51 protein-coding genes and 1 pseudogene (2 of these 52 running past the window's edge) are annotated in these 57,450 nt (G+C 62.9%); 16 read left to right on the top strand and 36 right to left on the bottom strand.

Annotated elements, in window-relative coordinates:
- Positions 1-322: the 3' portion of an ATP-binding protein gene (locus tag HCN58_RS26955; protein WP_171582384.1), read on the top strand. The gene continues 662 nt to the left of window position 1, outside the view; the window shows 322 of its 984 coding nt (coding positions 663-984); the start codon falls outside the window, past its left edge; it ends in the stop codon at positions 320-322.
- Between the two features lie 159 nt (positions 323-481).
- Here the strand turns inward: HCN58_RS26955 and HCN58_RS26960 are convergent, their stop codons facing one another.
- Positions 482-1,855 carry a peptidoglycan DD-metalloendopeptidase family protein gene (locus HCN58_RS26960; RefSeq protein ID WP_171582385.1) on the bottom strand — a complete coding sequence of 458 codons (1,374 nt, stop codon included), beginning with the start codon at positions 1,853-1,855 and terminating at the stop codon, positions 482-484.
- A gap of 109 nt (positions 1,856-1,964) precedes the next feature.
- A complete protein-coding gene (locus HCN58_RS26965) occupies positions 1,965-2,609 on the bottom strand; it encodes a protein-L-isoaspartate(D-aspartate) O-methyltransferase (protein ID WP_446471649.1) in 645 nt (214 codons plus the stop codon).
- A gap of 254 nt (positions 2,610-2,863) precedes the next feature.
- Here HCN58_RS26965 and HCN58_RS26970 point away from each other — a divergent pair, with 254 nt between their 5' ends.
- Complete coding sequence (locus tag HCN58_RS26970; RefSeq protein ID WP_171582386.1) at positions 2,864-3,241, top strand: response regulator; 378 nt, start codon at positions 2,864-2,866, stop codon at positions 3,239-3,241.
- Positions 3,242-3,345: 104 nt separating this feature from the next.
- Here HCN58_RS26970 and surE read toward each other — a convergent pair whose 3' ends face one another.
- From surE to HCN58_RS27030, 12 genes are all read right to left on the bottom strand, one after another.
- The gene (surE, locus tag HCN58_RS26975; protein WP_171582387.1) at positions 3,346-4,113 is read right to left on the bottom strand and encodes a 5'/3'-nucleotidase SurE; all 768 of its coding nucleotides are present in this window, start codon (positions 4,111-4,113) and stop codon (positions 3,346-3,348) included.
- Between the two features lie 95 nt (positions 4,114-4,208).
- Positions 4,209-4,616 (bottom strand): hypothetical protein, encoded by a 408-nt coding sequence (locus HCN58_RS26980; RefSeq protein ID WP_210266158.1) that lies wholly within the window; start codon positions 4,614-4,616, stop codon positions 4,209-4,211.
- 72 nt (positions 4,617-4,688) lie between these two features.
- Positions 4,689-6,020, bottom strand: coding sequence for a serine--tRNA ligase (serS, locus tag HCN58_RS26985; RefSeq protein WP_171582388.1), 1,332 nt, complete (start codon positions 6,018-6,020; stop codon positions 4,689-4,691).
- Positions 6,021-6,230: 210 nt separating this feature from the next.
- Positions 6,231-7,052, bottom strand: coding sequence for a twin-arginine translocase subunit TatC (tatC, locus tag HCN58_RS26990; RefSeq protein ID WP_171582389.1), 822 nt, complete (start codon positions 7,050-7,052; stop codon positions 6,231-6,233).
- Positions 7,049-7,567, bottom strand: a complete 519-nt coding sequence (tatB, locus tag HCN58_RS26995) for a Sec-independent protein translocase protein TatB (RefSeq protein WP_171582390.1) — start codon at positions 7,565-7,567, stop codon at positions 7,049-7,051. Before tatB ends, tatC begins: the two co-directional genes overlap by 4 nt.
- Positions 7,568-7,685: 118 nt before the next feature.
- On the bottom strand, positions 7,686-7,925 hold the full coding sequence (locus tag HCN58_RS27000; protein WP_171582391.1) for a twin-arginine translocase TatA/TatE family subunit: 240 nt from the start codon (positions 7,923-7,925) through the stop codon (positions 7,686-7,688).
- Positions 7,926-8,071: 146 nt separating this feature from the next.
- Complete coding sequence (gene scpB, locus HCN58_RS27005) at positions 8,072-8,824, bottom strand: SMC-Scp complex subunit ScpB (protein WP_171582392.1); 753 nt, start codon at positions 8,822-8,824, stop codon at positions 8,072-8,074.
- An 18-nt stretch (positions 8,825-8,842) separates the two neighbouring features.
- A complete protein-coding gene (locus HCN58_RS27010) occupies positions 8,843-9,670 on the bottom strand; it encodes a segregation and condensation protein A (RefSeq protein WP_171582393.1) in 828 nt (275 codons plus the stop codon).
- The gene (gene nagZ / locus HCN58_RS27015) at positions 9,667-10,689 is read right to left on the bottom strand and encodes a beta-N-acetylhexosaminidase (protein ID WP_171582394.1); all 1,023 of its coding nucleotides are present in this window, start codon (positions 10,687-10,689) and stop codon (positions 9,667-9,669) included. Before nagZ ends, HCN58_RS27010 begins: the two co-directional genes overlap by 4 nt.
- A 46-nt stretch (positions 10,690-10,735) precedes the next feature.
- Complete coding sequence (locus HCN58_RS27020; RefSeq protein WP_171582395.1) at positions 10,736-12,208, bottom strand: SPOR domain-containing protein; 1,473 nt, start codon at positions 12,206-12,208, stop codon at positions 10,736-10,738.
- Between the two features lie 117 nt (positions 12,209-12,325).
- Entirely contained in the window at positions 12,326-14,119 is a 1,794-nt protein-coding gene (argS, locus tag HCN58_RS27025) for an arginine--tRNA ligase (protein ID WP_171582396.1), read from the bottom strand.
- A 9-nt stretch (positions 14,120-14,128) separates the two neighbouring features.
- Positions 14,129-15,337 (bottom strand): deoxyguanosinetriphosphate triphosphohydrolase, encoded by a 1,209-nt coding sequence (locus HCN58_RS27030; RefSeq protein WP_171582397.1) that lies wholly within the window; start codon positions 15,335-15,337, stop codon positions 14,129-14,131.
- Between the two features lie 104 nt (positions 15,338-15,441).
- Here HCN58_RS27030 and erpA point away from each other — a divergent pair, with 104 nt between their 5' ends.
- Positions 15,442-15,771, top strand: coding sequence for an iron-sulfur cluster insertion protein ErpA (erpA, locus tag HCN58_RS27035; protein WP_171582398.1), 330 nt, complete (start codon positions 15,442-15,444; stop codon positions 15,769-15,771).
- A 174-nt stretch (positions 15,772-15,945) separates the two neighbouring features.
- Here the strand turns inward: erpA and HCN58_RS27040 are convergent, their stop codons facing one another.
- The gene (locus HCN58_RS27040; RefSeq protein WP_171582399.1) at positions 15,946-16,851 is read right to left on the bottom strand and encodes a LysR family transcriptional regulator; all 906 of its coding nucleotides are present in this window, start codon (positions 16,849-16,851) and stop codon (positions 15,946-15,948) included.
- Positions 16,852-16,961: 110 nt separating this feature from the next.
- Here HCN58_RS27040 and HCN58_RS27045 point away from each other — a divergent pair, with 110 nt between their 5' ends.
- The 3 genes from HCN58_RS27045 (at position 16,962) to HCN58_RS27055 (ending at position 21,085) form a co-directional block, all read left to right on the top strand.
- Entirely contained in the window at positions 16,962-18,035 is a 1,074-nt protein-coding gene (locus HCN58_RS27045) for a tartrate dehydrogenase (RefSeq protein WP_171582400.1), read from the top strand.
- 79 nt (positions 18,036-18,114) lie between these two features.
- Positions 18,115-19,083 carry a tripartite tricarboxylate transporter substrate binding protein BugD gene (locus HCN58_RS27050; RefSeq protein ID WP_171582401.1) on the top strand — a complete coding sequence of 323 codons (969 nt, stop codon included), beginning with the start codon at positions 18,115-18,117 and terminating at the stop codon, positions 19,081-19,083.
- Between the two features lie 727 nt (positions 19,084-19,810).
- Positions 19,811-21,085, top strand: a complete 1,275-nt coding sequence (locus tag HCN58_RS27055) for a Spy/CpxP family protein refolding chaperone (protein WP_171582402.1) — start codon at positions 19,811-19,813, stop codon at positions 21,083-21,085.
- A gap of 699 nt (positions 21,086-21,784) precedes the next feature.
- Here the strand turns inward: HCN58_RS27055 and HCN58_RS27065 are convergent.
- The 4 genes from HCN58_RS27065 to HCN58_RS27080 form a co-directional block, all read right to left on the bottom strand.
- The gene (locus tag HCN58_RS27065) at positions 21,785-22,261 is read right to left on the bottom strand and encodes a hypothetical protein (RefSeq protein WP_171582403.1); all 477 of its coding nucleotides are present in this window, start codon (positions 22,259-22,261) and stop codon (positions 21,785-21,787) included.
- 461 nt (positions 22,262-22,722) lie between these two features.
- Positions 22,723-23,574: an amidohydrolase family protein gene (locus HCN58_RS27070; RefSeq protein WP_171582404.1), complete on the bottom strand. Its 852-nt coding sequence runs from the start codon at positions 23,572-23,574 to the stop codon at positions 22,723-22,725.
- Complete coding sequence (locus HCN58_RS27075) at positions 23,574-26,702, bottom strand: efflux RND transporter permease subunit (RefSeq protein ID WP_171582405.1); 3,129 nt, start codon at positions 26,700-26,702, stop codon at positions 23,574-23,576. Before HCN58_RS27075 ends, HCN58_RS27070 begins: the two co-directional genes overlap by 1 nt.
- A 3-nt stretch (positions 26,703-26,705) precedes the next feature.
- Positions 26,706-27,836: an efflux RND transporter periplasmic adaptor subunit gene (locus HCN58_RS27080; RefSeq protein ID WP_171582406.1), complete on the bottom strand. Its 1,131-nt coding sequence runs from the start codon at positions 27,834-27,836 to the stop codon at positions 26,706-26,708.
- Positions 27,837-27,992: 156 nt separating this feature from the next.
- On the opposite strand from HCN58_RS27080, the gene xth reads away from it, so the two are divergent.
- Together xth and HCN58_RS27090 are read left to right on the top strand one after the other, a co-directional pair.
- Positions 27,993-28,784 (top strand): exodeoxyribonuclease III, encoded by a 792-nt coding sequence (gene xth, locus HCN58_RS27085; RefSeq protein WP_171582407.1) that lies wholly within the window; start codon positions 27,993-27,995, stop codon positions 28,782-28,784.
- The gene (locus HCN58_RS27090) at positions 28,781-29,281 is read left to right on the top strand and encodes a GNAT family N-acetyltransferase (protein WP_210266160.1); all 501 of its coding nucleotides are present in this window, start codon (positions 28,781-28,783) and stop codon (positions 29,279-29,281) included. Before xth ends, HCN58_RS27090 begins: the two co-directional genes overlap by 4 nt.
- A 124-nt stretch (positions 29,282-29,405) precedes the next feature.
- On the opposite strand, the gene HCN58_RS27095 is transcribed toward HCN58_RS27090, so the two are convergent.
- The 3 genes from HCN58_RS27095 to HCN58_RS27105 all read right to left on the bottom strand — a co-directional run bounded on the left by HCN58_RS27095 (position 29,406) and on the right by HCN58_RS27105 (position 32,643).
- The gene (locus HCN58_RS27095; protein ID WP_171582408.1) at positions 29,406-30,254 is read right to left on the bottom strand and encodes a tetratricopeptide repeat protein; all 849 of its coding nucleotides are present in this window, start codon (positions 30,252-30,254) and stop codon (positions 29,406-29,408) included.
- The gene (gene ilvD / locus HCN58_RS27100; protein ID WP_171582409.1) at positions 30,241-31,965 is read right to left on the bottom strand and encodes a dihydroxy-acid dehydratase; all 1,725 of its coding nucleotides are present in this window, start codon (positions 31,963-31,965) and stop codon (positions 30,241-30,243) included. Before ilvD ends, HCN58_RS27095 begins: the two co-directional genes overlap by 14 nt.
- A 219-nt stretch (positions 31,966-32,184) precedes the next feature.
- Positions 32,185-32,643, bottom strand: coding sequence for a GNAT family N-acetyltransferase (locus tag HCN58_RS27105; RefSeq protein ID WP_210266161.1), 459 nt, complete (start codon positions 32,641-32,643; stop codon positions 32,185-32,187).
- A 660-nt stretch (positions 32,644-33,303) separates the two neighbouring features.
- Here HCN58_RS27105 and HCN58_RS27110 point away from each other — a divergent pair.
- On the top strand, positions 33,304-34,263 hold the full coding sequence (locus HCN58_RS27110; RefSeq protein WP_171582410.1) for a calcium-binding protein: 960 nt from the start codon (positions 33,304-33,306) through the stop codon (positions 34,261-34,263).
- A 282-nt stretch (positions 34,264-34,545) separates the two neighbouring features.
- On the opposite strand, the gene HCN58_RS27115 is transcribed toward HCN58_RS27110, so the two are convergent.
- The 11 genes from HCN58_RS27115 to eno all read right to left on the bottom strand — a co-directional run bounded on the left by HCN58_RS27115 (position 34,546) and on the right by eno (position 47,239).
- Positions 34,546-35,514, bottom strand: coding sequence for a tripartite tricarboxylate transporter substrate binding protein BugD (locus tag HCN58_RS27115; protein ID WP_171582411.1), 969 nt, complete (start codon positions 35,512-35,514; stop codon positions 34,546-34,548).
- A 33-nt stretch (positions 35,515-35,547) separates the two neighbouring features.
- Positions 35,548-36,789: a threonine synthase gene (locus tag HCN58_RS27120; protein ID WP_171582412.1), complete on the bottom strand. Its 1,242-nt coding sequence runs from the start codon at positions 36,787-36,789 to the stop codon at positions 35,548-35,550.
- 124 nt (positions 36,790-36,913) lie between these two features.
- Positions 36,914-38,332, bottom strand: a complete 1,419-nt coding sequence (gene lpdA / locus HCN58_RS27125; protein WP_171582413.1) for a dihydrolipoyl dehydrogenase — start codon at positions 38,330-38,332, stop codon at positions 36,914-36,916.
- A gap of 180 nt (positions 38,333-38,512) precedes the next feature.
- Positions 38,513-39,856 carry a pyruvate dehydrogenase complex dihydrolipoamide acetyltransferase gene (locus HCN58_RS27130; protein WP_171582414.1) on the bottom strand — a complete coding sequence of 448 codons (1,344 nt, stop codon included), beginning with the start codon at positions 39,854-39,856 and terminating at the stop codon, positions 38,513-38,515.
- A 2-nt stretch (positions 39,857-39,858) separates the two neighbouring features.
- Complete coding sequence (locus HCN58_RS27135; RefSeq protein WP_171582415.1) at positions 39,859-40,164, bottom strand: DUF5076 domain-containing protein; 306 nt, start codon at positions 40,162-40,164, stop codon at positions 39,859-39,861.
- A 6-nt stretch (positions 40,165-40,170) separates the two neighbouring features.
- Complete coding sequence (locus tag HCN58_RS27140; protein WP_171582416.1) at positions 40,171-41,571, bottom strand: pyruvate dehydrogenase complex E1 component subunit beta; 1,401 nt, start codon at positions 41,569-41,571, stop codon at positions 40,171-40,173.
- A gap of 103 nt (positions 41,572-41,674) precedes the next feature.
- Entirely contained in the window at positions 41,675-42,700 is a 1,026-nt protein-coding gene (gene pdhA / locus HCN58_RS27145; protein ID WP_171582417.1) for a pyruvate dehydrogenase (acetyl-transferring) E1 component subunit alpha, read from the bottom strand.
- Between the two features lie 235 nt (positions 42,701-42,935).
- Positions 42,936-43,253, bottom strand: coding sequence for an FtsB family cell division protein (locus HCN58_RS27150; protein ID WP_171582418.1), 318 nt, complete (start codon positions 43,251-43,253; stop codon positions 42,936-42,938).
- A gap of 210 nt (positions 43,254-43,463) precedes the next feature.
- The gene (locus HCN58_RS27155; protein WP_171582419.1) at positions 43,464-44,018 is read right to left on the bottom strand and encodes an NADPH-dependent FMN reductase; all 555 of its coding nucleotides are present in this window, start codon (positions 44,016-44,018) and stop codon (positions 43,464-43,466) included.
- Positions 44,019-44,771: 753 nt separating this feature from the next.
- Positions 44,772-45,908, bottom strand: a complete 1,137-nt coding sequence (locus HCN58_RS27160; RefSeq protein ID WP_171582420.1) for a zinc-binding dehydrogenase — start codon at positions 45,906-45,908, stop codon at positions 44,772-44,774.
- Between the two features lie 47 nt (positions 45,909-45,955).
- Positions 45,956-47,239, bottom strand: coding sequence for a phosphopyruvate hydratase (gene eno / locus HCN58_RS27165; RefSeq protein WP_171582421.1), 1,284 nt, complete (start codon positions 47,237-47,239; stop codon positions 45,956-45,958).
- A 178-nt stretch (positions 47,240-47,417) separates the two neighbouring features.
- On the opposite strand from eno, the gene HCN58_RS27170 reads away from it, so the two are divergent.
- The 3 genes from HCN58_RS27170 to queF all read left to right on the top strand — a co-directional run bounded on the left by HCN58_RS27170 (position 47,418) and on the right by queF (position 49,426).
- Positions 47,418-48,404: a Vgb family protein gene (locus HCN58_RS27170; RefSeq protein WP_171582422.1), complete on the top strand. Its 987-nt coding sequence runs from the start codon at positions 47,418-47,420 to the stop codon at positions 48,402-48,404.
- A gap of 149 nt (positions 48,405-48,553) precedes the next feature.
- Positions 48,554-48,793: a c-type cytochrome gene (locus tag HCN58_RS27175; protein WP_171582423.1), complete on the top strand. Its 240-nt coding sequence runs from the start codon at positions 48,554-48,556 to the stop codon at positions 48,791-48,793.
- A 168-nt stretch (positions 48,794-48,961) separates the two neighbouring features.
- Entirely contained in the window at positions 48,962-49,426 is a 465-nt protein-coding gene (gene queF / locus HCN58_RS27180) for a preQ(1) synthase (protein ID WP_171582424.1), read from the top strand.
- A gap of 16 nt (positions 49,427-49,442) precedes the next feature.
- On the opposite strand, the gene HCN58_RS27185 is transcribed toward queF, so the two are convergent.
- On the bottom strand, positions 49,443-49,808 hold the full coding sequence (locus tag HCN58_RS27185; RefSeq protein WP_171582425.1) for a VOC family protein: 366 nt from the start codon (positions 49,806-49,808) through the stop codon (positions 49,443-49,445).
- 448 nt (positions 49,809-50,256) lie between these two features.
- Here HCN58_RS27185 and HCN58_RS27190 point away from each other — a divergent pair, with 448 nt between their 5' ends.
- The 4 genes from HCN58_RS27190 to HCN58_RS27205 all read left to right on the top strand — a co-directional run bounded on the left by HCN58_RS27190 (position 50,257) and on the right by HCN58_RS27205 (position 54,108).
- Positions 50,257-51,699: a hypothetical protein gene (locus HCN58_RS27190; RefSeq protein ID WP_171582426.1), complete on the top strand. Its 1,443-nt coding sequence runs from the start codon at positions 50,257-50,259 to the stop codon at positions 51,697-51,699.
- A gap of 117 nt (positions 51,700-51,816) precedes the next feature.
- Positions 51,817-52,917: an AmmeMemoRadiSam system radical SAM enzyme gene (gene amrS / locus HCN58_RS27195; RefSeq protein WP_171582427.1), complete on the top strand. Its 1,101-nt coding sequence runs from the start codon at positions 51,817-51,819 to the stop codon at positions 52,915-52,917.
- A 70-nt stretch (positions 52,918-52,987) separates the two neighbouring features.
- Positions 52,988-53,344, top strand: a complete 357-nt coding sequence (locus tag HCN58_RS27200) for an Mth938-like domain-containing protein (protein ID WP_171582428.1) — start codon at positions 52,988-52,990, stop codon at positions 53,342-53,344.
- Positions 53,338-54,108: a C13 family peptidase gene (locus tag HCN58_RS27205; protein WP_235983922.1), complete on the top strand. Its 771-nt coding sequence runs from the start codon at positions 53,338-53,340 to the stop codon at positions 54,106-54,108. The genes HCN58_RS27200 and HCN58_RS27205 overlap by 7 nt, the downstream gene beginning before the upstream one ends.
- A 309-nt stretch (positions 54,109-54,417) precedes the next feature.
- On the opposite strand, the pseudogene HCN58_RS27210 reads toward HCN58_RS27205, so the two are convergent.
- Both HCN58_RS27210 and HCN58_RS27215 read right to left on the bottom strand, forming a co-directional pair.
- Positions 54,418-56,060: pseudogene (locus HCN58_RS27210) on the bottom strand (glutaminase).
- 336 nt (positions 56,061-56,396) lie between these two features.
- Positions 56,397-57,450: the 3' portion of an MFS transporter gene (locus tag HCN58_RS27215; RefSeq protein WP_171582498.1), read on the bottom strand. 122 nt of this gene lie beyond the right edge of the window; only the last 1,054 of its 1,176 coding nucleotides appear in the window; the start codon falls outside the window, past its right edge — the gene reads right to left on this strand; the stop codon is at positions 56,397-56,399.

Raw genomic sequence — 57,450 nt, forward strand, 5'->3', positions numbered from 1 at the left:
GAACCGGCGGCATCTCTTGGCGCGCGAGATGATCGAGAACGAACGCTCGACCGCGATCAATCCGGGCGAGGCGGTCGAGGAAAAGGTGTCGCTGTCAGACCGTTTTGGCCTCTGGCTCGGCTTTCATCGCTGCAGCCAGGATGAATATCTGGCGATGGTGCGCGGCTATTGCGGCCATTTCGGCATCAAGATCGCCGACGAAGAGCTCGAGCGCGAGGCGCTGGAATGGTCGACCACCCGCGGCTCCCGCTCCGGCCGCGTCGCCTGGCAGTTCACGCAGGAGCTGGCGGGACGGCTCGGCGTGAGGTTAGCGGGGAAGTAGGACTGGTCGTGTCCCAACTCCGACGTCATCCCCGCGAAGGCGGGGATCCAGTACGCCGCGGCTTCTCGTTTCAATCGCAGCTGCTCTGGAATACTGGGTCGCCCGTCAAGCCGGGCGATGACATTTGTGGGTGAGGCAACGCCGCTGCGCAGCGATCGATTACGCCCCGTTCAGGAATTGCAGCGGGTCAACCGGTGAAGATCCCTTGCGGATCTCGAAGTGGAGCTGCGGCGACCCCACCTCGCCCGATTGACCCGACTTGGCAATGATCTGGCCGCGCTTGATCGTGTCGCCGCGCTTCACCAGCAGTTCACTCGCATGGGCATATGCGGTGACGTAACCGTTGGAGTGCCGCACCAGAACCAGGTTGCCGTAACCCTTGAGCTCGTTGCCGGAATAGGCCACCACGCCGTCTTCCGCCGCCTTCACCGGCGTGCCCTCCGGCACCGCCAGGTTGATGCCGTCATTCGATTTGCCGTTGGTCTTGGCGCCATAACTCGTGATCACCTTGCCGCGCACCGGCCAGCGGAAGGTCGGCAGCGCGCCGGTGGCTTCGCTGGGCTTGATCGAGGCTTGCTCGACGACGGGCTTTTCTTCCGTGACATTCGTGGTGGCGGAGGCCAGCCGCGCACTCTGCGGCGGACCGCCGACCGAGGCCACCTTGGTGGCCGGTGCCGCAACCGGGGCGACCGGTTGGGCGGGAGCTGCGGCAACAGGCTGCGCCGCCGGCGCTGCGGCCGCGGATTTCGAACCGGGCACAGTGAGCTTCATGCCGAGGCTGAGCTTGGCAGACTGATCGAGATTGTTGGCCTTGGCGAGTTCGCTGACCGAAACCTGATTCCGCCGCGCGATGCTCATCAGCGTATCGCCGCGATTGACGATATGGACGCTCGGTGCTGCGGCCGCAGCGGCAACCGGCTTGCTGGCCGCAGGCGCGACGCCCGGCGCGGGCGCTGCCGTCGCCGTCTGGCGCGGAATAATCAGTTGCTGGCCGGGCGACAGCACGCGCGGCCCCTTATAGCCATTGGCCTGCAGGATCGCGGCGGCTGAAACGTTGTACCGCTTGGCTAGAATGTCGAGCGTGTCGCTGGTGCCGACGATGATCGTGGTGCCGCCCGGCGCGGATGGGCGCGCGGCTGCCACTGAACGCGGCGGGACCGTGGCGGTGGTCTCGATCGGCGAATGGGACGGCGGCGCATACGACGAAATCCCGCGCCCTCCTCCCGACACCCCGCCCGAGCTGGCTGGATAGGCCTGCGGCGCAGCAACGGCGGGCGGCGGCAGGGACTGCGACTGATATTGCGGAGCCGACGCCTGCGGCCGGGCATATTGCGGCAGCTCGCGGCGCTCGACCGCGGGCGTGCGCACCGAACCGGTCGCTTCGGGCTGAGAGGCAAAGGGATTGGAGAATGAGCTATCGGAAAAGCGCGTCTGCATATCGGCGCTGCAGCCGGCAAAGCCGACTGACATCAGCGCCAGCACCGCGACCTGCGGCACCCGACGCGAGCGAAGCAACTCGGCGACACGGGACATGGTTACTCACTCGTACGCAACAAAATACTGTTTTGAGTAAACACGTGCCGAGTAAATAACCGCTTAACCCTTGGAATAAGATGTTGGCGGGAACCGCCAATCCGGGATTCTACAGTTCGCGCGCAATTCCCGGCAGGGCCGGGACGAAGCGGACATCGACCAATTCCTTGCGTTCAAAACCGCTGTCCGTCCTGGTCACCCTGACCAGCGTCTGGGTGCCATGGTGGGGGCCGACCGGTGCGATCAGGACGCCGCGCGGCAGCAGCCGCTCCAGCAGCTTTTCGGGAATTTGCTCCATCGCGGCCGTCACGATGATGCGGTCGAAGTCGCCGGCGCCGGGCGGAATGTCGAAACCGTCCCCGAACATCACCTCAACGTTGTAGTAGCCGAGCGCTTCGAGCCGGTCGCGTGCCGTGTCCGCCAGCGTCCGGTAGCGCTCGATGGTCAGGACATGCGCACATAACCGCGACAGCACCGCGGCTTGGTAGCCGGAGCCGGTCCCGATCTCGAGTACCTTGTGGTGCTTCTGCAGTTGTAGCTGCTCGGTCATGTAGGCCACCACGAAGGGCTGGCTGATGGTCTGCCCGCAGGCGATGCCGAGCGCGCTGTCGCGATAGGCATGCCCGCGATCGTCAGCCGCCACGAAGTGCTCGCGGGGCACTTCTTCCATGGTCCGCAACACCGCCTGGTCGCTGATCCCCCGCCGCCGCAGGGTGAGCTGAAACATCATCTTTTCCGGCGGTTCTTGGGACATGGCGGTCTCGTGGCGGGAGTCTGCCGCCAATTCAATGCTTCGGCCTCGCCAAGATGTAATAGCGTCCGCGCACTTAAGGAACGATTTCCTCAAGATTGTGGTTCCGGCTCCGGAACCGGAGCCGCCTCCCGGCGTTAGGGCCCGGGAAAATCCTTCGCGATGAGTCTTTTAGCAGGGGCTACCCGCCCATGCCGACATTGCACCCAAGGTCGTTTTTTGCGAACTTCGATACTTGGAAGGGCAAGGAATCCATCATGGTAGCGACACGGCCGGCGGGCTGTTCTGTTTTCCTCGTTGAAGACGAGGTCATGATCCGCATGATGGTCGCTGACATGCTGGAAGAGCTGGGCCACAGCGTAGCCGCCGAGGCCGGCGAAATCGGCGAAGCGGTCAAACTTGTACAATCGACCGAATTCGATCTCGCCATTCTCGACGTCAACGTCAACGGCAAGGTGATCACGCCGGTAGCCGAACTGATCACGGCGCGCAACCGTCCGTTCATCTTTGCGACCGGCTACGGCTCCTCCGGCCTGCCGGCGGAATATCGCGACCGCCCCGCGCTGCAGAAGCCGTTCCAACTGGAAACGCTGGCCCAGGTGATCGCCTCTACGTTGAAAAGCGCGCCGGTTTAGCCACTGCGTGTAGCCCCGATGGAGCGCAGCGCAATCCGGGACCGACGTATTGTGTTTGCGAGACCGTCCCCGGATTGCGCTTCGCTCCATCCGGGCTACTGGCATCACTTCAACGTCGCCGTCAGCTCTTCCGAGAACGCCTCATCGGTACGATCCAGCCGCAGCGGCGTCACTGACACGTAGCGCGCCGCAAGCGCCGCCAGATCGGTGCCTTCGGCCGGCGCATCCATCATCGCGGCGCGCTCGAACCCGATCCAGAAATAGGGATTGCCGCGGCCGTCGTGTCGCTTATCGACCTTGAGAAAACCGAGATTGCGCTTGCCCTGCCGCGTCACGCGGACGCCCTTGACCTGATCGGGCGTGCAGGCGGGAAAGTTGACGTTGATTACGGTGTTCTTGGGCACGCCAGCGTCGATCACCTTGCGCAAGATGCCGGGGCCGAATTTCAGCGCGGTGTCCCACAGCGGAGCGTGACGGGTCTCGATGGAAAATTCCTGGCTCAGCGCAAACGACGGGATTCCCAGAATCGTGCCCTCGAGCGCGCCCGCGATCGTGCCGGAATAGACGACGTCCTCAGCGACGTTGCGGCCCTTGTTGACGCCGGACAGCACGAGATCGGGCATCTTCTCGCCGAGGATATGGCGCGAGCCCATGATCACGCAATCGGTCGGCGTGCCACGCACCGCGAAATGGCGCGGACCGACTTCGCGCAGCCGCAGGGGATCGTTAAGCGACAGCGAATGCGAAACGCCGGACTGATCGAGCTCCGGCGCCACGATCCAGACGTCGTCGGACAGCGCGCGGGCGATCTCCTCGACGATCTTCAGACCCGGCGCATGAATGCCGTCGTCGTTGGTGCAGAGAATTCGCATCCGTCAAAATGCCTTCTGGTTCGGTCGCGGTGGGCTTTTGCCTTGGGGCGTCGTCTTATCCGGCTATCGCGGCCGAGGCAAACCGGCCTATTTCCTCATGTTTTCTTCATCCAGACGCGCCAGGGGCGCGCGAACCTGGCGCCGCCATCGATTTTCATCTGCAGGTCTGGCAATGCCTGGTGCGCCGATTCGATAGGTAAGGACGGCGGGCTCACAGCCGCTGGCGGCGCCGGTGCCGCGTCGAGGGGCTCAATGCTAGCCGGCCGCCGAGGCTTCGCCAGTGGAGGCGGCGCGATGGGGTCGATCACCGGAAGCGCCGCAGCTATCCGCGCCGGCCCCGCCTCCGGCTGCTTGTGTCGCGTCCGCGCAACCGCCAGTCCCTTGTCGAAATCGGCGGCGTTGAGCCACTCCTTGGTATGCATGCGTTCGATCAGATCGTCGTCCCACAGGCGGGCCACTTCGATGTCGAAGGCGCCCATCAGCCTCTGGTCGATCAATTGCATTCCGTGGCCGGTGACAGCCCATTGCCTCCCGATCCAAAGAATGTCGCGATGCAATGCCATTTTTGCCTTGCGCTATTTATCCCGCTCGATGGTTTTGAGTCCGCCCATGTAGGGCTGCAGCAGATCGGGCACGGCGATTGAGCCATCTTGCTGCTGATATGTTTCCATCACCGCAATCAGCGCGCGGCCGACCGCCGTGCCGGAGCCATTCAGCGTGTGCACGAAGCGCGGCTTGCCGTCGGGCCCACGTGAGCGCGCATCCATGCGGCGCGCCTGGAAATCACCGCAGACCGAACAGCTCGAGATTTCGCGGTAGGCTCCGCCCTCACCTTGCCCCGGCATCCAGACCTCGATGTCGTAGGTCTTCTGCGCGGAGAAGCCCATGTCGCCGGAGCATAGCGTCATCACCCGGTAATGCAGGTCGAGCCGGCGCAGCACCTCCTCGGCGCAGGACAGCATGCGCTCGTGCTCGTCACGGCTGGTCTCGGGCGTCGCGATCGAGACCAGTTCGACTTTTGTAAATTGATGCTGCCGGATCATGCCGCGGGTGTCGCGGCCGGCGGCACCAGCTTCCGCGCGGAAGCACGGGGTCAGCGCGGTCAGCCGCATCGGCATTTCTTTTTCGTCGACAATGGATTCGCGGACGAGATTGGTCAGCGAAACTTCGGCGGTCGGAATGAGACCGAGGCGCCCGGTCTTCAGTCGTTCGTCGGGAGCCGCGAGCAATTCACCCTTGATGGCCCAGAACTGGTCGTCCTCGAATTTCGGCAATTGCCCGGTGCCGAACATCACCTCGTTGCGCACCAATAGCGGCGGATTGACCTCGGTGTAGCCGTGCTCGTTGGTATGGAGATCGAGCATGAACTGACCGATCGCGCGCTCCAGCCGCGCCAGGCCCTTCTTCAAGACGACGAAGCGCGCGCCGCTCAGTTTCGCGGCGGCTTCGAAGTCCATGTAGCCGAGCGCGCCGCCGAGGTCATCATGCGGCTTCGGCGTGAAGCCGTAGTTGCGGATCTTGCCGTAGACGTGGCGCTGCACATTGCCGTGTTCGTCTGTGCCTTCGGGAACGTCGTCGAGCGGCAGATTGGGAATCGCAGCGAGTTCTTTCGCCAGTTCTTCGTCAGCCCTCTTCGCCGCAAGCTCGAGCTCGGGCATCGTGGTCTTGAGCTCGGCAACTTCAGCCATCAGCTTGTTGGCGCGCGCGTCATCCTTGGCCTTCTTCGCCTCACCGATTTCCTTCGAAGCCGCATTGCGCCGCGCCTGCGCCTGCTCGGACGCCAGGATGGCCGCCCGGCGCTTCTCGTCGATCGCGAGCAGCGAAGCCGATAACGGCGCCAGCCCGCGGCGCTTCAGTCCGGCGTCGAATGCCTGGGGATTGTCGCGGATCGATTTGATGTCGTGCATTGGCGTGCGGTCCTCGGGCGTCTTCCTGCAAACAATCAACACTCACGTTGATTGTTTGCGGTGCGTGCCCCAAGTACCACACCCGTCATCACCCGCGAAAGCGGGTGATCCATTATTCCAGAGCAGTTCGATATAAATTCAGTAGGCCGCGGCGTACTGGATTCCCCGCTTCGCGGGGAATGACAGCCAATGGTGGGCGCGAGCGGCGCCCTATTCCGCCGGATTGGCTTCCGGCGGCGGGCTGGCGGGCGGTGTGCCTGATGCGGCCCGCGCGGCGGCGGCCTTCTTTTCCACCATGCGGACCGCGATGATCGCGCCCTCATAGAGCGCCAGCAGCGGTAGCGCGAGGGAGGCCTGGCTGATGACGTCGGGCGGCGTCAGCACGGCCGCGATGACGAAGGCGATGACGATAAAATAGCGCCGCTTCTCGCGCAGCATCTGCGAGGTGACGATGCCGATCCGCCCCAACAGCGTCAGTATGACTGGAAGTTGAAACGCGACGCCGAAGGCGAAGATCAGTGACATCATCAGCGACAGATATTCGCCGACCTTGGGCAGGAGCTGGATCTGCGCACTCTCCTCGCCGCCCATCTGCTGCATGCCGAGCGAGAACCGCACCAGCATCGGCAGCACCACGAAATACACCAACAGAGAGCCGAGCACGAAGAAGAACGGGGTTGCGATCAGATACGGCAGAAACGCGCCGCGCTCGTGCTTGTAGAGACCTGGCGCCACGAACTTGTAGATCTGCGTCGCCACGATCGGGAAGGAGATGAAAGCGGCGCCGAACAGCGCGAGCTTCAACTGCGTGAGGAAATATTCCAACAGCGCGGTGTAGATGAATTTCGAATTCTCGGCACCCGCCACCCAGACGAACGGCCAGACCAGCACGTTGTAGATCTGCTTGGCGAAGAAGAAGCAGAAGATGAACGCAATTCCGAAACCGAGCAGCGCCTTGATCAGCCGCGAGCGCAGCTCGATCAAATGATCCATCAATGGCGCCTTGCTGGCCTCGATATCTTCGATGGTCATGACGCTTTGGCGTCCTTGAGAATGTCGGGCGCCGCCGGCGCAACGTCCTGCTGGACGGCCTGAACTTCACGGGTGATCGCCAGCGGCTCGGACGCGGCCGCATGCGCCTCGGCTTCGACGAAGGTTTCCGGCGTCGGCGCTGCCGGCATCGTCGGGGTGACGGGTTCGCCGATCGCGGACGCCACCTGCGCGTCGTTGGGGTCGGTCGTGGCAGGCTTGTCGACATCGCCGATCTGCAGGGCGTCGTCGACATCCTTCTGCAGCGAAGTCATGAGGTTGCCGGGGGAAAGCGCTGTTGCGGTGTCCTTGACCTCGTCAAAGCTCTTCTTGAGGTCAGCCATTTCGGCCTCGCGCATGGCTTCCTGGAACTGGCCCTGGAATTCGGCGGCCATCTTGCGCGCCTTGCCCATCCATTGCCCGACCATGCGCAGCACGCCCGGCAGCTCTTTCGGGCCGATGGCAATCAGCGCGACAACCGCGATGACGACCAGTTCACTCCAGCCGATGTCGAACATGAATTCTTCCGCTCGCGCGAGACGTCCGCGCCCCAATCCATCATAGTCAAGATTTGGAGCCGCCCGCGCCTTTTCTCAACCGGCGTCGTTCAACCGACGCCCGGTCCAAGATGCCCGTTCAGACTGCCTTGCTGCCGACATCCGTCCGCGCCGTCGGTGCCGGCGTCGCATTGTGATCGATGGTCTTCACCGGCTCGGCGGGCTTTTCGGCTTCCTTGGTGTCGTCCTGCATGCCCTTCTTGAAGGCCTTGATGCCCTGCGCGACATCGCCCATCAGATCCGAAATCTTGCCGCGGCCGAACAACAGCAGGACCACTGCGATCACGACGATCCAGTGCCAAATGCTAAGAGAACCCATCCTGCAACCCTCCAAAAAGAGACGGCCGGCTTCCGGCCAAGCTTTCGCGGAAGGTAGGCCCGCGGGGTATCAAAAACAAGGACCCCTGCCGCGGCAAATCGCTGTCGCGGCTACGTATTACGGCTATATTAACCGCGCTTGCCTAACTAGCCGGCTGAGCCTTCGGAACCGGCTCCGCCGCCCTCGTCAGGCTCGGCCGCAGGCGCCAGCAAGAGTTCCAGATTGTCGCCCGCGTCCAGCGGATCCTCGTCCTCACGCAGCGCCACGTCATCCGACGGCGTCGGGACGCTGAAGCCGGAAGGCAGCCGCGAATCCAATAGCCCCGTACCCTTCAGCTCTTCGAGACCCGGCAGGTCGCTCAGCGCCTCCAGGCTGAATTGCGACAGGAACGCTTCCGTCGTGCCGAAGGTCAGCGGCCGGCCCGGCGTCTTGCGGCGGCCGCGAGGGCGGATCCAGCCGGTCTCGAGCAGCACATCCAGCGTTCCCTTGGACGTGATCACGCCGCGGATCTCCTCGATCTCGGCGCGCGTCACGGGCTGGTGATAGGCAATGATCGCGAGCACCTCGATCGCCGCCCGCGACAGCCGCCGCGTCTCCGTGCTTTCGCGCGTCATCAGCCATGACAGGTCGCCCGCGGTGCGGAAGGTCCATTTGTTGGCGATGCGCACCAGATTGACGCCGCGCGGCGCATATTCCGCCTGCAGTTGCGCCAGCGCCGCCTTGACGTCGACGCCGTCGGGCATGCGCTTCGCCAACGCCGCCTGATCGATAGGCTCGGCGGAGGCAAACAGCAACGCTTCGAGCAGCCGCAATTCCTCGGGCCGCGCGGCCTGATCGGTATTCTGGTCGATGGGATGGTCCTCGGCATCTTCCATGCGTTTTTCCGCCAGGCTTGCCATGGCTAGGTCTCCTTCCACTTACTCGACCGTCATATCCGGCGCAGGCATTGCTGCCTGCGGCGGACGCTTACGAAAATACAGCGGCGCGAACGCCTCTTTCTGGTTCAGCTCCATCTCGCCTTCGCGCACCAGTTCGAGCGCCGCGGCAAAGCTCGAGGCGAATACCGTCGCCCGCTGCGAGGGATCGACCACGTAGGTGAGGAGATAATCGTCGAGACAGCTCCAGTCCTCAGCGTCGGCCATGCCGACCAGCCGCTCCAGCGAGGCGCGCGCTTCCGCCAGCGACCATACGGTGCGCTTGGCCAGATGCACGGTCGCTAGCACGCGCTGCTGGCGCTGCGCGGCATAGGCGGTCAGCAGGTCGAACAGCGTCGCCGTGAATTTGGGGTGCTTGATCTCGGCGATGGTTTCCGGATTGCCGCGCGGAAAGATATCGCGCTGGTACTGCGGCCGGTTCATCAGCCGGTTGGCGGCTTCGCGGATGGCTTCGAGCCGGCGCAGCCGGTTGGCCAGTGCGGTCGCCATTTCCTCGGCGCTCGGCCCGTCGGGCGTGGCCGGTTCGGGCAGCAATAGTCGCGATTTCAGGAACGCGAGCCAGGCCGCCATGACGAGGTAATCAGCGGCGAGTTCGAGGCGGATCTTTCGCGCGGCCTCGATGAAGGTCAGATACTGGTCGGCCAGCGCCAGGATCGAAATCTTGGCGAGATCGACCTTCTGCTGGCGCGCCAACGTGAGCAGCAGGTCGAGCGGACCCTCATAGCCCTCGACGTCGACGACCAGTGCCGGCTCGCCCTCGGTGATTTCGGCGGGCCGTCCAGTTTCAAACGATAGAATCTCAGCCGTCATGCTGTTCCTACCCGATCCATCAACGCTTCAAGTTCAGCCCGCACCGCCTGCCTATCGAACGGCTCTGGCTGCCTGCGGGAGCCTAGCGCCCGTTTGGCACGTGCCAAGGCCTCGCCCGCCAGCTCCGGAGTCTCGCAAGCCACGTCGCGCATCTCGTCGAGCTTGCCATTGCAATGCAGGACCATGTCGCAGCCGGCGTTGACGATGGCGCGGGTCCGCTCGGCGATCGATCCCGCCAACGCATTCATGGACACGTCATCACTCATCAACAAACCTTGGAACCCAATTACGCCGCGAATCACCTGCCGGATGATTGTCGCAGAAGTCGTCGCCGGTTGGACGGGGTCTAACGCGCTAAACACAACATGTGCGGTCATGGCCATCGGCAGGTTCGCCAACGGTTGAAACGCCGCGAAATCGGTCCGTTCCAGCTCTTCCCGCGCTGTATCAACGGTCGGGAGCCGGAAATGACTATCCGCAGTGGCCCGGCCGTGGCCGGGAATGTGCTTCAGGACGGGCAACACGCCGCCCTGCTCCAGCCCCTCGGTAACGGCACGGGCGATCGCTGCGACCTTGCCCGGTTCGGTTCCATAAGCCCGGTTGCCGATCACGGCGTCGGCGCCGGCCACCGGCACGTCCGCGAGCGGCAGGCAGTCGACGGTGACCCCGAGGTCGATCAGGTCGGCCGCGATCAGGCGCGAGCTTAACCGCGCGGCCTGCAGGCCCAGCTCCGACTTAAGGTCATAGAGCGCGCCGAAGGTGGCGCCGGGCGGATAGACCGGCCAGTGTGGCGGCCCGAGCCGGGCCACCCGCCCGCCTTCCTGGTCGATCAGGATCGGCGCATCCGCCTCACCGACGCAATTTCGAAACTCATCAACAAGTGCAGATACTTGATCTGGCGTCTCAACGTTGCGTTTGAACAGGATCAAGCCCCATGGCAGCTCGCCACGGATGAATTCGCGCTCCGCGGCGCTCAGTTCCAGTGCCGATACGCCCGTGATGAATGCCCGGCTTGTCATGGGGCCGATTAGGCCCCTCGCAGCCCCCGGGTCAAGGAAACCGCCGTTAATTCCTTTGGACGAAGCACTGTCCGCCGGCAGATTTCAGACTGCTACAGACCTGCGCCGCCTCCTCGGACGAGCCAAACGGGCCGGCGAACGCGCGGTAATAGACGCCTTTCTCGCCGAGATCGACGCGTTTCACCAGCGACGAATGCGATCCCAGCACGCTCGGGAACTTGCTCTGTAGCGCTCGATAGGAGGCCTGCGCGTCGGCCTCGTTCTTCTGCGAAGAGACCTGAACCAGATAGCCTCCCCCGGCCGGAGCGGCCGGCTGGCTCGGATTGGTCGCCGCGGTCCGGGTCGGCGGGGCGGCATCGGCCTGCGGCGCGAGCGACATCGGCGAGTTGGCGCTGGCATTGGCCGACGCCGGATTGCGGCTCGCGGGCGGAGCCGCGGCAGGCGGTGCGCCCGGCGCGGCGACGCTTCGCGTCGTCGGTCCCGGCCTCGGCGGCGGCGCGCTGGCGCCTGCCGGAATGCCGCCGTTATCGGAAGGATCGCCCTTGACCGCGAGAGTCTTGATCCGGCGCGGCTCGTTGTTCGGCATCGTACCGTTCACGCCCGTCTGGGGTGGCGGGCCGGACGGTGAAACGCTCGCGACCGGCGGCGGATTGGTATTCGGATTCAGCGGCGGAAACACCACGCGCGGCGCGCCGGACCTCGCATTGACGTCGACCGGCGTCTCTTCGCGCGACACCAGCTTCTCGCCGCCATCGCCCGGCAGCATGCGGTCAGGCGCCTTTGCAGCGCCTCCGTCGGACGACGCCGGCACCACCTTGGTCGGGCTGTTGTCGGCCCTGATGATCGGCGGTTCGCCTGAGCGGGGCGAACCGACATAGGTGCGATAGGCAAAGGCAGCGCCTGTCCCGACCACCGCCAACGCCAGCACCGCGGCGACCGTCATCAGGCCGCTCGAGCGCTTCTTCGGCGCGGGCTCCTCTTCCTGGTATTCGCCCTGGTACGCGTAGGGATCGTCCGGATAGGCCGGATCGCGCTGATAGTCGTGCTCGCCGGTTTCGAGCCGTCCATAGAGCGCATCGTCGTAGCGCGACGGATCCTGCTGCGGCTCGTCGGCATATTGCTGCGGAGCCTCGTAATAGTCCTGCGAGTCCTGCGCGGGCGCCTGATGCTGGGCCGCGTAGCGGTGCAATGGATGCACCGGCGCCGGCTGATACTCCGGCTCGTCTTCGTAAGCCTGATCGTGCGGCAGCGGCGATGGAAGTGGCGGCGGCGGGGTTTCCTGGCGCGCGCGCTGCATCCATGCCGGCGGAGCCGGAGGCGTGTCGAGATCTTCTTCCGGCGGATCATATTGCTGTGGACGCACATTCGCCCGCGACTGTAGCGGGTGCGGTGCCGGCTTGGCGGCAGCCCCGTATGGGTCGTTCTGTCCGATCAGCCTCGCGAGCTCGGCCAGCGGATCACTCTCGCCGCTAGCCTGGTCGGCGGAGGGAAAAGGTCGGTCCTGATATCGATCAGCCATCGTGATGATGCATCCCCTACGGGACAGCGCCAACCCGCCATGTTAAACAAACCATGACGAGCGGCCCCTGCCAGATACCCCCACGAACCCCCATTCGTGAAGGGCCTTCGCCCCTGCCTACCGCATCTCGGTCGGAGCGTGGACGCCGAGAACGGCTAAGCCCGATGCTAGAACCGAGACGACGCCCTGGACCATAGCCAGTCGCGCCCTCGTGATCTCTGCATCATTAGTTATAATGAAGCGTAAATAGGGCAAATCTCGCCCTTTCGTCCACAACGCATGAAATTCACTGGCTAAATCATATAGATAAAAAGCGATTCGGTGCGGCTCATGTGCGACCGCCGCCGCCTCGACCATCCGGGGATAGAGCGCCAACCGCTTCAAAAGGTCAAGTTCCGCCGGGTCTGTCAGCCGCTCCACGGGGGCATCCCCCAAATAGGCCGTCCGGGCCGCGTCATCCTCGGGGAGATCCGGAATCACCTCGCGGGCATTCTTGAAAATGGAGTGGCCGCGGGCATGCCCGTACTGGACGTAGAATACGGGATTGTCCTTGGACTGTTCGAGCACCTTGGCGAGGTCGAAATCGAGCACGGCGTCGTTCTTGCGGAACAGCATCATGAACCGCACCGCATCGGAACCGACCTCGTCGACCACTTCGCGCAACGTGACGAAATCGCCGGAGCGTTTTGACATCCGCACCTGCTCGCCGGCGCGCAACAGCCGCACGAGCTGCACGATCTTGATGTCAAGTGCGGCCTTGCCGGCGCTGATGGCCTTCACCGCCGCCTGCATTCGCTTGATGTAGCCGCCGTGATCAGCACCGAACACGTTGATCATGTCGAGGAAACCGCGATCGACCTTGTTCTTGTGATAGGCGATGTCGGAAGCGAAATACGTGTAGGAGCCGTCTGACTTGATCAGTGGACGATCGACGTCATCGCCATAGGCGGTGGCGCGGAACAGCGTCTGGATGCGGTCTTCGTAATCCTCGACCGGCTTTCCCTTCGGCGGCGGCAGGCGGCCTTCGTAGATGTCGCCCTTGGCGCGCAGGAAATCGATGGTCTCAGTGACCTTGTTGTTGCCGGTCTCGACCAGCGACCGCTCCGAGAAGAACACGTCGTGCCTGATGTTGAGCGCGGCGAGATCGCCCGTGATCATGTCCATCATCATGGCGATCGCCTTGGCGCGCACGATCGGCAGCCACGCGGTATCGGGCATCGCCTTCAATTTGTCGCCATGGTCGGCAGCAAGCGCTTGGCCGACCGGAACGAGGTAGTCGCCGGGGTAAAGCCCTTCCGGGATCTCGCCGCTAACTTCGCCGAGCGCTTCCAGGTAACGCAAGTAGGCTGAGCGTGCGAGCACGTCGACCTGCGCGCCGGCGTCATTAATGTAGTATTCGCGGGTGACGTCGTAGCCTGCAAAATCAAGCAGCCCGCACAGCGCATCGCCGAACACCGCGCCGCGGCAATGGCCGACATGCATCGGTCCCGTCGGATTGGCCGAGACGTATTCGACATTGACCTTGGCGCCGCGGCCGACCGCGCTTTTGCCATAGGCCGCACCTTCGCGCAGCATGGTGCGCAGTTCATCCACCCAGACCCTAGGCTTCAAAGTGAGGTTGATGAAGCCGGGACCGGCGACCTCGACGGCGGCGACCAGATCGTCGGCGTGCAATTTTTCCGCGATCTTGTCGGCGAGGTCGCGCGGTTTTGCCTTCGCGTCCTTGGCCAGCACCATGGCGGCATTGGTCGCCATGTCGCCATGGCTCGCATCGCGCGGCGGCTCGACCACGACGCGGGAGAAATCGATGCCGGCGGGCCACTGGCCCTCGGCTGCGAGCGTGGCGCAGATCGCCTGCACGCGCGCCAGCGCGTCGGCGAACAGATGTTGTGGAGCTGGCTTGTCGGACATGGCCGCCGCCTAACGCAAATCCGGGGTCGAGTCAAAAAGCCGTTGGTGCTCCATCAGGGCGTAGCGGTCGGTCATCCCGGCGATGAAGTTGCCAATCCGGCGCGCCCGCTCGCCGTCCGTGACGCGCTCGGTACCCTCCACCCATTCGGCCGGCAGGTCCGCCGGCGAATGCTGATAGCGCGCGAACAAGTCAAACAGGATGCCTTCCGCCTCGCCCATCACCCGCATCACCCGGTGGTGGCGGTACATGTGCTGCTTCAGGAACGCCTTGATGGCGGCCTCCTGCTCGGCGACGTCAGGCGGAAAGGCGATCAGCGGCTGATGATGGTGGCGGACATCATGGGCCGAGTGCGGCTTCGCCGCCGCAAGCCGCCTACCCGCCTCCGACATCACCGCGCCGATCATGTAGGAAATCAGCTCCCGCACCAGTTCCGCGCCGCGCCTGGCATCATCGAGATTGGGATAATGGCGGTCGATTTCGGCGATGATGGACTCAGTCAGCGGCATCACTTTGAGGTCATCGACGGCAAACAGGCCGGCGCGCAGGCCGTCGTCGATATCGTGGGCGTCGTAGGCGATGTCGTCGGCAAACGCTGCGGCCTGCGCCTCCAGCGAGGCGTAGCTCCACAGCTCCAAATCGAATTTCTGGTTGAAGTCAGAAATGCCGATCGGGATGCCGCTGTCGCGGTAAGGCCCGGCCGGAGCCCCGTCCCGCTCCGTCAGCGGCCCGTTGTGCTTGACGATGCCCTCCAGCGACTCCCAGGTCAGGTTCAGCCCGTCGAATTCGGGATAACGATGCTCCAGCGAGGTCACGACCCGCAGCGCCTGCGCGTTGTGGTCGAAGCCGCCATGATCCGTGAGGCATTTGTCGAGCGCCCGCTCGCCGGCATGGCCGAACGGGGGATGGCCGAGGTCATGAGCCAGCGCCAGTGTTTCCGTGAGATCCTCATCGAGGCCAAGCTGGCGGGCCAATGCGCGGGCGATCTGCGCCACCTCCAGCGAATGGGTCAGCCGGGTGCGGTAATGGTCGCCCTCGTGGAACACGAAAACTTGTGTCTTGTGCTTCAGCCGCCGGAACGCGGTGGAATGGATCACCCGGTCGCAATCGCGCCGGAACGGGCTGCGGGTCCGGCTCGGCGGCTCCGTAAACAGCCGGCCGCGGCTGGAATCAGGGTCGCAGCCATAGGGCGCACGGGGGGCAGCCATTCCGACCGACACGGTTTTTTAGTCCTTATCCATTTGATTCCGCGAGATTACGCACTTAACTATGTCTGACGCGGCATACCAAATGAATTGGGTATGACGGGGCCGGAGACCATGCCATGACCACTGCCATCACCGTCAGCGAGCGGGCTGCCCGCCGCATCGGCGAAATCCTCAAGTCCGAAGGCGACGGCGCCATGCTGCGCATCTCCGTCGAGGGCGGCGGCTGCTCCGGCTTCCAGTACAAATTCGATGTCGACCACGCCAAAGCGGAGGACGACCTCGTGATTGCGCGTGAGGGCGCGGTAGTGCTGGTCGACCCAGCCTCGGTGCCGTTCCTCGCCGGCTCCGAAGTCGATTTCGTCGACGACCTGATCGGCGCCTCCTTCCGCGTGGTCAACCCGAACGCCACGGCGTCGTGTGGCTGCGGGACCAGTTTTTCGATCTGAGAGAAGCGACTGCGTCTCATCACGTTGACTGTCATACCCCGCGAAGGCGGGGTATCCAGTACGCCGCGGCTTATCGGTTCAATCACTCCGGCCTCTGGAATACTGGATCGTCCGCCGGAGCCTGTCATCGGGTGCGCATTCGCGCGACCCGTTGGCGGACGATGACGGGACCGGCTAAGCCTCTCGCGCGTAGCGTCGCAAATCTGCTTTCAGCATTGCCAACACGTCATCCCTCACCGGATCGCCCGTGCCGCGGGTCCAGGCGGCGGCGAGCGGGAGCTTGTTCATGTCGGAGGCGGCGAGGCGGATGAACTGGACACCGCGCGTCGCCATGCGCGAGGTCCATCGCGGGACGATGGCGACGCCGAGGCCGGTGGAGACCAGATTGACGATGGTCTGCTTCTCGTCGGCGATCTGGGCAACATGCGCCTCGAGCCCGGCCTCGGCGAACAGTTTCATGGTGAGATCGTGGCTGTGCGGCCGCGAGCGGCGTTCGGGCACGATCAACGGCTCGTTTTCGAGATCGGCGATGATCACTTGCTTGCGCGGTGCCAGCGGATGCCGGTCGGCAACCGCAACAACGGCAGTCTCGTGTAGCAGGAAGGCAAACTCCAGCCGCTTGTCGGGCCGCTCCGGTGGGCGAACGAAGGCAAGATCGAGCCGGCCGGACAACAGGCGCGGCAGCAGGCGCACCGTCTTATCCTCCACCAGTTGCACGGAGACGTCGGGCCAACGTTTGCGGAAATCGTGCAGCAACCGCGGCAACAGTCCCGCGGCGGCGCTGTCGATCGCGCCGACGCGAATGTTTGCCGCGCGTTTTCGGCCGCGCGTACGGAACTTGCCGGCCAGTGCATCGGCCTGCGCCAGCAAGGCACGCGCATCCTTCAGCAGCACGGCGCCATCGTCGGTCAACGTGACGCTTCGCGTCGTGCGCGTCATCAGCCGCGTGCCAAGATCCTCTTCGAGCAGCCGGACAAAACGGCCGAGCGCCGACGGCAGCATATCGAGCCGCTGCGCCGCCCGGCCAAAATGCAGCTCCTCGGCCGCGGCCACGAAGCAACGCAAGTGATCCAGGTCCATCGGCCCTCCCGCGGGCGATTATATCAATTTTTTGTATAAACGCGAGGCAATTGCCCGACCTCTCCCGAGGCCGCAAGCTGTGCCGACGAAGCTGGTTTACGGAGAATTCGATGCGTGAATATTCAATCGCCGCCATTCCGGCCGACGGGATCGGTCCGGAAGTGATTGCCGCCGGCGTCACTGCGCTCGAAAGCCTCGCGAAGCGGCTCGGCGACGTGAAATTCAACGTCGAAACCTTCGATTGGGGCTCGGCCTATTACCGCAAGCACGGCGTGATGATGCCGACGGATGCACTCGCCACGCTGAAGAAATTCGACGCAATCTATTTCGGCGCGGTCGGCGCGCCCGACGTGCCCGACCACATCACACTATGGGGCCTGCGCCTGCCGATCTGCCAGGGTTTTGATCAGTACGCCAATGTCCGGCCGACCCGCATCCTGCCTGGCATCACCTCGCCGCTTCGCCATGCCGAGGTGGGCGACCTCGACTGGGTGATCGTGCGCGAAAACTCCGAAGGCGAATATGCCGGCTGCGGCGGGCGGGTGCATCGCGGCCTGCCGGAGGAAGTCGGCACGGAAGTGGCCGTTTTCACCCGCGTCGGCGTCCAGCGTATCATGCGCTACGCATTCCGCCTGGCGCAGTCTCGGCCACGCAAGCTGCTCACGGTGGTGACAAAATCGAATGCGCAGCGGCATGGCATGGTGATGTGGGACGAGATCGCCGAGGAGGTCTCGAAAGAGTTTCCTGACGTCACCTGGGACAAGATGCTGGTCGATGCGATGACGGTGCGGATGACTCTGAAGCCGCAGAGTCTCGATACCATTGTCGCCACCAATCTCCACGCCGATATCCTGTCCGATCTCGCCGGCGCACTGGCGGGCAGCCTCGGCGTGGCGCCGACGGCGAACATCGATCCCGAACGACGCTTTCCCTCGATGTTTGAGCCGATCCACGGCTCGGCATTCGATATCACCGGCAAGGGCATCGCCAACCCGGTCGCGAGCTTCTGGACGGCGTCGCAGATGCTCGATCATCTCGGCGAGGCTGACGCGTCGGCGCGGCTGATGCGCGCCGTGGAGAAGGTCACGGGCGCCGGAATCACGACGCCCGACGTCGGCGGCACCGCGACGACCAAGGACGTCACCGCGGCCGTTGTGGAAGCGATCCATAGCTCCAACGTGTGAGAGCCGCACGACGAATCGATCGTGGGGTTAGAGGTCTGAGTTGAAGGCCAAACAAAACAAAATTCTTTGGGAGGCACGTATGAGGAAAACAGCCGTCATCGCCGCCGCGTTTGCGATGCTCAGTTCTGTCGCCTTTGCGCAAAACTATCCCAGCCGGCCTATTACGTTGCTGGTGCCGTTCGCCGCGGGCGGCGCCACCGATACGGTGGCGCGGGTCACCGCGCAGTCGATGTCGAAACTGCTGGGCCAGTCCATCATCATCGAGAACGCAACAGGCGCCGGCGGCACCATTGCGGCGACGCGCGCCTCGCGCGCGGAACCGGACGGCTACACCCTAATGATCCACCACATCGGCATCTCCACGGCGGCGACGCTGTACCGCAAGTTGGCCTACGACACCAAGACGGCGTTCGCGCCGATCGGCCTCGTCACAAACGCACCGATGACGATCATCGGCCGGCCCGATCTGCCGCCGAACACGCTGGCCGAGCTGGTCACCTACATTAAGGCCAACGGCGACAAGATGACGTTCGGCAATGCGGGCCTCGGCGCCGCGTCGCATCTCTGCGGTATGCTGTTCATGACCGCCGTCGGCAAGGAAATCCTGACCGTGCCCTACAAGGGCAATGCGCCCGTGATGAATGATCTGATCGCCAAGCAGATTGACCTCTCCTGCGATCAGACCACCAACACCACGAGCCCGATCGCGTCGAAGCTGGTCAAGGCCTACGCCATCACGACGAAGACACGGCTGGCATCGATGCCTGATCTTCCGGCCGCTGACGAAGCCGGCTTGAAAGGTTTTGAAGTCGGCGCCTGGCACGGCATCTACGCACCGAAGGGCACGCCCGACGACATCGTTCAAAAGCTAGCCCAGACGCTTCAGGAAGCATTGCGGGACCCGGACCTGGTGAAGCGCTTCAACGACATCAACACCGAACCCGTCCCGCAGGATCAGGCCACGCCCGAAGCGTTGAAGGCGCAATTGATCAGCGAGGTCGATCGCTGGGCGCCGATTATTCGCGCGGCAGGTCAGTTTGCGGATTGAGCGTAGCCGTCACGACGTCGGTTGTCCGAGGTGGTCCGGACTCAACTCGCCTTCGCCGCTGCTTCTGGCCCAAGCGGTCGTTAGACCCTAGCCCGATAGGGCTTAGCCCGATCGACGGCTCTCATCCACGAACCTCGGCCTATTAAGAAGTCTGGTGAGGCGCCCCTCACTTCCCCACCCGCGCCGTCTGGCAAGAGAGGCAGCGGCCCGCATAAGCGAGGCTACAGCAATTACGGCAAACAAAGAGTACGGGCCGAAATAAATTAGCCCATCGACCACCAAGTCTAGCAGACCGAGCAGCGCCAGAATAATCGCGATGCCTAGAAACGTGCGGCCGTGCCGGGTTGTGAACATGACAACTGAGTATATCACGGGGGAAGGGTACGGTCTTTCGCCAAATTGGCCTAAGCAGATTAATGGAAGCCTCAACAACTCCATCGAACTTTAGCGATTGAGGGAGGCGTCCGCTTGTGGCCTCGAGCCAGCGCTAGGCCGTTGTCACCTCGGCTGGCACAGGCACACCAGATAGCGTTCGCGCTTGCCTCCATCGCCGCTTTCGACCCTAGGCCGACTCTGCAGACTGTATGCGCCACTAGGGCCTTGTGAAACGACGTGATTGCTGCCGTTTTTAAGCGCGATGCCTTGGTCTGCATGATTGCTTACAAGGAACTTTCGGTCCTGTGCGGCGTCATAAGTGACGCGGCCAAGGCTTGGCACGGGAGGTGCCATGTCGAAGTTCGGCGTTACAGTAATCGCTGTCGTACTGGTGACCGCGCTGTCGAGTGCCGCCACTGCGAAAGGGCGCGGACATTTCGGTCTCGGCCCACTTGGCAGCGTGAAATTCGCGTTCGCCCGCTTGCTTGCGCCAGGGCCGTTTTATAGCGGCCACAGGCATCACCGCCGGGTGCACGTCCGTCGGGTCAGAAACGCGCCCGTCGCTTTACAAAACATTCCGTCCGCGACGAACCAGCCCTCCGGCGAGGAGGAGTTGGTTGTTGGCAGGCTATTCACTGACCCTGCGGCACGCAGGCAGATCGCCGCGACTGCCGCACTTGCTCACTGGCATGGTGACCGTAACACTACAGACGGGTGGTGGTCGCATGGCCATGGCGGATACGGCTGGGTTGGACCGCTGTTCTGGCCATTCGCCTACAATGATATTTATGGTTATGCCATCTTCGGCGATGGCGTGGGCTTTTGGGACTACGGCTACCCCGACATCTATGCCGGAATTTTTGGACCTTACGGCAGTGACGAACTAGCGGCTTATATGGCACCAGGCTCTTCCGACCGAAGAGAACGAGGGATCCCGCCTCTGCAGCAGCTCTGCGGTGATGCCAGCCGCGAAACTACCGGTCTCGCCATTGATCAGATTCAGCGGGCGATTCAGCCGACCGAGGCCCAACGGGCCGCGCTGGACCGTCTTGCCGACGCATCGAACTCGGCCGCTCAGATCATTCAGGCATCTTGTCCGACGCAGCCCGCATCAACGGCGCCGGCCCGATTGGCCGTGATGCAGCAACGCACTGCGGCTATTCTCAACTCAGTAATATCCCTGGAGCCGCTGCTAGGCGAACTTTATGATTTGCTGGATGACGAGCAGAAAGCACGGCTCAACGCACTCGCCGATGATCAGCTCAAGACGGCGTCCGCAAACGGGGGCATGAAGGCGCCGGCCCAGGGCTGCGAAGCGTCCCTGCCAGCCGCGTTGCAATGGCCGGCTGGCGAGATCGAGGCCAGGCTACACCCGACCGACGCCCAACGCGACGCGCTTGAACGAATGCAGCGTGCCAGCGCCAGAGCTGTCGAGATGCTGAGCTATGAATGTCAGCCGAAAGATGCGATCACGCCACCCGCTCGCCTTGCCGCGGTGGATGGCCGGCTCGGTACCATGCAACAAGCCATCAATCTGGTGAGCGACGCGCTGGAAGACTTCTATGCTACGCTGAGCGATGAGCAGAAGTCTCAGTTCGAGCTGATCGGACCAAAACGAGCGCCGTGATTGCCACGCATTCCGATCGGCGAAGGATCGGAGACGTGTTCAGTGGAAGATCGCGTCGTGACCTCGGACCGACGCCCAGGAGATGATCAGCATCCGCTTTTGCTCCAATAACTACCGTTCCTAGAAAGCCAGCTTCTGGTCCAACCCGGACCTACCGGCGCGTTCTTTTTTTGCGCCGCTCATGGGGGACAAGCGGATCGAACGCACCTAGGCCGAACGTCCCGTTTATGAGTGAACGGGCTACTGGCCAGGACCGAACAACGCCTTCGCGTTGCCGTTGGCGATCTGTGCCGCAATCTTCGGCGGCAACTGGCCGAGCCAAGCGCGATAACCCGCCATGATCTCGCCATAGCTTCCCAGCGCTGATTGATCCAGGTGTCAGAGCCGAGCAGGAAGCGGTCGGGATAGCCGCTCGAACAGCGCTCGCCATTCGGCCGTCAGCGTGCCACTGCCGTTGGTAATGCCGCATGAATCGAAGCCTCGCGTTGCCAATCGCGAGGTCCAGCGGGGGACGATTGCGGAGACCAGATTGACGATGGTCTTCTTTCGAATTCAAAGTCAAAATTTGCCGTCACGCCGTGGACCGCGGCGACGACAAAATGATCGGCATTGCGGTTGCGCCGCGTGAACTCATGCGCATGAGCAAAGCCGCGCCTCACGTCACCAGAGTGGCGGAGGCGCGTCTGCGTGTAAGGACTCTTACGTACCGGGCGTTTTGACGACCAGTTTTATGTTCAAGAGGTTGACGCCCTTGAACGGGTTCGGCGCGCTTTCGATGGTGCCCGCGCCCTTAGCGTTCGCATAGGCACCCGTGCCCGAGAGGATCGTATATTCGCCATTTGACCGGCCGTCTTTGACCGAGCCGGTGTAACGCGCCGTGATCGAGCCCTCCTCGAACGTGTAGGTGCTGTAGCCGTAGAAGGGTCCCGTGCCTTTGAGCAAGTCTGAGGAATTGACGAACTCTTTCACCCCTATACGGCCGTCCTTGAAGACGGCAACGCCGAACAGTCTGCCGGACGCGACCGTTTGGCCTTCGATGTTTGCTGCCTCTGTTACTTTGTAGTCGATCGGCTTGGTGACGAGCTTGAATTCGAGTACCTGCTCTCCGGCTAGAGCGCTCGACGCCGCAATGGCCAGAGCCACGCCAGAAAGGAAAACGGCGAGAGACTTGCGCATGTGCTCCTCCTGCGTTTGCTGGAATTGAATGTGGAATGCTTGCCGTGCCTCGCCAGCGGCCGACGTTCTTGGGATTGTCCAGCATGCAGGCTCGGACACAAATTTAGGTCTTAGCGACGGAAGAAAGGTTCAGCGCTTGATCGTGATCTTCACCAGTCGGGGGCGGCCGCAAAAAGCAATTCCATGCCAATTCCGAGCGCGGCGGCGCAAATTCTGGTGCTTTGTCAGAAACCGAGCATAATCGCCGTCAATGGCCCCCAGGGAAGCCTCCGGGAACCTCCTGTGTCCTGCCATTTTCGGTGATGAAACCCGCCCTCACAGCGTGGGAACCGCGGCGCCAATCGGCGTCCCGCGGAACGTCGCAGTGGCGTCAGATCACCTCTGAAATTCGCTTCGACGATCGGCGGATGGCGCACTTTTGGCTGCGAGTTTGCGGATTGAGCGACCTTTACGCCTCGCGCTCAGCGCTCGGCGCCAAACAACGCCTTCGCATTCCCGTTGGCAATCTGCGTCGCGATCTTTGGCGGCAATTGCGCGAGCCACGCACGATACCCGGCCATGATCTCGCCGTAGCTTTCCCAGCGCCCGTTGATCCAGGTGTCGGAGCCGAGCAGGAAGCGGTCGGGATAGCGCTCGAACAGCGCTCGCCATTCGGCCGTCAGCGTGCCACTGCCGTCGACGATGCCGCCGCGATAGGATAATTCGCCCCACAGTTTTGGATATTTTGAAAGCATCTCCGCGACGCGCTCGGTGGAGAGACCAAATCCGGTATGGGCCCAGATGATGCGGGCGCGCGGATTGTGGCGCATCAAGATTTGGACGGCGATGTCGTCGGCATGGGCGTGCAGATAGAGGTCGTGCTCGACCGCGAAATCGACGGTCTTCTTCACCCACTCGGTATCCGCGGCTTTGCCCGAGATGTGGAATTCGCCGATGCCGCGGTAATAGCCGCGTTTGAATTCGTCCTGGACCAGATCGAAGATGAAGGGGTCGCCGAACCAGGTCTGGATGTCGGCGCGTACGCGATAGGGCCGGATGAAGGGGACGATCCACAGGCCCTGCGGCTTGGCGTCCATGAGTACATGCGTGCCGGCGTTGGGGCGGCTGGTTGCGAGGATGCCGGTGACGCCATGCTTCCTGAACAGCGCCAGCACCTCGTCGACGCCAAAATGAGGCTTGGGCTCCCAATTGTAGTGCAGATGGGCGTCGAAGATTTCGATCGGTTCGTCGGCGTTGGCGCGGTCGATTGTGCCTGCCATCCATGCGAGCGCAATCAGCAGGGCGATGAATCGCGACGCCCGACCGAACGTCATCATTCGGCGGCGACGACGTGCGGCCGCTCGCCCTCGCCCGCTTCCTGCAGCTGAGGTTCGAGCTTGCGCCGCAGGCGGCGGTCGATGCGGTCGAGATAGATGTAGATCACGGGCGTAATGTACAGCGTCAGCAATTGCGACACGCAGAGGCCGCCGACCACGGCGATGCCGAGCGGCTGGCGCAGTTCGGCGCCGGCGCCGGCGCCGAGCGCGATCGGCAGCGTGCCGAAGATCGCGGCAAACGTCGTCATCATGATCGGACGGAAACGCAAGAGCGCCGCTTCCCGGATCGCGTGCTCGGCGCTGAGGCCCACGCGGCGACGCTCCAGGGCAAAGTCCACCATCATGATGGCGTTCTTCTTGACGATGCCGACCAGCATCACGATGCCGATCATCGCGATGACAGACAACTCCATGCCGAACAGCATCAGAGTCAGGATCGCACCAATGCCGGCAGACGGCAGGCCGGAGATGATGGTGATCGGGTGGATAAAGCTCTCGTAGAGAATGCCGAGAATGACGAAGGCGGCGAACACCGCGGCGAGGATCAGGACGCCCTGCCCGCGCAGCGAATCCTGGAACACCTGCGCGGTGCCGGAGAAGCCGGTTGCAATCGTCGCCGGCAGGTTCGAGGCCTGTTCGAGCGTGGTGATCTGGTCGACCGCATAGCCCAGCGAATAGCCGGGCGCGAGGTTGAAGGAGATCGTCACGGCCGGCTGCTGGGCCTGGTGGTTGATCTGCAGCGGACCGACCGTCGGAACCAGTTTTGCCACCGCTGACAGCGGGATGGTCTGGTTGTTCTGAGTCTTCATGTAGAGCTTGGACAAATCGGACGGATCAACCCGGAACTGCGGCTGCACTTCCAGGATGATCTGGTAATCATTCGACGGCATGTAGATGGTGCCGACCTGACGCGAGCCGTAGGCGTTGTAGAGTTGGTTGCGGACCTGATCGACGGTGACGCCGTAGACGGCGGCCTTTTCGCGGTCGATATCGACCGTCATCTGCGGGTTCTTGATGTAGAGGTCGGTGGTGACGTCGAGCAGGCCTGGCAGCTTCTCGATCTTCTCGCGCATCTCCGGCGCCAGCCGGTACAGCGACTCGGTGTCGCCGCTCTGCATCACATATTGATACTGGCTCTTGGAAATCCGGCCGCCGATATTGAGATTTTGGATCGGTTGGAAGAAGGCCTGCATGCCCGGAATCTGCCGCGCCTTGCCGCGCAGCCGGCCAATGATCGAATTGAGGTTGTCGCGGTCCTTCTTCGGCTTCAGCGCGATGAACAGGCGGCCGTAATTCGCCGTCGTGTTGGGGCCGCCGGCGCCGACGGTGGAATTGATGTATTCGATCGCAGGATCGGATTTCAGCACGTCGACCAGCGCCTGCTGCCGCTCCTTCATCGCGTCGAAGGAGGTATCGGTGGCAGCTTCCGTCACGCCGATCAGAAAGCCGGTGTCCTCCTGCGGAAAGAAGCCCTTCGGCACGATCATGTAGAGGTAGACGGTGCCGCCAAGGGTCGCCAGCGTCACCATCAGCATCAGGAATTTTCGGGCCAGCACGAGATCGAGCGTCCATTCATAGGCGCGCAGCCAGGACTCGAACATCCTCTCGAAGACGCGAAGCACGATGTTCGGCTTCTTGGTCGCGTCATGCGCTCGCAGCACGCGCGCGCACAGCATCGGCGTCAGCGTCAGCGAGACGAATCCGGACACGATGATCGCGACCGATACCGTCACCGCAAATTCGCGGAACACGCGGCCGACAATGCCGCCCATCAGCAAGACCGGAATGAACACGGCAATCAGCGAGAAGGTGATCGAGATGATGGTAAAGCCGATCTCGCGCGCGCCCTTCAGCGCGGCCTCGAATGGCCGCATGCCGTGCTCGATGTGGCGGACGATGTTCTCCAGCATGACGATGGCGTCGTCGACCACGAAGCCGACCGAGAGCGTCAGCGCCAGCAGCGTCATGTTGTTGATGGAGTAATCGAGCGCGTACATCACGGCGCAGGTGCCGAACAGGGAGATCGGAACCGCCAGCGCCGGGATGAAGGTCGCGGACGCCGAGCGCAGGAACAGGAAGATGACGAGGATCACCAGGGCGATCGCGATCAGCAATGTTTCCTCGACGTCGGCCACCGCCTGCCGGATGGATACCGAGCGGTCCATCAGGACGTTGATCGATACCGATGGCGGGATCTGTGCGCGCAGCGCCGGGAACTTGGCCAGAACGGAATCGACCACCGCCACCGTGTTGGCGTCCGGCTGCTTCTGGATGCCGAGCACGATGGCGCGCTCGCCGTTCAGCCAACTCGCGATCCGCTCGTTCTCGACACTGTCGTAGATCCGCGCGACCTCGTCGAGCTTAACCGGGGAGCCGTTGCGCCAGGCCACCACGATCTGGCGATAGTCCATCGCCTTGTCCATCTGGCCTGAGGCCTGCAGCGCCACATCCTGTTTCGGCCCGTTCAGCGTGCCGACCGGGGTCGAGGAATTGGCGCGCGACACCGCCGTCCTGATGTCTTCGAGCGACAGCCCGCGTGCCGCGGCGGCCTCCGGGTCGGCCTGGACCCGAATGGCGAATTTCTGCGCGCCGTAGACGCTGACCTGGGCGACGCCCGGAATCTGCGACAGCGTCTGGCCGATGGTGATGTCGCCATATTCGTGGACCGCCGACAACGGCAGCGTCGATGAGTTGAGCACGACAAACAGCACAGGGAAATCGGCCGGGTTCACTTTGCGGAAGCTCGGCGGGATGATCATCTCGACCGGCAACCGGCGCTGCGCAATGGTCAGCGCGGTCTGCACGTCGAGCGCCGCGGCATCGATGTTGCGGTTGAGATCGAACTGGATGGTGATGGTGCTGGTGCCCTGCGACGAGTTCGACGACATCGAGGAGATGCCGGCAACCGTCGAAAGCTGGCGCTCGATGACGCCGGCGACCGAGGCCGCCATGGTGTCCGCGCTGGCGCCCGGCAGCGTCGCGGTCACGGCAATGGTCGGGAAATCGACCCGCGGCAGCGCCGAGACCGGCAGCAGGCGGAAACCGAAGATGCCGAACGCGATGATCGACGCCGTGATCAGCGTCGTCATGACCGGTCGGCGGATACAGAGTTCGGAGAGCGTCATCGGCTACGCCCCGGCCTTTTTCGCCCGCGGCTCTACCCGCGATCCGTCCGACAGCAGCAACTGGCCGTCCGTCACGACGCTCTCGTCGCCGGCGAGCCCTTCGGAAATCACCGACATGCCCTGCGCGGTACGGTCGACCTTGACCGGCTGGACCTTGGCCGTGCCGTCCTTGACCACGAAGACGAAATTGCCGCTCTGGCTGCGCTGCACGGCGACCGTCGGCACCACGACGGAGTCTTCGTTCCGGATGACGAGCTTGGTAGCAACCAAGGTCCCAGGCCACAACGTCTCGTTCTCGTTGGCCATGATGCCGCGCACGGTGACCATGCCTGTGGCCATATCCACGGTGTTTTCGACCATCGCGACCTTGCCGCTCTCGGAGTGTTGACGGCCCGGGATGGTGGCGGTGACGCCGGAGACGCCCTTCGCCATCGACTCACGCAAATCGACCAGCACGCGCTGCGGAACCGAGAAAGTGACATAGACCGGCGCCATCTGATTGATGACGGCAAGCGGGGTGGTGTCGGCCGGGCGCACGAAATTGCCAACCTTCACATTGGCGACGCTGATGCGCCCCGAGAACGGGGCGCGGATCGTGGTGTAGCTCTTCTGGACCTTCAGATTGTCGAGCGCGGCCTGGTCAGCCTTGATGGTGCCGGTCAGGATGTCGGACTGGGTCCTAGCGTTGTCGACATTGACCTGGGTGGTCGCGCCCTTGGCGACGAGATCGTTGAAGCGGCGGAGGTCGCGCTGCGCGCCCTCGAGCTGCGCCTGGTCCTTGGCCAGCACGCCCTCGGCCTGCTCGATCTGGGCATCGATCTGGCGGCTGTCGAGCGTGAACAGGAGATCGCCCTCATTGACCTTGGCGCCGTCCTCGAAATGCACCGCGACGATGGTGGTCTCCAGCCGCGACTTCAGTGCCACGCTGGAGATCGGCGTCACCATCCCGATCGCATCGACGTCGACGGGCACGGACTTGCGCTCCGCTTTGGCCAGCTCGACGGAAACCATCCGCGGCCGCTGCGGGCCCTGGGCGTTGGAGGTGCCGCCCATCCATGAGGAGCGGGTGACAAAACCGGCCGCCGCAAGGATGCCAATGGCGCCGACAAGAAGTATCAAGCTACGCTTTTTCATAATTTTTACGCCCGCCGGTCCTGAAAGGACGGGACAGCATTCTCCTAGCCCCTTGACGGCGATGTTTGCGCCTTATTTCTAAACAGTTATCACAGCCTCGCTGCACATGGTATGCCACTGCCAGAAAATGTGTAGTTACAATCCCGAGCCAATTTCATGCGTGTTGCAACCTGGAACGTCAATTCGATCCGGCAGCGGATCGAGCACCTGTTGACTTGGCTTGGCGAATGCTCGCCCGACATCGTCTGCCTGCAGGAAACCAAATGCACTGACGAGGCGTTCCCGCGGCTGGAGTTCGAGGCGCTCGGCTATAATGTCGTGACCCATGGGCAGAAGACCTTCAACGGGGTCGCGCTACTGTCGAAACTGCCATTCGACGAGACCAAATCGGGCCTGGCCGGCGACGACGAGGACGCCCACGCCAGATTCCTCGAAGGCGTGGTGACGCTGAAGACCGGCGTGATGCGGATCGCCTGCCTTTATCTGCCCAACGGAAACCCGCCGGACACGGATAAATATCCCTATAAACTCAAATGGATGTCGCGGCTTCTTGAGTACTCGAAGGAGCGACTTAAGGCGGAAGAACCGCTCGTGCTCGCAGGCGACTTTAACGTCATTCCGGCTGCCGCCGATGTCTATAACCCTGCCGCCTGGGGTAACGACGCGCTGTTCCGCCCGAAAACCCGCGAAACCTTTCAGTCCCTGCTCGGCCTCGGCCTGACCGATGCCCTGCGCGCAGTGACTGACGAGCCGGGCCTCTACACCTTCTGGGACTACCAGGCAGGCGCCTGGCAGAAGAACTGGGGCCTTCGAATCGACCACCTCCTGCTGTCGCCGCAGGCCAGCGACCGTCTGACCGATGTCGGCGTCGACAGCTACGTCCGCGCCTGGGAGAAGCCGTCCGACCACGTGCCGGTCTGGGCGGATTTCGATCTGGAGAAGGCTTGAGCACGACAGGCATAGCGAAGGTGGAGTTTCGAGATGCGTCGCCCGACGATGCCGTCGCGGCCTGCCACGTCCTCACGGAATCGATATCCCGGTTATGCGTTGCCGATCACCGCAACAATCCGGTGATCTTGAGCGCCTGGCTGGCTAACAAGACGCCGGAAATCGTCGCGGCATGGGCCACTCAGCAGGGAAACTCGCTCCTGCTCGCGATCGAGGCCGACGCCGTGCTGGCCGTCGGGTCCGTAACGGATGCAGGGGAGATCACGCTGAACTATGTCGCGCCCGACGCGCGGTTTCGCGGCGTCAGCCGGGCCTTGCTAAGGGCGCTCGAAGCCAGAGCGGTGGAGCGAGGTAACAGCCGTTGCAACTTGACCAGCACAGAGACGGCGCATCGCTTCTATCAGTCGGCGGGGTACATCGATGAGGGCGCGCCTCAGGGAAAGTTCGGCACGAACTCCGGCTATCCGATGTCGAAGGAGATTGTCGCGGAATCGTAGGGTGTGCGAAGCGCAGGAATAGTAGGGTGGGCAAAGCGAAGCATGCCCACCATTTCTATCTACGATCTCGGAGAGATGGTGGGCACGGCGCAAGAGCGCCTTTGCCCACCTTACGGCAGTGCCGTCAGTCCCGCTTGCCCTGCACCCAGTGCTCGAGCATCTGCAAAGCCGTGGCGCGGTCGTCGTCGGAGGCTTTGGCGAAAGCTCGGTTGTAGCTTTCGCGGATCCAGGTCTCGTCGGGGGCGGCGTTGTCGCGTGCCAGCGTCAGCCACATCAAACCCCGCGCCGCCTGCCGCGGCAGCCGGTCGCCGTTGAACAGCATCTGGCCGAGCATGGCCTGCGCCTGATGCTGGCCCTTCTGGGCCGCCAGACCGAGCCAGCGCGCGCCGTAGCGGAAATCATCCCGCGAGGCGTCCGGGGTCTTCAGGTAAAGCCGCGCCAGATCGTATTGCGCGTCAGCATTGCCGAAATAGGAAGCGGCATAGGAGAACATCTCCCGGGCGCGATCGGTGTCCGGCTTGATCTTGGAGTTCGGAATGCCGTTGAGGTAGTAACGCCCCAGCGCCACGAAGGCGTTGGCGACGATGGCCGCCTGCGGCGCCGACGGGCTGTCCTCGGCATGCGCGTTGGCGATACGGCTGAAATATTCGAAGGCGCGCAAATCGTCCTGCACGACGCCATCGCCATCGGCATACATCCGCCCCAGCTTCCACTGCGCGACGGGGTGGCCGCCCTCGGCGGCGTATTGCAGCGAGTTCAGGGAGGGCGCGGCAACCGCCGTCGCCGTCGGCGCCGCGGCGGCGGGCGCCTTCTTCAGAGCCTGGGCCGTGACGGCCTGCGCGGCGGCCGGCTGGTTCATTACGGGAAGGGCGGCGTCCGGCTTCACCGGCGCGCCGTCAAATGCGAATCCCGGAGCCGCCACCGGCGCGGCCCCCAGCATCAACGCAAGAATGATACGCCTAGATGTCCGCATAACACTGTTTCTCGTGCGCACCGCCAGGATGGGTCACAGCCCCGTCCACCGCCGGCCCAACCTGTTGGGCATATTTCCACAGCGCACCCGACGTGTGGTTAGTCTGTCGAGGCGCCCATTTGGTTTTACGTTCGGCGAGTTCGGCGTCGGTCAATTTTACGTTAAGGGTACCGGCCTCGGCGTCGATCTCGATAATGTCACCATTTTGCAACAGGGCGATCGGGCCACCCACGGCCGCCTCCGGTCCGACATGGCCGATGCAGAATCCGCGGGTGGCGCCGGAGAACCGGCCGTCGGTGATCAGGGCGACCTTGCCGCCCATCCCCTGCCCGGTCAGCGCCGCCGTGGTCGAGAGCATCTCCCGCATGCCGGGACCGCCGCGCGGCCCCTCATAGCGGATCACGATGACCTCGCCCTCCTTGTAGGTCTTTTTCTGAACCGACTCGAAGGCGTCTTCCTCGCGGTCGAAGCAACGGGCAGGACCAGTAAATTTCAGCTTCGACATTCCGGCGACCTTCACGATCGCACCCTCCGGCGCGAGATTACCCTTCAGCCCGACAACGCCTCCCGTGACGGTGATCGGGTTGTCGGCGGACCGCACCACATCCTGGTGCGGATTCCATTTCACGCTCTTGAGGTTTTCGGCGATCGTACGGCCCGTGACGGTTATGCAATCTCCGTGCAGGTGGCCATTGTCGAGCAGCGTCTTCATCAGAAGCGGAATGCCACCAACCTCGAACATGTCTTTGGCAACATAACGGCCCCCTGGCTTCAAATCCGCGACATAAGGAGTCTTTTTGAAGATTTCGGCCACGTCGAATAAGTCAAATTTTATCCCGCACTCATGCGCGATCGCCGGCAGGTGCAACGCAGCATTGGTCGACCCGCCGGAGGCGGCAACGACAGCAGCGGCGTTTTCCAGCGAACGCCGGGTGACGATGTCGCGCGGGCGGATGTTGGCTGCGATCAGCTCCAGAATCTTCTCGCCGGCGGCGGCGCAAAACGCGTCGCGAATCTCATAAGGCGCTGGCGCCCCGGCCGAATAGGGCAGCGCCAGGCCAATCGCCTCGGACACCGTCGCCATGGTGTTGGCGGTGAATTGTGCGCCGCATGCACCAGCCGAGGGACAGGCCACCCGCTCGATTTCGTCGAGATCGGCATCCGACATTTCGCCGACGGAATGCTTGCCCACCGCCTCGAACATGTCCTGCACCGTGACCTGCTGGCCGCGGAAATTGCCGGGCAGGATCGAGCCGCCATAGATGAAGATCGAGGGCACGTTGAGCCGGACCATCGCCATCATCATACCCGGCAGCGACTTGTCGCAGCCGGCAAGCCCGACCAGCGCGTCATAGGCATGGCCGCGCACGGTCAGCTCGACCGAGTCGGCGATGCACTCCCTCGAAGGCAGCGACGAGCGCATGCCGTCATGGCCCATGGCGATGCCGTCGGTGACGGTGATGGTGCAGAATTCGCGCGGGGTGCCGCCGGCAGCCGCGACGCCCTTCTTGACCGCCTGCGCCTGACGCATCAGCGAGATATTGCAGGGCGCGGCTTCATTCCAGCAGGACGCGACGCCGACAAAAGGCTGGTGGATCTGGTCGGTGGTTAGCCCCATCGCGTAGAGATAGGACCGATGAGGGGCACGCTCCGGCCCCTCCGTCACGTGACGGCTCGGCAACCTCTTCTTGATGTCAGTCTTGGCGTCCATCCGCGGAACCTGTTTTCCCAGCCATTTCCCTGTCGGTCTCGGGAGCAATTTCCCGTTGCCTTCGCCGTCTTGTCGCCAATCAGCTATGAAGGAAATGGTTTCATGGAGGGGTGTGGCCAAAAAGCGGCGCGAGCAAGAGGCGGGCGGGGCGGTTAACCAGATCTTCCCCTACTGTTGCGGTCGCGCAACAATCGTGTCGCAACGGCAACCATTTCGGGATCAAATCCGGCGCGCGTACTCGTGGCGCAACCGCATCCTTAGATGCGGAACTCCCACATCATCGTATGGCTCGCCATCGCGTACGAACCCGAAATGCGAATAGAAATTTTCTAGATATAGCTGCGCGCCAATGACGATATCGCACGACTCCTCTCCAAGGCGCGCGAGACTCCTTTGCACGAGCTCCTTCCCAAGTCCCGTTCCCCGATATTGTTTTGAAACGACTACTCTGCCAAATGACGCAAAGGCGGTCTCTTCAGAAGGCCAGGTGCATCGAGCATAAGCGACAAAATCTGCGCCTATTTTCGCCAGCAAATGCGACGCGGTCTGGTCGGCAAAATCCAAGTCCGAGTAGGGCGACTGCTGCTCGACCACCAGTATCTCCTGTCGCAACGCAAGCATGCAGTACAGTTCCTGTGAACCGAATTCGTCAAAGCGATACCAACGGAATTCTATCAAGCTACCCTCCTCTGCTTTCAAAGCTGACCAAATCTAACGAGAGCCTCGATTCCGGGAGACCAGACTTTCAGCCTGTCACAACCTGAGGGCGATCCATAACGGAAGTCCAGCGCGAGACCCGCAACGTATCCAGACCAACCATTTGCCGAGCGTCCCAGCGTCACCGTGGATCGGACAACGCAACTCAAACGATATCCACAGCGCCTGCCTTTCGATTGCCGTCATGGCGCACACCGAAAACCACATCCCGTGCCGTGCATCATGTTAAAGGGATCGCGTCATTTTTGTGCGGCCGGCACTTTTGCGCCAGTTTTCATCACGCAATGATGCGACCCGAGACATGTGCACCGTCGGCGTGGGTCGTTCATATGCAAGAGAGAACAACGCGGTACGCAGTTTGTCGCAGACGTTTTGATCGCCGGCTGGAATTGAGGCATGTGCCAAACGATCGGCGCACCAACGCCTTTCGCGTCACCATATTGCCCCTGCCTAGCGCAAATCCGCCGCGCACGCGTCCAGCCACGGGCCCGTTTTGCTGTTTCTTCTTCAATGCGGGTGAAGGATCCTGCCTCACGTCCTTCCCGCGCGCATCACGCGAGGCTTTCCCAAAGTCCGTGGTCGTTTCTAGTCCGTGAGGCCTCTGAGTAAGAGGTTCGACTAATGGCACGCTTCAATCTGAACAGATTCTTCGACGACAGTCGTCTCGACGATTTTTTGGCCCGGTTTACGGGCGGCAGCGCCGACCATGATCATCTGAACGGCACGACGGGCGGCAACGTCTTGTACGCAGGCGCCAAAGACGACTCGGTCGCCGGCATGGCCGGGAACGACACGCTCAACGGCGGCTCCGGCAACGACAAGGTGTGGGGCGGCTCCGGCAATGACAACCTTTCAGGTGGCTCTGGCGCCGACCTTCTGGTCGGCGGCTTCGGCGCGGACCGGATGGACGGCGGCTCCGGCAATGACGTCCTGCTCAGCCGGTCGGACGCCGGTGAGATGGTCGCAGCCCAGGACGGCACGACCCAGATCTTTGCGACCGAAACCGCTGCGTTCAAGGCGGTCAACGACACCCTCACCGGCGGCGCGGGCGCCGACACCTTCCGCTTCGAAGGCATGGTGAACGCCAAGGACGAGATCGTCGCCAAGCACGTCAATGCGGACGGTACGATCGACTGGGTTGGCGTCACCGGCGAGAACAACGCCGTTCACGATCACTGGGTTGACGGCTTCGGCAACGACGTGATCCGCGACTTCAATCGCGCCCAGGGCGACAAGATCGAAATCTCGGCGCACACCGCCGAAGTCAAGTCGATCGAGTACAAGGACAGCAACGGCGACGGCAAGAATGACTATAGCGTGATCACCGTCATCAGCCAGCAGGGCAATGCTGGCGCGCATGATGAGGATTTGCTCGGCACTATCACCGTCTACGGCAACCTGGTGAAGCAAAGCGATATCGCCGTGACCCAAACGGTGTATGGCGCCTACGAGAAGGTCGGCGAACTCGGCGCCGGCGTGCACTTCGAACTGGAGGACGACGGCGTGCTGGCCAACGGCGGCACCGACGGCGGCCACCACAACGAAATGACGATGGCTGCGAACCTCGCCACCTACGCGTAAGGCGAAGACATCCAGTGCTCAACACTAGCAAGGGCCGGCTTTCCGGCCCTTGCAACTCCCCGTGGCATATTGGTTGTCCGCAAACCGCTATCCGTGTCCCGGACGCGGTGCAGCGCATAGCCCTGCACCGCAGAGGGACCCACCGCCGCAGCGTGTGGACCCCGGATCAGCAGCGCACCACGCCGCAGGCCAAAGAGCGTGTCGAAGACGCGCGTGAACGAGCTGATGGCGCTGCGCAGCATCCGGGGAACGTGGACGACAGGCGTCAATTCATCGCGCGTTTCAATCCACCTTGACGTTGGCGGCCTTGATCATCGGCCACCATTTTGCTATCTCGGCCTTTTGCCAGGCGCCGAGCGCTTCGGGCGTGAGCTTGTCCTTGGGTGGCATCTGCAGGCCGAGGTTCTCAAGCTGCTTGCGCACCGCAGGATCGTTCAACGCCTCCACCGTCGCCGCGTTCAGCTTTGCGATGACGTCCTTCGGCGTCTCCTTGGGCACCCAGAGGCCGGACCACAGCGTCATGTGGAAGCCGGGCAGCCCCGCCTCATCTACGGTCGGGATATCGGACGCCGACTCCACGCGCTTATCGCCGGTGATGGCATAGGCGCGGATGTTGCCGGCACGCACCTGCCCGATCGAGTTCGAGGTCTGGTCGACGATCATGTCGATCTGGCCGGCGACGAGATCGTTCATCGCCGGGCCGGTGCCGCGATACGGCACATATTGCAGCTTGATGCCGGTGACGTTCTCGAAATAGAGCCCGGCGATATGGCTACCGGAGCCGGCGCCTGCCGTGCCCGCCGTCGCCGGCGTCGGCTGCGCCTTCAGCCACGCCATAAATTCCTTCAGCGAAGTTGCGGGAATCGACTTCTTGCTGACGATGATCATTGGATTGCTTGGCAGCAGGGCAACCGGTTCAAGGTCGGTGACGAGATCGTAGCCGAGTTTGTAGATCGCGCCATTGGCGACGTGGGTACCGAGATGGCCGAAGCTGATCGTGTGGCCGTCAGGCGGCGACCGCACCGCGCGACCGACGCCGACCGAACCGCCCGCCCCCGTCACATTCTCGACCAGGACCTGCTCGCCGAGCGTAACCTTCATGCGCTCGGCGAGAATTCGCGCCATCGCGTCCGATGGACCGCCGGCGGAAAACGGCACGATGATGGTGACGGGACGCGAGGGAAAGCTTTGCGCCGTCGCGGCATCGCTGAACGCCAACACTGCAATCGCGGACAGAATGAATTTTCGCATCTCGTGCTCCCATCACATTCCGCCGCGCGATGATCAGAGTTTTGCGTACTCGATCGGCTGGTGGCGATCGAGCGTTCGCGTGACCGGCGGCAGCGGATATTTAAGCCCTGTCGCGCAATTGAACAGCATGACGCGATCGTTTTTAGTCACGCGGCCTTCGGCAAGGCTTTGCTGATAGGCAGCATACGTCGCCGCCCCTTCCGGACACAACAAAAGGCCCTCCTCGCGCGCCACTTCGTTGAGCGCAGCAGAAATCTTCTCGTCCGGGACCGCAATAGCAAATCCCTTGCTCTCGCGGACCGCGCGCAGGATCAGAAAATCTCCGACCGCCTGCGGCACGCGGATGCCGGACGCGATGGTGTGGGCATCCTCCCAGCGCGGGGCGTGCTCGGTGCCGTTCTCGAAGGCACGCACAATCGGCGCGCAGCCGGACGCCTGCACCGCCACCATGCGCGGCCGCTTCGCGCCGATGAACCCGATCGCTTCCAGTTCGGCAAACGCTTTCCACATGCCGATCAGGCCGGTGCCGCCGCCGGTCGGGTAGAAGATCACGTCAGGCACCTCCCAGCCGAGCTGCTCGGCGAGCTCGAGACCCATCGTCTTCTTGCCTTCGATCCGGTACGGCTCCTTCAGCGTCGAGGTATCGAACCAGCCGGCTTTTGCTTTCCCTTCGCCGACGATCTTGCCGCAGTCGTCGATCAGGCCGTTGACGCGATAGACGGTGGCACCCTGCAGCTCGATTTCGCTGACGTTCACTTCCGGCGTATCGGCTGGGCAGAAGATCGTGGTCTTGATGCCGCAGGAAGTGGCGTAGGCCGCAAGCGCGGCGCCGGCATTACCGTTGGTGGGCATTGCCATGTGCTTGATGCCAAGCGCCTTGCCCATCGACACCGCCATTACGAGGCCTCTAGCCTTGAACGAGCCGGTCGGCAGGCGGCCCTCGTCCTTGACGATGATCTCGCCACCACCAAGTTTCTTGGCTAGCTTGGGCAGGCGAATGAGCGGCGTCATGATTTCGCCGAGGCTGACGATGTCGGTGACCTTCCGCACCGGCAGCAGCTCGCGGTAGCGCCACATATCGGCGGGGCGTTCCGCGAGCGCTTCCTTGGTCAGCGCCTTCTTCACGCCGGCGAGGTTGTAGCGCACCAAAAGCGGCTTGCCGGCCTTGGAGAGGTTGTGGATCTCGTCGGCCTCGTACCGATCGCCTTCCATCGCGCATTCGAGATGGGTCACGAACGTCGGCCGTTCGATGGTCAGATTGTCGTTGTCTTTCACAACTGTTCTTTCTGGTTTGCCTGTCATTGCCGGGCTCGACCCGGCAATCCATCTTCTTCGCAAGACTCTTGTGAAGCGTGATGGATGCGCGGGTCAAGCCCGCGCATGACGGTTAGGGACTGGGCTAGATATTGAGCACGCGGCCGTAGGCGTCCAGCACGGCTTCCTTCATCATCTCGGACAGGGTCGGATGCGGGAATACCGTGTGCATCAACTCCTCTTCCGTAGTCTCCAGGTTCATGGCGACCACGTAGCCCTGAATCAATTCGGTCACCTCGGCGCCGATCATATGGGCGCCAAGCAACTGGCCAGTCTTCTTGTCGAAGATCACCTTCACGAGGCCCTGGTCCTCGCCGAGCGCGATCGCCTTGCCGTTGCCGACAAACGGGAAACGGCCCACGCGAATCTCGCGGCCGTTTTCTTTCGCCTTTGCCTCGGTCAGGCCCACCGAGGCGACCTGCGGATGGCAGTACGTGCAGCCGGGAATGAGGTTCTTGTCCATGGCGTGCGGGTGCATGCCCTTGATTGCCTCGATGCAGACCACGCCTTCATGCTCGGCCTTATGGGCGAGCATCGGCGGGCCGGCGACGTCGCCAATGGCATAGATGCCGGGCACGTTGGTCTTGCCGTAGCCGTCGATCACGACGACGCCGCGGTCGGTCTTGACGCCGAGTTTTTCGAGCCCGAGCCCCTCGATATTGCCGACCACGCCGACCGCCGAGATCACGCGCTCGAACTCGACCGTCTGCGGCTGCTTGCCGTCATCGATGGTGGCGACGACGCTGTCGGCCTTCTTCTCGAGCTTCGTTACTTTGGTGTTGGATAGAATCTTGATGCCCTGCTTTTCGAAGCGTTTCCGCGCAAGGCCGGCGATCTCGGCGTCCTCGACGGGCAGGATTTGCGGCAGCACCTCGACCACGGTGACGTCGGCGCCCATGGTGTGGAAGAAGGAGGCGAACTCGATGCCGATCGCGCCGGAACCGACCACCAGCAGCGATTTCGGCATCCGCTCCGGCACCATCGCCTCAAAATAGGTCCAGACCAGTTTATTGTCGGGCTCGAGCCCCGGCAGCACGCGCGGCCGGGCACCGGTGGCCAGGATGATGTGCTTGGCCTGATAGGTGCCCTCGCCCAGCGCGCCCTTCGGCGCTTCGACTTGGGATTTCTTCACGGTGACCTTGCCGGGCGCATCGATCGACGCCTCGCCCCAGATCACCGTCACCTTGTTCTTCTTCATTAGGAAGCCAACGCCATCATTGAGGCGTTTTGAGACGCCCCGCGAGCGCTGCACGACGGCCTTCGGATCGAACGAGACTTTCTCGGCGGAAAGCCCGTAATCCTTGGCGTGCTGCATGTAGTGATAGATTTCGGCTGAGCGTAAAAGCGCCTTCGTCGGAATGCAGCCCCAGTTCAGGCAGATGCCGCCGAGATAGGATTTTTCGATGATCGCGGTCTTGAAACCGAGCTGGGCGGCGCGGATCGCGGTGACGTAACCACCGGGGCCGGAGCCGATAATGATGACGTCGAAGGAAGTGTCGGCCATGTTTTACTCGCTCGTTTCCATCGTGCGACCAAGTTGACATTTCGTTTCCGTCATTGCGAGGAGCCCTTGCGACGAAGCAATCCAGCCGCCAACAATGCAATGGATCGCTTCCGCCTTCGCTCTTCGAGCTACGGCGGACAAGTCGCTGCGCCCGCAATGACGGCGTACGTCATGCAATGGTCACACCATCATCATCACGGGGTTTTCGATCAACTGCTTGAAGGCGCCGATCAGCTCGGCACCGAGCGCGCCGTCGATGGCGCGGTGATCGCAGGACAAGGTCACGCTCATCATCTGCGCGATCTCGATCTTGCCGTTGCGCACGACCGGGCGCTCCTCGCTGGTGCCGACGGCGAGGATCGTCGCGTGCGGCGGGTTGATCACGGCGGTGAAGTGATTGATGCCGTACATGCCGAGGTTCGACACCGCCGTGGTCCCGCCCTGATATTCCTCCGGCTTCAGCTTGCGCGCCCGCGCGCGCGCCGCAAAGTCCTTCATCTCGGATGAAATCGTGGACAACGTCTTGGCTTCCGCTTTCCGGATAATCGGAGTGATCAGGCCGCCCGGCATCGCAACGGCAACACCGATATCGGAGTGCTTGTGCTTGAGCATGCCGCCCTCGGTCCAGCTCACGTTGCAGTTCGGAATCCGCTGCAGCGCGATGGCCATCGCCTTGATGACGAAGTCGTTCACCGAAAGCTTGTAGAGCGGCTTCTTCTCCTTGTCCTTCGGTGCTGCCGCGTTGATCTCCTCGCGCGCCACCAATAGCTTGCCGATGTCGCAGTCCATCGTGAGATAGAAATGCGGCACGGTCTGCACCGACGCGGTCAGCCGTTGCGCGATGGTGCGGCGCATGCCGTCATGCGGCACGATTTCGTAGGAGCCCTCCTCGAACAGCGCCAGAATCTGCTTGTCGGACATCGACGGCGCGATGCTCGGACCGGCCGCGGGTGCGGCGGCCGGGGCCTTCAGACCCTTGCCGGATTTCGCGTCCTCGACGTCTCGGGCGATGATGCGGCCATGCGGGCCGGAGGCGCTGATCCGCGAAAGATCGATCCCGGCATCCTTGGCCAGACGCCGCGCGAGCGGCGACGAGAAGATACGGTCGTGACCGTTGCCCTTGGCGGGCGCAGCCGCCGCCTGAGGGGCTGGCGCGGGAGCCGCTGCGGGCGCAGGCGTTGGCGCCGGTGCCGCGGCAGCAGCCTTCGGCGCTTCCTTGGGTGTCTCCTTGGGCGCTTCAGCCTTCGGCGCGGGGGCGGCGCCAGCCGCTTTCACGTCCTCGCCATCACCGGCTAGCACCGCGATGATATCGTTGACCGGCACATCCTGCGTGCCCTCGGGCACCAGAATTTTTGCGATGGTGCCCTCGTCGACGGCCTCGACTTCCATCGTCGCCTTGTCGGTCTCGATCTCCGCGATCACGTCGCCGGACTTGACCTTGTCGCCCTCTTTCTTGAGCCACTTGGCAAGGTTGCCCTTTTCCATCGTGGGCGACAGCGCGGGCATCAAAATGTTGATCGGCATCGTCAGTGACCCTGTTGCGACCGCGGCGTGGTGGAGCCCATGTCGGTCGGCCGGTTGATTTCGGCTTCGAACATCTCGACGATGCGCGCGAGCGCCTCGTCCTCGGTGTAGCCGCTCTCGCGCGCATAGGCGCGGGCGGCGTGGCGGGCGATATCGACCAGCAACAGGCCCCACATGTCAGGCTCCTCGAAGGCGCGCTGGAAGGCGATCGAGAGCCCGCCATCGACGACAAAGGCACGCAGCACTTCGACGGCGTCATCGCGGCCGATGACATCGGGCGGCAGCGGCTGTTCGTTGGGACCGGCCATCTGGACCTACCGGTAGGAAACGGCCTTGGCGGCCGCCACCACCTCGGCGACGGACGGCAACGCGAGCTTTTCGAGGTTCGCGGCATAAGGCATTGGCACATCCTTGCCGGATATCCGGGCGACCGGCGCATCGAGATAATCGAAGGCGTGCTCCATAATGCGGGCGGCAACCTCGGCGCCGACGCCGGACTGCTGCCATCCTTCCTCCACCGTCACCGCGCGCCCGGTCTTCTTTACCGAGTTGACGATCGTCTCGGTGTCCATCGGGCGCAGCGTGCGCAGGTCGATCACCTCGGCCTCGATGCCTTCCTTGGCGAGCTCGTCGGCGGCCTTCAGCGAATAGGTCATGCCATTCGACCACGAGATCAGTGTTACGTCCTTGCCCGAGCGAACGATACGCGCCTTGCCGATCGGGATCACGTAATCGTCGAGCTTCGGCACCTCGCCGGTATGGCCGTACAAGACTTCGTTTTCGAGAAAGATGACGGGGTTGGGATCGCGGATCGCGGCCTTCAGCAGCCCTTTATAGTCGGCAGCCGAGAACGGCGCGATCACCTTCAGCCCGGGAATTTGCGAGTACCAGGCCGAGTAGTCCTGGCTGTGCTGGGCGGCAACGCGGGCGGCGGCGCCGTTCGGGCCGCGGAACACGATCGAGCAGCCCATCTGGCCGCCTGACATGTACAGCGTCTTGGCCGCCGAGTTGATGATCTGGTCGATCGCCTGCATGGCGAAGTTGAAGGTCATGAATTCGACGATCGGCTTCAGCCCCGACATCGCCGCGCCGACACCGACGCCGGCAAAGCCATGCTCGGTGATCGGGGTATCGATCACGCGCCGCGCGCCGAACTCTTGCAACAGGCCCTGCGTCACCTTGTAGGCGCCCTGATATTCCGCGACCTCCTCGCCCATGATGAACACATCGGGATCGCGCCGCATCTCTTCCGCCATGGCATCGCGCAGCGCCTCGCGAATGGTCTGGGTGACCATCTCGGTGCCGGCGGGGACTTCCGGATCGGGCTCGGCGACCGCAGCGGCCAGCGCGGCTGGTGCCTTCTCGGCCTTGGGCTGGGGCGCTTCCGCCTTGGCTTCAGCGGGGGGCGCGGATTCCGCGGCCTTTGCCGCTTGCGCCGGTGCGCTGGCTTTTCCGAGATCGGCAGCGCTCTCGCCGTCGGCCAAAATGGTCGCGATCGGCGTATTGACCGCAACGTCGGCGGTGCCTTCGGGGATCAATATCTTGCCGAGCGTGCCCTCATCGGTCGCCTCGACTTCCATCGTCGCCTTGTCGGTCTCGATCTCGGCGATGACATCACCTGACTTGATCGTCTCGCCTTCCTTCTTCAGCCACTTCGCAAGGTTGCCCTTCTCCATGGTGGGCGACAGCGCAGGCATCAGCACTTGAATGGGCATATCGGCTCCCGAAAATCACTCGTCAGTTGGTTCTGCGCTCGTTTGATCTGCAGGTCGCAAGAGCAGCAAACCAGGTCCCACTTTTTACGAACTATGCGTTGAATTACCTGTAGACGTCGGTCCAGAGCTCGGACGGATCGAGCTCGGGATCGCGCTGGGCGAAATCGGCGGATGCGTTGACGATCTCGCGCACCTCGGCGTCGATCGCCTTCAACTCCTGCTCGCTGACCTTGGCGGCCAGCAGGCGGTTGCGCACCTGCTCGATCGGATCCTGGTCGGTGCGGATTTTTTCGACCTCTTCGCGGGTCCGGTATTTCGCCGGGTCGGACATCGAATGGCCGCGGTAGCGATAGGTCTGCATTTCCAGGATGAACGGCCCCTTGCCGGCGCGGCACCAGGCGACCGCCTCGTCGCCCGCGGCCTTCACGGCGCGGACATCCATGCCGTCGACCTGGTGACCCGGAATGTTAAAGGAGGCGCCGCGCTTGGAAAAATCGGTCTGGGCGGAAGAGCGGGTCACCGACGTGCCCATGGCGTAGCGGTTGTTCTCGATCACGTAGATCACCGGTAGCTTCCACAGCTCCGCCATATTAAAACTCTCATAGACCTGGCCTTGGTTGGACGCGCCGTCGCCGAAATAGGCGAGGCTGACGAAATCATTGCCGCGATAGCGATTGGCGAAAGCAAGGCCGGTCCCGAGCGAAACCTGGGCGCCGACGATGCCGTGGCCGCCGTAGAAGTTCTTCTCCATGCTGAACATGTGCATGGAGCCGCCCTTGCCCTTGGAGTAGCCGCCGCGGCGGCCGGTGAGCTCGGCCATGACGCCGTTGGCGTCCATCCCGCAGGCTAGCATGTGGCCGTGGTCACGGTATCCCGTTATGACCTGATCGCCCTTCTTCAGGGCCATCTGCATTCCGACCACCACAGCTTCCTGGCCGATATAGAGGTGGCAGAAACCGCCAATCGCACCCATGCCGTAGAGCTGGCCGGCCTTCTCCTCAAAGCGGCGGATCAGGAGCATGTCTCGCAGCGCGGCCAATTCCTGCGCCTTGGTGAATTCCGGTGGGGACCCGTTTGCCTTCTCCTGCCCTGATTCCTTCGCGACGACGCTTTTCTTGGGTGCAGCCATGGCATTTCCGGGTGAGAAAGAGAGACGGATCAGCCCTCTGTATCCCAACTCAAACCGCCGTGAAAGGATTGCGTGCGCTGGAGAAAATATTGCTATGCCGCAGTGCAATGTGGGTCGCGACATTTTCGAAATTGATTTCGCGATTTTTTGAAATTTGCGGACATAGGTAGGGACGTCACCCTGAAGGTGCGAGCGCCGCGAGCCGTTATGCAGGGCGACAGCGGAGTGTTTGGAATCAGTTCGGCTTGACGGTCCGGACCAGATCGCGCGGATTGGCGTAGTCCAGCTGGAAGCGCGCGCGCTCGTCCAGCATGTCGGGATCGACCCGGTCGGACCGCAGCAGCGAAACCCGCTGCTCGCCCTCTGCCCGCTCGCGCTTCAGTCGCGCCAGTTCCGAGGTGAGCGCAATGATCTCCTGATCGAGCTCCTGGCGCGCGTTCAAGCCGTATTTGCCGGTGTAGGCGTTGACGCCGAAATAGCCGACCATCATCGCCGCCATCGTATAGAGGGCGAGTCCGGTCAAGATAGACTTCAATCGGGTGCGGGAGACCATGCCGTGAAGATGCGACGGCTGGGTTAATGGATTCCTAAGGCTACAGGCCTGACTGGCGCCCCGTCATTGCGAGCGAAGCGACCTGTCCGCCGAAGCTCGTAGAGCGAAGGCGGGAGCAATCCATGTCACCGCATAACCGACGGATGGATTGCTTCGTCGCGGAGCCTGTCATCGGGCGCGCATTCGCGCGACCCGTTGGCAATGACGGCGCTACCGGTTCTGTTGCTCAACAAACGCCGCGAACGCATCGATATATTGCTGCAGCACCTTCTGCACCGCTTCCTTCACGAGTTCGCCCTTCTCGTCAAAGGCGTCACCGACGGCGTTGAGGTAGATTTCGGGCTGGCCGAGGATCGGGCCGGAAATACCCGGCAGGATATTCTGCAAATGCTTGGCGGCGCTGACGCCGCCAAGTGCGCCGGGCGAGTTGCTGACGATGCCGACCGGCTTGCCGAGGAACGAGCTCTTGCCGTAGGGACGTGAGCCGACGTCGATCGCGTTCTTAAGGACGCCGGGGATCGAGCGGTTATATTCCGGCGTCACGAACAGCACGCCGTTCGACTTCTGCAGCTTTTCGCGGAATCTCAACCAATCCGCCGGCGGTGCTGCTTCCAGGTCCTGGTTGAAGAAGGAAATGTCATGCAGCGTGGTCACGTCGAGCTTGAGCGAAGCCGGCGCCATTTTTGCGAGCGCGTTGGCGATCTTGAGCGAAAAGCTCGCCTTACGGAGAGAGCCGACGATCGTGACGATGGTGTAGGTGGCCATTGGATATCCCTTTTGAGAAGCAGAACGCCTGCTCTCCCCATACGCAGATCGCCAAAAAGATGCAAGTGCATGAAATAATGTTTGGGCGATCTTCTGGACCAAATTTTTGGCTACAACATTCCCCGGCCGGATCGATTGGTTCGAGCGTAAGCGCAATGCCGTGCGGCTGTTGATGCAGAGAGATCCTCTAAGTCAGTTCGCCCTGGGGAATTCGCATTTCGAGTTGTTGCTTCACGATTGGCGCCATCCGCAAGTCGGTTGCCACAGCTCCACAGCTCCGCATCCTGACTCGGCGTGGTCTGCTGCTGCAGCACACCGATAGCGGCGTGCTGCCCCATCCCGACGCAAGGTGAAAATTTGAGGTTCCACCGTTGGAACCGTCGGCTCTGAGTCTTAAAGCGTACAGACGGAGCACAGCGGCCGAGGCTAGCCTCGGCCCTCCACGGAGGAGGGCTAATCATGCGAACTCGAATATCCGCGGAGACGCCGAAGGCTCGGTTTGATGTTGCGAAGGCCTATTTCGAATTGCAAAGGATCAGGCGCGCTGTCGAACGCGAGGAAGCGAAGGTTCATCCAACGCGAACGCTCTACTCGAAAAGAAAGCCAAAGGGCGCTGAATCGAACTCCCACCGATAACTTCAACGTTCTCGTTCGATTTGAGTGTGATTTTTTGCGTTCAATATCTTAAATGACGCAGGCCGCCCCATCGGGCGGCCTGTTCGATTGATGATCGGTAAAAAGAGCGCAACATCATCATCCCTTGTTCGGGTTGATCAGGAATTTCTCGCCGGTGGCGCGCTTGTTGTACACGGCGATGTTGGAAAGCTGCAGCGTCTCCTGCAGGGACACTTCCTGCGTATAGTGGCTGGCGAAGGTGGTCTTGAGCTCGGACGCGACGCGCTGGCGCAGCCGTCCGATTTCGGCAGGGCCGATCTTCTGCAGGAACGGCGTCAAGAGCCAGCCGCCGACGCCCCAGGTCAGCCCGAACGCGCGGCTGAGCTCGGTTGGACGGTTGTCGAGGCTGCCGTAGATATAGACCTGCTTGTACACGTTGGAGCCGTAGCGGCTGTATTCCTTGGCCGTCTTGTTGGCCGCGATCTCCATGCAGGTGAGAATCTGGCTTGCCAGCTTGCCGCCGCCGATAGCGTCGAACGCTATGGTGGCGCCAGTCTCCACCAGCGCGTTGGTCAGATCGTCCATGAACGTATCTGCGGTGGAATCGACGACATATTTGGCGCCGATCTTGTGCAGGATGTCGGCCTGCTCCGTGCTGCGCACGATGTTGACGAGACCGATGCCGTCCTTGATGCAAATCTTGTTCAGCATCTGGCCGAGGTTGGAGGCGGCGGCGGTGTGAACCAGCGCCTTGTGGTTCTCGCGCCGCATCGTCTCGGTCATGCCGAGCGCGGTCAGGGGATTGACGAACCACGACGCGCCATCGGCGGGCGTGGTGCCGGATGGCAGCTCCATGACGTCCCTGATCTTGATGGTGCGATACTGCGTGTACATCGCTCCGCCGATCATCGAGACGTTCTTGCCCATCAGCGCTTTGGCGGCGTCCGAGGATCCGGTCCTGATCACCACGCCGGCGCCCTCATTGCCGACGGGCAGCGACTGGTCGAGCCGCGCCGCCATCATCCGCATCGCGGCTTCCGGCATCTTCGCCGTGACCACGGGCGCGTCCTTGGTGCCGGACTCCTTCGCCGTCGACATGTCGGCGGGACCGATCAGCAGCCCAAGATCGGACGGGTTGATCGGGGTCGCCTCGACACGGACCACGACTTCATCGTCGGCCGGCTCGGGCGTCGGGATATTGACCAGCGACAGTTCGAGTTCACCGCTCTTCTTGAGCAGCGAACGCAGTTGCAGCCCGCTCTTGCCGTCGCTCATCGTAAATTCCCCGGTTTGTGTTGGTTATATCTGGATGCGCGAACGCGTTACGCCAAGGCCTTCAGCGCCGATTTGCCGGCATATTTCGCCTGATTGCCGAGTTGCTGCTCGATGCGCAGGAGCTGGTTGTACTTGGCAGTGCGGTCGGAGCGGGCCAATGATCCGGTTTTGATCTGGCCGCAATTGGTGGCGACCGCGAGATCGGCGATGGTGGAATCTTCCGTCTCGCCGGAACGGTGCGACATCACGGACGTATAGCCGTATTTGTGCGCCAGCTCGACGGCGGCGAGTGTTTCCGTCAGCGTGCCGATCTGGTTGACCTTGATCAGGATCGAATTGGCGCGGCCGTTCTTGATGCCGTCGGCAAGCCGAGTGACGTTGGTGACGAACAGATCGTCGCCGACGAGCTGGCACTTCTTGCCGATCAGGTCGGTCAATTCCTTCCAGCCTTCCATGTCGTCCTCGGACATGCCGTCCTCGATGGTGACGATCGGATAGCGCGAGACGAGATCGGCGAGATATTTCGCCTGCTGGGAGCGCGAGCGGGTCTTGTTCTCGCCGCCATAGACGTAGTTGCCGTCCTTGAAGAATTCGGTCGCCGCGCAATCCAGCCCGAGCATCACATCTTCGCCGGCCTGGTAGCCGGCCTTGCCGATCGCGCTCACGACGAATTCAAGGGCTGCGTCCGCCGACGGCAGGTTCGGCGCAAAGCCGCCCTCGTCGCCGACATTGGTGTTGTGGCCGGCCTTCTTCAGTTCGCTGCGAAGCGTGTGGAAGATTTCCGAACCGCAACGCAGCGCCTCGGCAAAACTCGCGGCGCCCACGGGAAGGATCATGAATTCCTGGAAGTCGATCGGATTGTCGGCATGCACGCCGCCATTGATGATGTTCATCATCGGTACCGGCAGCGTCCGCGCCGAAGTGCCGCCGACGTAACGATAGAGCGGCATGTCGAAGGATTCGGCCGCGGCCTTGGCGCAGGCCAGCGAAACGCCGAGGATGGCGTTGGCGCCGAGCCGGCTCTTGTTCGGCGTGCCGTCGAGATCGATCATGATCTGGTCGATGTGGACCTGGTCCTCGACGGCCTGATCGCTGAGCGCCTCGAAGATCTCGCCGTTGACGGCTTCGACCGCCTTTTGCACGCCCTTCCCGAGATAGCGCTGCTTGTCGCCGTCCCGAAGTTCGACCGCCTCATGGGCGCCGGTGGAGGCACCGGACGGAACAGCCGCGCGGCCGACCGACCCGTCTTCCAGCACCACATCGACTTCAACGGTGGGGTTGCCCCGGCTATCGAGAATTTCGCGGCCAATGATGTCGACGATGGCGGTCATGTCTTAAACTTTCCTGGGAAGGAGTGGTCGGGTTTCGGAGGCGGTCTTACACGGCACGCAAGCAAATGTGAACGCTTGAGGAATGGCCTTTTCCAGACGGTACCGCCCGGTCGGGATAGACTCCTCCACGGTTGATATCGGCGTCCAAACCTTCACGTTCACAAGCCGGGGTAACGCAATGAATCGCCGCCAGTTTCTTGGAACCGCCGCCGCAGGAATCCTTGCCGTCCCCGCGCTGCTACGAAACGCCGCCGCGCAGGAAGGCCCGTTCCCGGTCAAATATTTTCCGATCGACGCCGGCGTCGGTCTGCACGACGTCACGCCCGCTCGCGATGGCGCGATCTGGTTCACTGGTCAGCGCAATGGAACGCTGGGGCGCCTAGACCCACGGGACGGCGCATTCAAATTGATCAATCTCGGCAAGGGCGCGTCGCCTCATGGCGTCGTCATCGGACCCGACGGCGCGCCGTGGGTCACTGAGGGCGGACAGAACGCGATTGCGCGCGTCGACCCCAGTGATCACAAGGTGACGCTGTTCCGCCTGCCCGAAAAGGAGGCCTACGCTAACCTCAACACCGGCGTGTTCGACAAGAGCGGCATCTACTGGTTCACCGGCCAGTCCGGCATCTATGGCCGGCTCGATCCGAAATCGGGCGACATGACCGTGTTCAAGGCGCCGCGCGGCGTCGGTCCTTACGGGATCACGGCCACCCCGAAGGGCGAGGTCTGGTACGCCTCGCTCGCCGGCAATCACATTGCAAAGATCGAACTGGCGAGCGGCCGGGCGACCGTGGTCGAACCGTCAACGCCAAAGCAGGGCGCGCGGCGGGTGTGGTCGGATTCCAAGAGCCGGATCTGGGTCAGCGAATGGAACAGCGGCCAGGTGTCGGTGCACGACCCCGCCGACAGCTCCTGGAGGTCGTGGAAGCTGCCCGGGAGCAATCCGCGCGCCTATGCGGTCTACGTCGACGACAAGGATAAGGTCTGGCTCACTGATTTCTCGGCGAATGCAATCGTGCGCTTCGATCCCGTGACGGAAAAATTCAACGCGTTCCCGAGCGACAAATCGGGCGCCAATGTGCGCCAGCTCGACGGCCGGCCTGGCGAGATCTGGGGCGCTGAATCCGGCAATGACCGCCTGGTCGTAATACAGACGGCTGCGTGAGATTGTTCGTCGTCCTGTCGCTGTTCTCTCTTCTCCTGCGCGCTACCGCCACCGCGGCGTAAGACGGCGCGCGGGCGTTCGCGCCCTGCCGCGCCTGCCATAGCCTCGATCCCGCGGAGCGCGCCCTGCCCGGCCCCAATTTGTCAGGTGTGATCGGACGGCCCGTCGGCAGCGATGCCGGCTTCGACTATTCGCCGGTCCTGCGCCAGGCGCGCGACGAAGGGCTGCGCTGGGATGTAAAGCGCCTGGAGGCGTTCCTCGCTAATCCGGCCGCATTGTTTCCGGGACTGTGGATGTCGGTGCGCGGGATCGAGGGCGCCGCCGAACGGCAGGCGCTGGTCAAGTTTCTCGCAAACCCATATCCCGGACGCGGCGCAGCACGCGAGTGATGCGACGCAGAGCCGGGATCCATCGCCGGTAGGTCCCGGCTCTGCGGTGCGGCGTTGACACGCCGCACCGCGTCCGGGACACGAGAGAGTTCAAACGGCGCTCGCCGCTCGCCCAGTTGACGATCACGGCCGGTTGCGGCCATGTCAGCGTTCGCAAGGACGATCATGATGGCCAAGAAATCATTACCCCAATCATTGCAGCTCGGCCGCGCCGTGGAATGGCCGGACAGCCCGAAAAAAGCGCAGCTCGACCGCGTGCCCAATCCGCAAGCGGATACCAATTATCTGGTGCGCTTCACCGCGCCGGAATTCACCTCGATCTGCCCGGTGACGGGTCAGCCGGATTTCGCCCATCTCATGATCGACTACGTGCCGGGCCAGTGGCTGCTGGAATCCAAATCGCTGAAACTCTATGTCGCGAGTTTTCGCAATCACGGCGCCTTCCACGAGGATTGCACGGTCATGATCGGCAAGCGGATCGCAGCCGAGATCAAGCCGAAATTCTTGCGCATCGGCGGCTACTGGTATCCGCGCGGCGGCATCCCGATCGACGTGTTCTGGCAGACCGGCAAATTGCCCAAGGATATGTGGGTGCCGGACCAGGGGGTCGCGCCCTATCGCGGGCGAGGCTAACGCGACGCCTCGGCGGCTATTGCACGGGCGAAGGCAAAGGCCGCGCGAAGCTGAGTTCGTGGCCGTCCGGATCGACAAGGTGGAAGTACCGCTCACCCCATTCGGCATCTCGCGGCACCGTGGCTGGCTCGAATCCTGCCGCGAGCGCACGGTGGTAAAGTGCGTCAACATCGGCAACGTAGAAGATCACCCGCCCCCACCAGGACCAGCGACGCTCGGCCGGCTGGGCGATGAGGTTGAGATAGCCCGTTCCGGCGCGAAAGCTGCTGAATGACGACCCTTCGCCGCCATGCAGAATCTCAAAGCCGAGCGCGCCGTAGAACTGGACCGCACGCGGCATGTCGTGGGTGCCCAGTGTGATCGCGCTGATCCCCTCGATCATGGCTAAACTCTCCCGAAGCTCCCAGTTTGGAAGTTTGAATCACAGACCTCCGGCCAAATACAACCTCTTGGCCCAAAGCCCCGGCACCGCTTGCTTTTGGGGGCAAAGCGGACATCAAACGGCAGGCAAAGTCCTCAGACTCGGTCGAAAATGCCCCCTAGCGGACTAAGCGCTGCGCCGGCATCAGCGTGCGCTTTGCGGAATTAGCCGGACATGGTCGTACGAAGTCAAATTCGCCTCATCCGGCCGCCGAGGGGAGCACGCCGTGCCCTCCGATGGTCTTGTAGAGCGCTTTGGTCTAGCATGAAGCTGGGGCAGAACTTCATCCCGTGTGGAGATCGTGCGGTCCGACCGCGAAGCACCAGCGCGTACAACGGGCGGAGCCAGCTCCGGAGCCAGCTCCTTGGGCGGCGTCGGATCTCCGTGGGCCGTGCTAGCGTGGGCCGCGTTGCTGGTGGCGATCGTCGTGTCGTTCAGGCCGGCGGTCCCGGTCATCTGGGGCGACACGCCGTCCTTCGTCGAATCTGCGTTTCGCACGCTCGAGGCCGGACAGCCGACCGTGGCGGGTGGGCGCGATCCGGGCTACCCGGCGTTCCTTGCCGCGACGTTCGCGTTTGGAGGCGACCTCGGGACGGTGGTGCGCCTGCAGCAGGCGGCGTGGGCCGTCCTTATGCTGGCGCTTGCAGCAACCGCCCAAGCGGCGATGCGCAACGCCGGTGGGCTCGTGCCGATCATCCTCGTGGCGACGTATCCGGGCCTGCTGCTGTTCAGGAACGTCCTCACCGCAGACCTTCTCTTTGCGGTCTTTCTCAATTTGGCCGTGGCTGGATTGCTCGTTGGCACCTGCGTCGGCAAAGCGGCGCGGTGCTGGGCGGTCGCTGCCGCCATCCTGTGCGCGGCGCTCGCGGCGTGTTTCAGATCGCAGGGAGTCCTGGTCCCAATCGCTGCCGTCGTGGTCGGCGCCAACCTCGCCCGACCAGACACGTCCGCGCGTCTTGCCGTGATTGCCGTGTCCGTCGCGGCGGCGCTGGCGCTCCTCGCCGCCGGTTCCCGGTTCGGGGCTTCCAATTCCGACCAAGCCTCGGCCGTGTTCGTCCCCAAGACACTGTTCTGCAATCACCTGAACATCGTGCTTGCAAGCGATGCGGCGCGACACGAGATCGTGTCGGCGGCCGGCGACCGCGCCGACGCCACGATGGCGCGGCTTGCCGCCGACTTCGCCGCGGAGCCGGGTCGCTGGCCCGTGCTCGGGTTCTTCGGCGACGCGTGCCTTTTCGACACCGCACTGGATCGAGACGTCGCCGGTACCCGGAATGCCGTCGGCGCGGCCGCAGCCTATCAGCGCATCTTCCTGGCCGCCGTGCGCGACCGGCCGCTGGCCTACGCGGGCAAGTTCGTCCGTCAGATGGCCTATGGGGCCTCGGTCGCATGGCCGCCATACGGACTCGACCCTGCCATACCGGTGTCGACTGACGACGTGCCGCACGTGTCCGACATCATGACGCGGCACGACCGGGCGGTTCAGCCGATCGATCTGCAAGGCAGACCGGTTCGGATCAGCCTACTGTCCGATTTCCCAGGCATCACCGCTTATCTGTACAGGGCATTGTCCACCGCCTTCGTTATTGCCGTTATATTTTGGACGGTGACCGCTGTGCGGCGCCGGCGCCCCGGGTTCTTGACACCTGCAGGCATCGTAATCGTGATGTGGATGGCTTCGATCGCGACCGCCGCCGGCGCCCACACTCTCGACGTCTGGCGATACCTGATTCCTGCGGTGCCGATGGTGGGCCTCATGCTGTCCGTTTTCGCCGTCGAACTGGCCGAAACGGTCGCCTGCCGAGATGTCGACGGTTCGGCTTATGGTCTCCGCCGATCAGGAATAGAATGAGCCGACGTCCGCGGGCGCTCGTGCCCGTCGGCGGGCCGGCTAGACGCCGTGGCAACCCTCCGTCACGCCCGTTGGCAAAAAGCTGAGGGTTTGCCCAGCGATCCACACGACGATTCCATGACCGATCCCGAGCGTTTGGAAGGTGTTCCTGGCCGCTACTGGCACCGGCTCGAAGACGGGCGCATCCAGTGCGATGTCTGCCCGAGATACTGCAGGCTTAACGAAGGCCAGCGCGGCCTGTGCTTCGTGCGTGGTCGGCAGGATGACCGGATCGTGCTCACGACCTACGGCCGCTCCTCGGGCTTCTGTGTCGATCCAATAGAGAAGAAGCCACTGAACCACTATCTGCCCGGAACTCCCGTATTGTCGTTCGGTACCGCCGGGTGCAACCTGACTTGCAAGTTCTGCCAGAACTGGGACATCTCCAAAGCGCGCGAGTTCGACCGGCTCCAGGACGCCGCCTCGCCGGAAGATATTGTCGAGGCCGCGATTGCCACGGGCTCGCGCTCCATCGCCTATACCTACAATGACCCCGTCATCTTCCTCGAATATGCCGTGGACGTCGCAAGGGTGGCGCGCCGGCGCGGGATCAAGAACGTGGCGGTCACGGCGGGCTACATTGATCCGGCGGCGCGGGAGGAGCTTTACACTTTCATGGATGCCGCCAATGTCGACCTCAAGGCGTTCACCGAGGCGTTCTACAATCGGCTGTGCACCGGGCGTCTCGGTGCCGTCCTCGAGACGCTCGATTATCTGAGGCACAGGACGAAGGTCTGGCTCGAAATCACAACGCTGTTGATCCCGGGTCACAATGACAGCCCGAAGGAGCTAGGAAAACTGAGCGACTGGGTGATGACAAGGCTAGGACCTGACGTGCCCTTGCATTTCACCGCCTTCCACCCTGACTACAAGATGCTGGATCTGCCCCGTACGCCGGCCCTCACGCTGACGACCGCTCGCGACATCGCGCGTAAGGTCGGGCTGAAGTTCGTCTACACCGGGAATGTCCATGACGAGCGGGGCCAAAGCACGTACTGTCCGGGCTGTGGCGAGCGGATCATCGGCCGAGATTGGTATGACATCACCACTTGGCAGCTCACCGGCGACGGCCGCTGCGGAATTTGCTCCACCGCAATCCCCGGCTTGTTCGAGGCACACCCGGGCAACTGGGGACAGCGGCGCGTCCCGATCCGGTTCGGCAGACTGGAACGCTCTTGAGTGCGACGATGCCGGCGTCGGGGCGCCTCACTGCTGCGTGTTGGAGCGGGAGCCTGATTAGGAGGTCACGATGAAGATTGACAGCACCATATTTGGCGCGATCACAATTGACGGAAGGACGTATGAGCACGACGTGGTCGTTCGCCTTTCCGGCGAAGTTGTGAAGCGGAAAAAGAGGTTATCAAAGAAACTATATGGTACCTCGCACGTGCTTTCAAAAAACGAGGCAAAGTTTCTATTCGAGAAGGGGTGCGACCAGGTCGTCATTGGCTCAGGGCAGATGGGCAACGTGCACCTATCGCCCGAAGCCGAAGCCTATTTCGAAAGAAAGGGCTGCGACGTCCTGTTGGAGCCGACACCCGAGGCGATCCGGATATTCAACCGGTCACGCGCAAAGAGGGTCGGACTCTTTCACGTGACTTGTTGAAAGAAATGCGTGGTGAAGCTGTGTATCCACGTTGGATCAGCCGGATCGGCGCGCCGCTCATCGCTCTGGTTTTGACCGTTGCGCCGTCGGTTTCGACGGTGCACGCCGTTGAGGATGCTCGCAAGGTGAGCGTGGTGTCCTTCGGCCTTTTCGGCGATCAAGGCGTGTTTAGAAGCGAGGCGACCGGCGCAGCACGGGTCGTGGCAGGCCGTTTCGGGAGCGCCCCGATCAACGTGCAATACAATTCGAAGAAAGGCGGAGGTGCTACGATTGAAGGCCTGGCCATGTCCTTGCAAGCGGCGGCCAACGGGATGGACGCCGACAATGACATTCTGTTTTTGATTCTCACCTCGCACGGCTCCCGCGCCGGCCTTGCAGTCAAAGCGGGGCGGCTTGCGCAAACGCTCACTCCGTCTAATCTCGCCTACATGCTGGCGCGGACCGGCATGCGATACAAGGTGGTGGTCATCTCGGCCTGTTATTCCGGGGTCTTTGTCCCTCGTCTCGCGAACCCCGATACGCTGGTAATCACAGCGGCCGATGCCGACCATCCGTCGTTCGGTTGCCGGGACAAATCCAAGTGGACCTATTTCGGCAACGCCTTTTTCAATATAGCACTCCGGCATGCTAAGAGCCTGAAGGACGCCTTTGTTGTTGCGCGCTCGCTCGTCAAAAAGCGAGAAGTGCGCGAGCGCTTCGAGCCGTCGAATCCCCTAATGGCAGGCGGCGAAAACGTGCACCCGTTGCTCATTGGGCGTCCTTGAGCGACCGGCCGACGCCTGTCTGCCGAAAACCTCGTCCGTATTAATCTACTGACCGAACGCGCGGAATGTCTGCCAATGGCAGTTTTTCGAAGCGCCGCCCGTTCTGAAATTGTCTGGTTTCCGGGGTAGACCGGAAGTTTGCTACGCACGGCCAGAATGACGCGAATGACCCAACTGGGAACCGCCCAAGCAGTGAAGTTCCGCTGTGGCCCATCGCGCCATTCGCTGCTGCGTAGCAACTGCGTCGTCTTAAGAGCAAAGGTGACATCAACTTAGATGCGTCACGCCGCCGGGTTATGAGTACACGATCTAATACGCGCTGAGCAGATCGACCTTGGCATTGGCGAGGATCAGCCGCCGCGCCAGCAGGGTGGACAGATTTCGCATGATCTTCAGCGCGATCTGCGGGTGGAGGTGGCGATAATCGGCAAAACTGTCGAGCGGCAATTCAAGGCACGTCACGGCCGTGTCGGCCCAGACATCGGCGCTGCGATGTTGTTCGATGATCGCCATCTCGCCGAATTCCATGCCGGGCCCGAGCGAGGCCAGCCGCACACCGCTGGGCAGCTTCACGCTCACCATTCCGCTTTGCAGGAAGAACAGCGAATTGGCGGTCTCGCCGGCGCTGATGATGCGCTGGCCAGCCTCATAACGCCGCGTGGTCGAGAGGTCGGCCAGCACGGCAATCTCTTCCGGCGCCAGATCGGCTAGCAGCGCCTGCGCGCCGAGATGGCTGGTTTCCTTCGACGAGGTGAAGCCGCCATAGCGATAGATGACCTGATCCTCAGCCCATTCGATCGCTTCATCGAGCAGCGCGAAGCGCCGCAGCCGCTGCGGGTCGGCGGCACGTGCGCGCACCTCCGTCCAGACCGGCGATGTCGCCTCCAGCCCCGTCAGGATCGCGGTGACGCCGGTGTTGCCGAGCATGGTGAGGTTCTCGCCGAGCAACTGCGCGCCCGCCGCGGTCAGATCCGGCACCCGGCGGAAGTCAAGGATCAACAGCGGCGCGTTCGGCGGCTCGCCGGCCAGCCGCCGCGTCACATGATCGATCGTCGCGAAATTCAGCGCGCCGACCAGTTCGATCACCCGGATGTCGCTGTGGCGCTCGTCGAGGATCTGCTGCTCATGCGGCTGCCGGCTGCGGCGCGACGAAATCCCGAAGACGTCATAGTCGGCAATGATGCAGGTGCGGACGTCGGCGCTGCGGTTGAGCATGTGCAGGTCGAACCGCGACGACAACGCCTCGCATACTTTCAAGCCGCGCACGCTGTTGCCGTGGCTGTCGAGGTTCGGCGAGAACGTGCCTAGTCCCAATTGCGCCTGAAATAGGTGTCCAGCACGGCATCGACGTCATCCTGCAGCACGAGATAATTCCGCAACAACCAGGCGATCGCGCGGTTGCGGTTGCCGGTCAGCGCTTCCGAGGCATGAACGGCATCGTCGACGCCGAGCTCGCGCCCGGCGAACTGACTGAGCTTGGCGCGGATGCGCTCGAAGGCGTGAGCGCCGTCGACCTGATGGATCAACCCCGAACAGGCGATCGCGCCGGCATTGACCATCGGATTGAACGGCCGGTTGTCGTTCGTCAGCCGGATCGAATTGAACGCCTCACCGCTGGGCTCGACGCCGATCGCTGCCGCCACGCGCTCCTCGCCGACCAGCTCGAGCGCCAGCGCAAACACGAAGGCTTTGGAGACCGATTGAATGGTGAAGGGCACGGCGCTGTCGCCGACCTCGTAGACATGGCCATCGATGGTGACGAGACCGATGCCGAAATGCGCCGGGTCGGCGCGCTTCAGCTCGGGGATGTAATCGGCGACCACGCCGGAATGGTCCGATCTGAATTCCTCGTAACAGGCGGTCAGAAACCGCTGCAGCGGCGGCTCGTTGGCATAACCGGCGTGTCTGGCGGCGAAACTGCCTTTGGCCGAATGGGTTGTCTGGGCGTCCACATCATCACCTTAAATGACAAGGCATGAAGCAACCTCCGTGCCATCGGCGGCCACCTGGGCTGGACTTCCGCGCCCTGCGGCACGCAACAGATGTGTGTCATCCTGACGCGAGCCGGCATTTCCTCACAAATCTCGCTCGAATTGCGCCATTGTCGCCGGGCCGGGGGAACCAGCGCTGCCAAGGACGCGGCGCGCTACCGCATGAGCATCCCGATGACGAAGGAAACGGCACCCTTATGGGTGTGGCTGTCGGTTGCGCTGTTGGCCATCGGCACTCTCGGCTATGTCACCGCGGTCTATCTCATCGAGCACATCATGGGATTATTTTGACCCGGGCTACTTCGCGGCCGCATCCGCCGGCCGCAGCTGGCGAAGCAGCTTCGCACAGATAAAGCCCAGCGCGATCATCACGGCCGCCGCCGTGAGCAAGGTCGGGACCTTGCCGGCATGCTGGATGCCGAAACCATAGGCGATCGGGCCGACGGTCTGGCCCATGAAGAAAAAGAACGCGTGCAGCGACAATGCGCTCGCGCGCGCTTCTGCCGACAATTCGCTGGCGAATACCTGCAGGCTGCCGTGGATCATGTAGAATCCCCAGCCCATGAAGATCAGGCTGAGCGTTTGCAGCTTCCATTCCGGACCCATCGCCACCGCGATGAGTTGCACACCGACGAGCGCCGCTCCTCCGATCATCATGCCGTTGACGCCGATCCTCGGCAGAAAGCGCGACACCGTCAGGGTGTAGAACAGGCCACCGACCGCAAAGCCCGCGATGACGATGCCCGCGACCGACAGCGAGGTTTCGCCGAGTTCGAACAGGAACGCCGCGATGAAGGGAAACAGCCCGAGCACGCAGCAGCCTTCGATGAACACAGCCCCGTAGCAGATATGGGCGTTCGGATTGCTGAAGATGGTGCGGTAGCCCTCGCGGAGCTGCGCGAGGCTGGTCTTGGGCGGGCGCGTCAGCGCGGCGCCGCGAAATCCGGCGGCCACTGCGATCGAGGCCAGCACCACCAGGGCGCCGAGCACGGCAAGCACGCCGCGCCAGCCAAGCAGATCGCCGATCAGGCCGGATGCGGAAGCTCCCAGGAGATTGCCGGTCATGGCGCCGGCCAGCGTGCGCCCGATCGCAACCTGACGCTTCTCCGGGCCGACGAGATCGCTAGTAAGGCTGAGGGCGACCGGGAATACGCCACCTGACCCGATGCCGGCGAGAATCCGCGAGGCGAACAGCAGCGGGAACGATGTCGCCATGGCGCCGAGAATGTTGGCAAGCCCGAGCAGCACCAGACAGACGATCATCAGGCGCGCCTTGCCGAACATGTCGGCCATGGCGCCGAGTACCGGCTGGATGATGGCAAAGGTGAAGGCGAAGGCGGCGGCAAAGCTC

Origin of the sequence: Bradyrhizobium australiense, assembly GCF_013114825.1 — a bacterium.
GTDB classification, from domain to species: Bacteria; Pseudomonadota; Alphaproteobacteria; order Rhizobiales; family Xanthobacteraceae; genus Bradyrhizobium; species Bradyrhizobium australiense.

Bases quoted from the DNA above. Each gene is read 5' to 3' on its own strand.
- HCN58_RS26960 (WP_171582385.1), bottom strand. From the start codon at position 1,855: ATGTCCCGTGTCGCCGAGTTGCTTCGCTCGCGTCGGGTGCCGCAGGTC.
- HCN58_RS26965 (WP_446471649.1), bottom strand. From the start codon at position 2,609: ATGTCCCAAGAACCGCCGGAAAAGATGATGTTTCAGCTCACCCTGCGG.
- HCN58_RS26970 (WP_171582386.1), top strand. From the start codon at position 2,864: ATGGTAGCGACACGGCCGGCGGGCTGTTCTGTTTTCCTCGTTGAAGAC.
- surE (WP_171582387.1), bottom strand. From the start codon at position 4,113: ATGCGAATTCTCTGCACCAACGACGACGGCATTCATGCGCCGGGTCTG.
- HCN58_RS26980 (WP_210266158.1), bottom strand. From the start codon at position 4,616: ATGCAATTGATCGACCAGAGGCTGATGGGCGCCTTCGACATCGAAGTG.
- serS (WP_171582388.1), bottom strand. From the start codon at position 6,020: ATGCACGACATCAAATCGATCCGCGACAATCCCCAGGCATTCGACGCC.
- tatC (WP_171582389.1), bottom strand. From the start codon at position 7,052: ATGACCATCGAAGATATCGAGGCCAGCAAGGCGCCATTGATGGATCAT.
- tatB (WP_171582390.1), bottom strand. From the start codon at position 7,567: ATGTTCGACATCGGCTGGAGTGAACTGGTCGTCATCGCGGTTGTCGCG.
- HCN58_RS27000 (WP_171582391.1), bottom strand. From the start codon at position 7,925: ATGGGTTCTCTTAGCATTTGGCACTGGATCGTCGTGATCGCAGTGGTC.
- scpB (WP_171582392.1), bottom strand. From the start codon at position 8,824: ATGGCAAGCCTGGCGGAAAAACGCATGGAAGATGCCGAGGACCATCCC.
- HCN58_RS27010 (WP_171582393.1), bottom strand. From the start codon at position 9,670: ATGACGGCTGAGATTCTATCGTTTGAAACTGGACGGCCCGCCGAAATC.
- nagZ (WP_171582394.1), bottom strand. From the start codon at position 10,689: ATGACAAGCCGGGCATTCATCACGGGCGTATCGGCACTGGAACTGAGC.
- HCN58_RS27020 (WP_171582395.1), bottom strand. From the start codon at position 12,208: ATGGCTGATCGATATCAGGACCGACCTTTTCCCTCCGCCGACCAGGCT.
- argS (WP_171582396.1), bottom strand. From the start codon at position 14,119: ATGTCCGACAAGCCAGCTCCACAACATCTGTTCGCCGACGCGCTGGCG.
- erpA (WP_171582398.1), top strand. From the start codon at position 15,442: ATGACCACTGCCATCACCGTCAGCGAGCGGGCTGCCCGCCGCATCGGC.
- HCN58_RS27040 (WP_171582399.1), bottom strand. From the start codon at position 16,851: ATGGACCTGGATCACTTGCGTTGCTTCGTGGCCGCGGCCGAGGAGCTG.
- HCN58_RS27045 (WP_171582400.1), top strand. From the start codon at position 16,962: ATGCGTGAATATTCAATCGCCGCCATTCCGGCCGACGGGATCGGTCCG.
- HCN58_RS27050 (WP_171582401.1), top strand. From the start codon at position 18,115: ATGAGGAAAACAGCCGTCATCGCCGCCGCGTTTGCGATGCTCAGTTCT.
- HCN58_RS27055 (WP_171582402.1), top strand. From the start codon at position 19,811: ATGTCGAAGTTCGGCGTTACAGTAATCGCTGTCGTACTGGTGACCGCG.
- HCN58_RS27065 (WP_171582403.1), bottom strand. From the start codon at position 22,261: ATGCGCAAGTCTCTCGCCGTTTTCCTTTCTGGCGTGGCTCTGGCCATT.
- HCN58_RS27070 (WP_171582404.1), bottom strand. From the start codon at position 23,574: ATGACGTTCGGTCGGGCGTCGCGATTCATCGCCCTGCTGATTGCGCTC.
- HCN58_RS27075 (WP_171582405.1), bottom strand. From the start codon at position 26,702: ATGACGCTCTCCGAACTCTGTATCCGCCGACCGGTCATGACGACGCTG.
- HCN58_RS27080 (WP_171582406.1), bottom strand. From the start codon at position 27,836: ATGAAAAAGCGTAGCTTGATACTTCTTGTCGGCGCCATTGGCATCCTT.
- xth (WP_171582407.1), top strand. From the start codon at position 27,993: ATGCGTGTTGCAACCTGGAACGTCAATTCGATCCGGCAGCGGATCGAG.
- HCN58_RS27095 (WP_171582408.1), bottom strand. From the start codon at position 30,254: ATGCGGACATCTAGGCGTATCATTCTTGCGTTGATGCTGGGGGCCGCG.
- ilvD (WP_171582409.1), bottom strand. From the start codon at position 31,965: ATGGACGCCAAGACTGACATCAAGAAGAGGTTGCCGAGCCGTCACGTG.
- HCN58_RS27110 (WP_171582410.1), top strand. From the start codon at position 33,304: ATGGCACGCTTCAATCTGAACAGATTCTTCGACGACAGTCGTCTCGAC.
- HCN58_RS27115 (WP_171582411.1), bottom strand. From the start codon at position 35,514: ATGCGAAAATTCATTCTGTCCGCGATTGCAGTGTTGGCGTTCAGCGAT.
- lpdA (WP_171582413.1), bottom strand. From the start codon at position 38,332: ATGGCCGACACTTCCTTCGACGTCATCATTATCGGCTCCGGCCCCGGT.
- HCN58_RS27130 (WP_171582414.1), bottom strand. From the start codon at position 39,856: ATGCCGATCAACATTTTGATGCCCGCGCTGTCGCCCACGATGGAAAAG.
- HCN58_RS27135 (WP_171582415.1), bottom strand. From the start codon at position 40,164: ATGGCCGGTCCCAACGAACAGCCGCTGCCGCCCGATGTCATCGGCCGC.
- HCN58_RS27140 (WP_171582416.1), bottom strand. From the start codon at position 41,571: ATGCCCATTCAAGTGCTGATGCCTGCGCTGTCGCCCACCATGGAGAAG.
- pdhA (WP_171582417.1), bottom strand. From the start codon at position 42,700: ATGGCTGCACCCAAGAAAAGCGTCGTCGCGAAGGAATCAGGGCAGGAG.
- HCN58_RS27150 (WP_171582418.1), bottom strand. From the start codon at position 43,253: ATGGTCTCCCGCACCCGATTGAAGTCTATCTTGACCGGACTCGCCCTC.
- HCN58_RS27155 (WP_171582419.1), bottom strand. From the start codon at position 44,018: ATGGCCACCTACACCATCGTCACGATCGTCGGCTCTCTCCGTAAGGCG.
- HCN58_RS27160 (WP_171582420.1), bottom strand. From the start codon at position 45,908: ATGAGCGACGGCAAGAGCGGGCTGCAACTGCGTTCGCTGCTCAAGAAG.
- eno (WP_171582421.1), bottom strand. From the start codon at position 47,239: ATGACCGCCATCGTCGACATCATTGGCCGCGAAATTCTCGATAGCCGG.
- HCN58_RS27170 (WP_171582422.1), top strand. From the start codon at position 47,418: ATGAATCGCCGCCAGTTTCTTGGAACCGCCGCCGCAGGAATCCTTGCC.
- queF (WP_171582424.1), top strand. From the start codon at position 48,962: ATGGCCAAGAAATCATTACCCCAATCATTGCAGCTCGGCCGCGCCGTG.
- HCN58_RS27185 (WP_171582425.1), bottom strand. From the start codon at position 49,808: ATGATCGAGGGGATCAGCGCGATCACACTGGGCACCCACGACATGCCG.
- amrS (WP_171582427.1), top strand. From the start codon at position 51,817: ATGACCGATCCCGAGCGTTTGGAAGGTGTTCCTGGCCGCTACTGGCAC.
- HCN58_RS27200 (WP_171582428.1), top strand. From the start codon at position 52,988: ATGAAGATTGACAGCACCATATTTGGCGCGATCACAATTGACGGAAGG.